Genomic DNA, 48,596 nt, shown 5'->3' on the forward strand with positions numbered 1-48,596 from the left:
CGGGAGCGGGGGAAACCAGGAATCCGTCGTTCGCGCGGGGCTGCTCGGCCTGCCGCTCGTCCTTGCCATCATCGGAGGGAGTCCGCTTCACTTTGCTCCGCTTGTTGAGCTTTATCAAAAAGCGGCCGAGCATGCGGGGCATGACGCTTCAAAGCTCCAAGTCGCCTCTCATTCACACGGATTTATTGCCGAGGATACGGAGACGGCTGCCGAACAGTTTTTCCCTTCGACTCAGCAGGCGATGAATACGCTCGCCCGTGAGCGCGGCTGGGGGCCGTATACCCGTTCAAGCTTTGATGCTGCACGAAGCTTTGAAGGAGCGCTTTATGTCGGGGATCCTGAGACCGTAGCTGAAAAAATCATTCATCTTCGGAAACATGTAGGGATCACAAGGTTTATGCTCCATGTGCCGGTTGGATCGATGCCGCATGAAGAAGTCATGAAGGCGATTGAGCTTTTTGGAAAGGAAACGGCGCCGCGCGTCAGGGAGGAAGTGTCTCGCTGGGAAGCGGCGCAATAAGTACGAGGCCCGCATATTGTGCGGGCCGCTTTATTTCATGTAATGCTTTTTAAAATCGGGATGGATCGAAAATTTGCGGCGCAGATTGATGAGGTTTTCCCCGAAGCTTTCCTCCAGTACGCCGCGATGCTTCGCCATGATTTCCATGAGGTACAGATCGTGGATCATCACTTCCGTAATCGGCATCACCAGGCCTACGTGCATCGTCCAAGCGGCGCGGCTGTCTTTCCCCTGCGAGACGATGCCTGCTACGACTTCAGAATCGTCTACGCTGAATACAAGCCACCGGCCGTCATACTCTTCTGTAATCTCGCGGCTCCTGTCATGCAGGTATACGTTCGCGAAATCTGCCTCAATGCCGCCGTAGGCGATAATCGTAACGATGACGCCTTTATCTGCGGCTTGTTTCAGTTCTGATTCAATTTCTTTAAAATCCTCTTTCCAAATTTCCAGAAGAATTCTTTTTTGGGCGGATAGAATGCACGCCTTTACTTTATCGAGGATTTCGCTTCGTCCTGTAATGTTCCAAATATTTTCGCGGTCGTTTGCAGAACGCTCGAACTTCTCGAAATATTTTTCAGCCTGTTCAAACGTCTCCTCCGCTTTTAAGCGGCGGTTTTTAATGAGCTCTTTGGCAGGTACGGGAATGTACTGCGGCGTGTTGCCGTAGCTCACAAAAATATCCCCGCGAATCACAAGGCTTTCCAGGACTTCGTATATTTTTGAGCGCGGGACGCCGGATTTTTTTGCCACTGCATAGCCTGTCAGCGGAGATTCTTCTAATAAAGCGAGGTATGCTTTTGATTCATATTCGGTGAAATTCAGGTTTTTTAATATTTCTAAAATGTTATCTTTCATAGATCCTCCTCACGTCAAGGAATAGTCGCTACCTTTGTAACTCATATTTTAGCCGGACGTATTGATTTTTTTCAAGCGCACTGATACACTTTTTAAGTAGTTACTCAGGTAGTCACTATAAAAATATCGTGTATGGAGGGAGAACATCGTATGGATAGCCTTGTGTCATACATAGCGATTGCCGCCATGATGGTCGTCATACCGGGAGCCGATACGATGCTGGTTGTGAAAAACACGCTTCGGTACGGTCCGAATGCGGGCCGCTGCAATGTTCTCGGATTGGCGACAGGACTTTCCTTCTGGACGCTGATTGCCATTCTTGGCTTAGCCGTTGCCATTGCGAAGTCTGTGGTTCTTTTCAGTACGATCAAATATTTGGGGGCCGCCTATTTAATTTATTTAGGCGTAAAAAGTTTCTTTTCCAAAAGCGCCGTTTCGATGGAAGACATTCAAGTGCAAAACGAGAACCTTAAACATTCCTCAAAGCGCCACTATAAAGATTCTTTTTTACAGGGCTTGTTAAGCAATATTCTCAATCCAAAGACCGTTTTGGTCTATATCACGATCATGCCCCAATTTGTCAATTTGAAGGAAAGCGTGAATCAGCAATTGATTGTGCTCGCGTTAATCCTTACTTTCCTGGCCGTGTTTTGGTTTCTGATCCTTGTTTATCTCATTGATTTCGCAAAAAAATGGCTGAGGAACGCAAAGTTTCAGAAGGTCTTTCAAAGAACAGCCGGGTTGGTGCTGGTAGGCTTTGGCATCAAAACCGGGTTAAATTAAAAAAAGGAGTGAGAAACAGAACTCACTCCTTTTTTATTTATATTTCTTCAATACGATTGCGGAATTGTGTCCGCCAAACCCAAATGAGTTTGACAGTCCGACATTCAGTGAGGCTTTGCGGGCGCCTTCCCGTACAATGTCCAAGTCGCACTCCGGATCGGGATTGTCCACATTCATCGTCGGCGGGATGATGCCTTTTCTCAAACTTTCCGCCAACGCGATGGCCTCTGCACCGCCGGCTGCGCCGAGCATATGGCCAAGCATCGATTTATTGGCAGTAACCGGGACTTTGCCGGCGTGATCGCCAAACAGTTTTTTGATAGCCAAAACCTCAGAACGGTCGCCAACCTGCGTGCTTGTGGCGTGAGCGCTAATCACATCCACCTCATCAGCTGCTATATTCGCTTTTCTAAGCGCATTATTCATCGCCGCATATGCTCCCTTTCCTTCAGGATGCGATGCCACCATATGATGCGCATCCGAGCTCGCGCCATAGCCAATGACTTCGCATAAAATAGGGGCATTCCTTAATACGGCGCTTTCCAATGATTCCAATACCAATATACCTGCACCTTCGCTCATTACAAAGCCGTCCCGGTCAATATCAAATGGCCGGCTTGCCCGGGCAGGCTCATCGTTTCTCGTTGACAAAGCATGGGCATTTCCGAAGCTGGCCAATGACAATTCCGTAATCGCAGCTTCGCTTCCTCCGGCAAAGATGATATCGGCTTCACCGTTTTTAATCGCAAGAAATGCTTCGCCAATCGAAGTATTCCCGATGGAGCATGCGGTTACAGGTGATAACGACGGGCCCAGCGCTCCCAATCTGATGCTGATTTGAGCCGCTGCTGCATTTGATATCATCATCGGCACCAGGCTTGGGCTTACTCTTCCCGGCCCCCGCTCATTCATTACGTTCACCTGGTCAATCAATGTATGAATGCCGCCGATTCCTGAACCGACATATACGCCTAAACGTTCACGATTGGTCTTATCAAGCTGCAATCGGGATTGTTCCAGCGCTTGTTCAGCGGCTGCCAAGGCAAACTGGGTAAAGCGGTCCAATCGTCTGGCTTCCTTCTTTCCCCATCTTCCTTCTGCGTCAAAGTCGCGGACAATACCCGCTATTTTTGTTTTGAGCTGGGAAGTATCCAGTGTATCGATTGAAGATATTCCGGATTCTCCGCTAACTAAACGGTTCCAAAACGTATTGACATCATTGCCCAGAGGAGAAATAACTCCCATACCGGTAATGACGACTCTTTTCATAGCAATTCCCCCCTTGAATATATTCTCAATTTTAACGGTTTCGTATCCTATTACAAGTTGTAGATTATCATAGTATAATGAGTACCATGATAAGAAAGGAGACGCACATGAAACCTGAAACAAGACTTCAAGCGCTATCGGAGTTTTTGAAAACCCAGCGTTCCAAAATTCATCCGCAAATGGTCGGACTGCCGACAGGCACCCGCAGAAGAACGCCGGGCTTACGAAGGGAAGAAGTCGCTCAATTGGCAGGCGTCAGCACAACATGGTATACGTGGCTGGAACAAGGCAGGGATATCAAAGTGTCCGCCGCGGTATTGGATTCCGTCTCAGATGCCTTGCAGCTAAACAAGGACGAGCGGAATTATTTATATGCCCTTGCATTTGAAGAAGGGGTGAAACAGGCGTCCCCGATTGAAACCGAGACAAAGATCAGCCCGGCTTTGAGCAAAATCCTGCAGGAGCTTCGCTATTGCCCGACGATCATATCAGACAGAAGGTGCCACATTGTCGGGTGGAACGAGGCAGCAGCCCATGTGTTTATAAACTTTGACCAAATTCCGCCAGAAGAGAGAAATCTTATACGGCTACTGTTTTCAAGAAAGGAATTCCGGAGTCTTGCGGTAAACTGGGAGCATTTTGTGAGAGGATTTATCGCCATTTTCAGAACGTATTACGGGCAATATGTTGCCGATGACTGGTACTCGCAGTTCATAGAAGAGATGGAACAAGCCTATCCGGAATTTCATAAATTGTGGAATGAAAGCGAGGTAAGCTCGGCGCCGGAAGTATTGATTGAATTCCGCCACGCCAGGGCCGGAAAAATGCTGTTTAACCTGACGTCGCTGCAGGTGCAGGGGGATGCCGATTTGCGATGCAGCGTCTATACGCCTGTCGAAAATACGGAAACCGAAGCCAAGCTGAAGCGCCTGGTCGAATCGCGGTGATTGTCATAGGGCCTTTCTTCTATTAAGAAAGGCCCCTTTACATGAATCACGTTCTCGCCGCAAAAATTTGAAAGGTCACGCCGAACGGATCAATGACCATGCCGTATGCCGGGCTGAAGTAAGTCTTTTCGAGTTCAATCACGACCTTTCCTTGTTCCCGGAGTTTTTCATAGAGCCGTTTTGCTTCGGAAACCTCGCTCGCCGTCACGCAGATGGAGAGCTGATTCCCGTTTTGAAAAGGCAGCTCCGGGATGATATCTGCGATCATGATGCTTGTTTCGCCGATTTTTAATACGGCGTGCGCGATAAAGTTTAATTCGTGTTCTTCAAATTTTGCTGCTTCATCTTCAGGCCCTTCTCCTATCGTCTGTTGAAAGACGACCTCGGCGCCTAACGCCTCCCGATAGTACTCGATTGCTTGTTTTGCTTTTCCGTCCATCAGGATGTACGGGGTGAGCTGTAATGACATAAAGAAACATCTCCTTTTTTGTTGATCTAAAGCGATTGTATATTATAATGGTGACAACTTATGTCATGGTTATCATTTTTTTGGAGGTATACATGTCAAAAGCGAAAAGATTAAATGAAATGATGTTGATGGTGAATCGAAAGAAGCGATTTACTGTTGGAGAGTTGGCGCAGGAATTCGGGGTTTCCAAAAGAACCGTGCTGAGGGATTTGCAGGAGCTTAGCGAGATGGGGGTTCCCCTTTATTCCGAGACGGGGCCGCACGGCGGTTACCAAGTGTTAAGCGAAAGAATCCTTCCTCCCATCGCGTTCAGCGAGGATGAAGCGGTCTCGATCTTTTTTGCGATTCATGCGTTAAGGCATTACATATCTCTGCCGTTTGACGCCCAATACGAATCAATCAAGAAAAAATTTTACTTAAACCTTGCCGGAGATATTAGGGAAACGATCGACAGCATGAAAGACCGCGTTGATTTTTTCTCTGCCCATCAGCAAAAAGACGACATCCCGTTTTTGCGATTGCTGCTGGATGCGGCCGTTCGGCAGGAAGTCGTCGCCATCAGTTATGAGTCGGGCGGCGCGGCCACGGAGAGAAAGATTCAGCCGATCGGCATATACGCAAATCAAGGAAAATGGTATTGTCCGGCCTATTGTTTTTTGAGAAATGATTATCGAATGTTCAGATGCGACCGCATCAGTTTTGCGGAACGGGACGATGAGACGGAGCCGATTGACCTGGCCGATGTTGATTTGAAAAACCGGTTTTCAGTTCTCGCTCTCCCCCGGGATATGCTTGAGCTCCGTGTCGAGCTGACGGAAAAGGGCGCAGAGCGGTACGGCTCCGTCAAATGGCCGCATATTGAGCTGCACCGGAGAGAAGACGGCTCCGGGGTTCTGAAAGGACATATCTCACGGCGCGACCTCGGCTTCTTCTCCGAGTATTTTATTTCTTACGGCCGGGAAGCCGTTATTGAAAAGCCTTCAGAATTAATCGAAAAGACAAAGGATACGCTGCTTGACATGATAAATCAATACGAAAAAAATACAACTCCGGGTTGATCTTGCTTTAAGACCCGGGCTCATGTTTGAACGCCGGATTCCTTGCTACACTTGACAGGACTGATTGTTAAAGGAGAGGAATAGATTGAAGACATTAGGTCCGGCAGGGATGAAATGGCTGAAAATCGCTCATATCTTATTAGCGGCCCTGTTTTTCGGCGGCATCATGAGCTCTTTGGCATTGAACTTTGCGGTGAATTTGGCTGCGTATCATGAAACGTTTGACTTCTACCGGCATACCGTAATCATCAGCGATTATATCATCAGAATCGGAGCGGTCGGCACTTTGCTCATCGGACTTCTATACGGCATCTTTACAAAATGGGGATTTTTTAAGCATAGATGGATCGCGGTAAAATGGGTGCTTTTCATCATCCAGACGTTCATCGGAATCTTTATCGTCGATCAATTGATGGAAGCGAATATGGCGATGCTTGAGGCGGGGAAAGCTTCGGCTTTGAACAGCCCCGTTTTCATGCACAATCACACTTTAAGACAATATGCCGCCATTGTCCAAACCGCAATAACGGTTTTTATCATTTGCATTTCTGTATTAAAGCCGTGGAAAAAGAAAAAAACGGCGCCGAAAAAGAATGAATCCTAAAAAAAAAAAGCGTCATCTGCCGATAAAAAGACATTCTCAAAGAGTTTGAGAGTGTCTTTTTTGTCTCAAAAGGTTGACGCGAGATTTAAAGTTAAGTATCATTACAAATGTGATATAAATATTACATTTATGTTACAAAGATTAAAAATCATGAGATTGAAAGAGGTTTAACTTGAGATATGTCGATACAAAAAGCAATGGCGGCATTAGGTTTTTTAGTCCTAACGGCTTTATTGCTGTTTACGATCAATAAGAGTTCATCGCTTATCAATGCTTCCCCTAATAAAAAAGCGGCCGTCTATACGGAGGTTTACAAGGGGAAAGAATCTTTGTCCTATCCGAAATTCAGCGATTTAAAAGACAAGGATTTGAAAATGATCAATAATGCGATTGGGCGCCATATGAAAGCCTCTTATCAAGAATATGAAAAGTTGAAAAAAGAGGCGGCTCAAAGCGGCGGGGAAAGCGCGTATGAAACGTCCTATAAAGTAAATTACAACGACGGGGAAAGGCTGAGCTTTTTCATCTATGACTACAAATATACCGGCGGGGCGCACGGGGTGTATACCACCACATCCTATAACTATGATTTAAATGAACATAGGCGGATTACGCTGCTGGACGTGTTAAATAATCAGGTAAAAATCGAGAAAGCGAAAAACTACATTTTCAGTTATATTAACAAGCATTCGGAACAATTTTATTCTGACCTTAAAAAGAGCGATATCCGTTTAGATCAAGATACTGCGTTTTATTTTACGGACAGCGGGATTTCCATTGTATTTCAGCAGTATGATATCGGGCCGTCTTCTTCCGGAAACCAGGAAATTAAGATTCCTTCTTCATTTTTATATTAGGCAGACATCTTTTTTAGGCAGGATTAACGTATCGAACTGAAGCAGGAGAGTGAGAAGGATGTCTGTCAAACCATCGAATCGATGGATTAACATCGTAATCTTTATTAGTATTTTCATAGTGTTGGCGGGGTGCTCTTCCAATAAGGCGGCAGGCCATGCAGAGGCCAAAAAACAAGAAAAGGGCAGCGGCCGATCCGGCATCGGGGTCGAATCTTTGGTCAGCGACAGCGAACAAGAGAGGTATGCTGTCCATTACCCGGTTTTTCATATAAAAGAAATCGATGACAGGTTAAAAAAATACGTCGACGGAGAACTGAACCGTTTTAAGAAAGAAAACGAACAAGCGCGCGCCCGTAAAGAAAGCGGGCCGTTTGAATTAAATATCAAGTATAAGGTTGCCTATTATTCAAAGCAGGCTGCTGCGGTTGTTTTAACCGAATACATAGAAACCGGCGGAGTGGGAAAGACGTCGATCAAAACGTTCAATGCCGATTTGAAGCACAAAAAAATGCTTGACCTGGACGATCTTTTTGTGAAAAACTCCGATTTTCTGTACAGGATCGCAAACATTTCTTATGAACAATTAAAACGCAAAAATCCTAACGCAGACGCCGACCTGTTAAGGGAGGGAACAAGCCCTCTTGAAAAGAACTTCAGCCGCTTCGCCCTTCTTGAAGACGAGATCGAATTTTATTTTGAGAAAGGGCAGACAGGCTTGGAGCAGTCCGTCAAAATCGAAAAAGACGAATTAAAAGATATTTTGCGAGATCAATATAAAAGCATGATAAAAAATAAGACGGCGCAGGAAAAGCCGAAGCATAAAGGCGCCGTTCCGATTCCGAAGGAAAAAATCCGCGTGAATCCGAATGACAAATTCATCGCGTTGACGTTTGACGACGGTCCGAACCCCGCTCCGACAAATAAAATCCTTGACGCGTTAAAAAAATACGACGGCCATGCGACTTTCTTCGTCTTGGGAAGCAGAGCCCAATATTACCCGGAAACGATCAAAAGGATGCTGAAGGAAGGAAATGAAGTCGGCAACCATTCCTGGGACCATCCATTGCTCACAAGGCTTTCAAAGGAAAGGGCATATAAGGAAATTAATGATACTCAGACCATCATTGAGAAAATCAGCGGCCATTTTCCGACACACTTAAGGCCTCCATACGGCGGCATAAACGATTCCGTCCGCGGGCTCACGAATTTAAAAATCGCTTTATGGGACGTGGATCCGGAAGACTGGAAATATAAAAACAAAGATTACATCGTCAATCATGTCATGAGCCGTGCAGGGGACGGAAAAGTCATTTTGATGCACGATATTTACGCTACATCCGCCAGCGCGGCCGAGGAGATTATCAAACGGTTAACAAAGCAAGGCTATAAACTGGTTACGGTAACACAGCTTGAAGAGATTCAAAAACAAAGAGGGCATTAAGACTGCGGAGAAAGTGTTCAATCGAATGCTTTCTCCATATTTTTATCCCGTGGGAATTATAGGAAAAATGATATTTGTCTAAAAATTCTCTCTATTATATGATGATCAATGATCATGAAGAAAGGGGAGAGGAAAATGGTTTTCAAGCGCAAGCTTTTATGCTGCGTGCTGCTGCTTTTCATTATGCTGCCGGCATCGAAAACGGATGCAGCAAGTCTGAACGGCACGCTGATGCAGTATTTCGAATGGAATCTGCCCAATGACGGACAACATTGGAAGCGTTTGCAAAATGATGCGGGATATTTATCGGACATCGGAATAACGGCGGTATGGATTCCGCCGGCCTACAAGGGGACGAGCCAATCTGACGTTGGATACGGTCCGTATGATTTGTACGATTTGGGAGAGTTTGATCAAAAAGGGACGGTGCGGACGAAATACGGGACAAAAACGGAGCTTCAGTCAGCGATCGGTTCGCTTCATTCCGAGAGCATCCAAGTGTATGGCGATGTTGTCCTTAACCACAAGGCGGGTGCCGATCAAGCGGAGGACGTAACCGCGGTTGAAGTGAACCAGGGCGACCGGAATCAGGAAACATCCGGAGAGTATCCAATCAAAGCGTGGACGCGATTCGATTTCCCCGGGCGCGGCAGCACTTACAGCGATTTTAAGTGGCGCTGGCATCATTTCGACGGAACCGATTGGGACGAGTCCAGAAAGCTGAACCGCATCTATAAGTTTCAAGGGAAGGCCTGGGATTGGGAAGTATCAAGCGAAAACGGCAACTACGATTATTTGATGTATGCGGATGTTGATTATGATCATCCCGATGTTGCGGCGGAAATGAAACGATGGGGAACCTGGTATGCAAACGAGCTGCAGTTGGACGGCTTTCGTCTCGATGCCGTCAAACATATTAAATTTTCGTTTTTGCGCGATTGGGTGGATGCTGTCAGGCAAACAACAGGCAAGGAAATGTTCACGGTGGCCGAGTATTGGCAAAATCATCTTGGCGAACTCGAAAACTACTTGAATAAAACAAACTTTAATCATTCCGTTTTCGATGTGCCGCTCCACTATAATTTGCATGCCGCATCTTCGCAGGGCGGCGGTTATGATATGAGACAGTTGCTGAACGGAACGGTCGTTTCCAAACATCCTTTGAAAGCGGTTACATTTGTCGACAATCATGATACACAGCCGGGACAATCGCTCGAGTCTACGGTACAAACGTGGTTTAAGCCGCTCGCTTATGCGTTTATTTTGACAAGGGAAGCCGGCTACCCGCAGGTTTTCTATGGGGATGTGTACGGGACGAAAGGCTCGTCATCGCGGGAAATTCCCCCGCTCAAAAGTAAAATAGAGCCGATTTTAAAGGCGCGCAAACACTATGCATACGGAAAGCAGCACGATTATTTCGATCATCACGATATCGCCGGCTGGACGAGGGAAGGCGATCCATCTGTCGATCGATCAGGTTTGGCGGCTTTAATCACAGACGGTCCGGGCGGATCAAAGTGGATGTATGCAGGCCGGCAAAATGCCGGAGAGACATGGTATGACATCACCGGGAACCGCTCAGATTCCGTTACCATTAATTCGGACGGCTGGGGGCAGTTTCATGTGAACGGCGGCTCGGTTTCGATTTATGTTCAGAGGTGATAAGGTCAGGCAGCAGATTTCCTGTAGGAAATCTGCTTTTTTATTTCTTCGCTTTGATTACGTAATATAATACATTTTAACAAATTGTCTTCAGTTCCGGGCAGTTTGAATAAGCGCATGTGAGGCGGGATGAAAAATGGCAACGTTGTCAGATGTAGCAAAAAAAGCAAATGTGTCGAAAATGACGGTATCGCGGGTGATCAATCATCCTGAGACGGTGACGGACGAGCTGAAGAAGCTGGTTCATTCTGCGATGGAAGAGCTGAATTATATTCCTAACTATGCGGCAAGAGCGCTCGTTCAAAACAGAACACAGGTTGTGAAGCTGCTCATCCTTGAGGAAATGGATACGACAGAACCTTATTATATGAACCTGTTGACCGGGATCAGCCGGGAGCTGGATCGCCATCATTATGCATTGCAGCTTGTGACAAGGAAATCTCTCAATATCGGCCAATGCGACGGGATTATTGCGACGGGCTTAAGAAAAGTTGATTTTGAAGGAGTGATCAAGGCTTTTGAAAAGCCGGTTGTCGTTTTTGGGCAAAACGAAATGGGCTATGATTTTATCGATGTGAACAACGAAAAAGGCGTTTATATGGCAACCCGCCACGTCATGGGCCTCGGAAACAGGAATGTCGTCTTTTTTGGGATCGATTTGGATGAGCCCTTTGAACGCTCGAGGGAAAAAGGATATCTTCAGGCGATGAATGAAGGATTGAAAGAAGCAAGGATGTTCCGAATGGAAAACAGCTCAAAAAAAAGCGAATGTCTGGCGAAAGAGCTGCTGGCATCTCTGGAGGGGCCGGCTGCGTTTGTCTGCGCTTCCGACCGCATTGCGCTCGGCGTCATCCGTGCGGCCCAGTCTCTGGGGAAGAGAATTCCCGAAGATACGGCAGTCACCGGATATGACGGCGTTTTTCTCGACCGCATTTCATCGCCCCGCTTGACAACGGTCAGACAGCCCGTCGTTGAAATGGGAGAAGCATGTGCAAAAACGCTGCTGAAAAAAATAAATGAAGGCGGAGCCCCTCAAGGGAATCGATTTTTTGAGCCGGAGCTGATCGTGCGGGAATCGACTCTGTAAGAGCATGATTCTGTTACCGTTAACAGGATGAAAAAGATTGTTCCTCTGATTACGGCATGATAATTTCAACGTGTGGCCGGTCAGCATAAATCAAATGCAAAGGAGGAAAACGAATGGAATATGCAGCAATACATCATCAGCCTTTCAGCTCTTATGCCTATCCTTATGACGGGAGGACACTGCATATCAAGATCCGCACGAAAAAAGGCGATGCCGATGAAGTCCGGTTGATTTGGGGCGATCCTTACGAGTACGCGGCAGAAGAGGATACGAAGGCCGGCAGGTGGCTGAGGACAGAGCAGCAGATGAAAAAAATCGCCGTAACAGAAGCGCATGATTATTGGTTTATTGAAGTGGTGCCGCCGCATAGACGGCTGCAATACGCTTTTGCTTTAAGAGGCGCCGGTCAGGAGGATATTTTTTACGGAAGCTCGGGCGCCTGTCCGTATAACGAAAAAACGCTGGCGGCGATTCACCATTATTTTAAATTTCCGTTTGTTCATGAAATTGATGCGTTTCAAGCACCTGAATGGGTCAAATCAACGATTTGGTATCAAATTTTTCCGGAGCGTTTTGCAAACGGCAGAGAAGACTTGTCACCGGAAAATGCTTTGCCTTGGGGAAGCAAGGACCCGGGCGTACACGATTTTTTCGGCGGGGATTTGCAGGGGATCATCGACAATCTTGATTATTTGGAGGACTTGGGGGTTAACGGAATCTATTTGACGCCGATCTTTTCCGCGCCCTCCAACCATAAATACGACACATTGGATTACTATTCCATCGATCCGCATTTCGGCGATCCGGAGCTTTTCCGTACGTTGGTCGATGAGCTTCACGGCCGGGGGATGAGAATCATGCTTGATGCCGTTTTCAATCATATCGGCAGCGCTTCGCCGCAGTGGCAGGACGTCGTGAAAAACGGCGAACGATCACGCTATAAAGACTGGTTCCACATTCATTCTTTTCCCGTCGAAGAAGGCCGTTATGATACGTTTGCGTTTACGCCCGACATGCCGAAGCTCAATACCGCCAATCCGGATGTTCAGTCGTATTTGCTTGATATTGCGCTGTACTGGATCCGCGAATTTGACATTGACGGCTGGCGTTTAGACGTGGCAAATGAAGTCGATCACGCTTTTTGGAAGAGATTCAGGCAAGCCGTATCTGCCGAAAAGCCGGACGTGTATATTTTGGGGGAAATCTGGCATTCAGCCGAACCTTGGCTTAGAGGAGACGAATTTCATGCGGTAATGAATTATCCGTTTACAGAGCCGATGATACAGTATTTTGCGGACCGGGCGATTCTTCCATCGGAAATGGCACACCGTATAAACGCGCATTTGATGAACGGGATGCAGCAGGTCAATGAAGCGATGTTTAATTTGCTCGACAGCCACGATACAGGACGGATTTTGACCAGGTGCCGCCATGATGAGAAAAAGGTGCGGTCTTTATTGGCCTTTATGTTTGCCCAGACAGGTTCTCCGTGCATCTATTACGGGACGGAAATCGGGCTTGACGGCGGACATGATCCGTTGTGCCGGAAGTGCATGGTGTGGGAAGAAGACAAGCAAAACAAAGAAATGCTTGCGTTTATGAAGCGGCTGATCGCATTGCGCAAACGGGAGAATGCGTTATTCACTTATGGGCGCCTCGAGTGGAACGTGCTGGATGATCAGCGCGGCTTTATCAGCTTTTCGCGGGTCGGCGGCGGCAAAAAACTGATCTTTTTCTTTCATCAAGGGAGCGAAGTCCGCCGCATCAGTTTGCAGGATGAGGTCGAAGAGCATCGGAAATTATACGATGCGTGGACAGAAAAGCGGCTTCATCATACAGATGTGATTGACATTCATCCGGGGGAATTTTTTATTTTGGGCGCAGTGTAATTCTGTTACCGGTAACAATCCGAAAGTTGTTGTAACCGCTTTCTATCGAGGATTACAATGATGACAGATTCTTGATAGAAGGGGGAAAAAAGATGGCACATGTAAAAAAAGGTTTGGCATTATTGTTTGCGTCAGTCCTTGTCTTCACTCTTTCGGCTTGTTCAGGTTCGAAGGATGCGGCGGGGTCTGACGGAAAAAAAGTGCTGACCGTGTCCGTTGAAGAAACGTATAAGGATTACGTCGAAAGCATCAAAGCGGATTTTGAAAAAGAGAACAATGCAACAATAAAAATTGTGGAAAAACCGATGTTTGATCAGTTGGAAGCGCTTCCTCTCGACGGTCCTGCAGGCAATGCGCCTGATGTCATGCTTGCCGCATACGACCGCATCGGCGGCTTGGGCCAGCAGGGGCATCTGCTTGACATCGAACCGTCTGATACAAAAAGCTTCGGCGATAAAGAAATGCGGCAGGTGACCATTGACGGCAAAGTCTACGGGATGCCTTTAGTCATCGAAACACTCGTCTTATATTACAACAAAGATCTGCTGAAAGCTCCGCCAAAAACGTTTCAAGACCTTGAGGATTTAACGAAAGACCCGCGGTTTTCCTTTTCTTCTGAAAAAGGAAAATCAACCGCATTTTTGGCAAAATGGACCGATTTTTACATGTCATACGGTTTGCTGGCCGGTTACGGCGGCTATGTATTCGGCAAAGACGGCACAGATTCCGAAGACATCGGGCTCAACAGCAAAGGAGCTGTAGAAGCGGTGGAATATGCGGGAAAATGGTTTAACGAATATTGGCCGAAAGGGATGCAGGACAACTCAAGCGCCGACGATTTTATTCAGCAAACGTTTATGGACGGCAAAGCAGCGGCTGTGATAGGAGGGCCTTGGTCTGCTTCAAATTATAAGGAGGCCAAGCTGAACTACGGAGCAGCCAAAATACCGGCATTGCCGAATGGAAAAGAGTACGCCCCGTTTGCCGGCGGTAAAGGCTGGGCGGCATCTAAATATACAAAAGAACCAGAACTCGCGGAAAAATGGCTTGAATATGCGGCAAACGATCAAAATGCTTACCGTTTTTATGATCAGACAAACGAAGTCCCGGCCAACTTGGCTGCAAGGAAAAAGGCGGACAAGCAAAAGGACGAGCTGACGTCAGCGGTTATTAAACAATATGAGACCGCAACTCCGACCCCGAATATTCCGGAAATGGCCGAAGTATGGACAGGCGCGGAAAGTTTGATTTTTGATGCGCCATCAGGAAAAAAATCAGCACAGCAATCAGCGGATGATGCTGCAGGTGTCATCAAAGAAAATATTAAGGAAAAGTATACGAAATAAAACGGCGGGTTAGCGTCCGGAAGAAAAAGAGGGCGGAAAACATGAACAAAGACCAAACACTTGCAAAACAGCACCGAAAAGCGGTGCTTTTATCGATCATTCCAGGGGCCGGGCAGATCGCGAACCGTCAGTTTTCAAAAGGGATTCTTTTTCTCGTCATCACAGGATTGTTTGCTTGTGAATTAGGCGTTTTCGGCATTCGCGCGCTGACGGGCTTGATCACTTTGGGAAGCGCTCCCGGAGAAGATCACTCGCTGTTTCTGCTGATAGAAGGCACGCTGCAATTGATTATAACGCTGATGTTTTTGATGTTCTGGGCCTTTGCGATTTACGATGCACAGAAGACCGCCGGGATGAAAGCGGCGGGCCTGAAGATTAACAGGACGGCCGGGGATATGATCAAAAATGCGTGGGATAAAGGGTTTCCGTATTTATTAACGCTGCCGGCATACATCATGATGATATTTGTCATTATTTTCCCAGTCATGGTGACGCTGTTTATCGCTTTTACAAACTACGATTTTTATCATATTCCGCCCGGCAGGCTCATCGACTGGGTCGGCTTCAAAAATTTCTTGAATATTTTTTTCCTCGGCTCCTACCGGGGGACTTTTGCCGGGGTACTGGGCTGGACGGTCGTCTGGACGATCTGTGCGACAACGCTGCAAATCGTTCTTGGCATCGCGACGGCGCTTATCGTCAATCAGGACTTTATTAAAGGGAAACGGACCTTTCGGATGATTTTCCTTCTGCCGTGGGCGGTTCCGGCTTTTATTACGATTATGAGCTTTGCCAACATCTTCAACGACAGCGCAGGGGCCATGAACACGCAGGTGATTCCGTTGTTGAATCATCTGCCGTTTTTGGAGCTGCCCGCGATCCCGTGGAAGACCGATCCGTTCTGGACGAAGGCGGCTCTGATTATGATTCAGACGTGGCTCGGTTTTCCGTATATTTATGTCATGGTGACGGGCGTACTTCAGGCGATTCCGGGCGAGTTGTACGAAGCGGCAAAGATTGACGGGGCGACTTTTATTCAGCGTTTTCGGCATATCACATTGCCGATGATTTTATTTGCGACAGCACCCGTAATGATCACCCAGTATACCTTCAACTTTAATAATTTCTCGATCATCTACTTATTCAATGAGGGAGGACCGGGCAGCGCGGGAGCAGGCGCAGGGTCAACCGATATTTTAATTTCCTGGATCTATAAGCTCACGACAGGCACATCGCCGCAATATTCAGTCGCCGCTGCTGTCACGCTGTTGATTTCTTTCATTGTCATTGGTGTTTCCCTGATCGCTTTCAAGAAATCGAATGCGTTTGGCAATGAGGAGGTGATGTAGATGAAAGGGATGTTTGAAAACGTGCGGCGTGCAAGGACGCTGAATCAAATCTTTACCTATTTATTTTTGGTCCTTTTAAGCGTTGTGATTATCTATCCGCTGCTGATCACGGCCTCATCTGCATTTCGCGTCGGAAATGTCGCGGCTTTTCGGCTCGATGTTTCGGGCTCCTGGACATTAGATCATTTTAGGCGGTTGTTTGAAGAAACGCTTTATCTTCAATGGTACGGCAACACCCTTATCATCGCCGTGTCGGTCATGGTGCTGCAGGTTGCCGTCGTGACGATTGCCGGCTATGCGTACAGCCGCTATCGGTTTGCCGGCAGAAAAAAGAGCCTGGTCTTCTTTTTGATCATTCAAATGGTGCCGACGATGGCGGCGCTTACCGCTTTTTATGTCCTCGCCATGCTGATAGGAGCCCTTGATCAATACTGGTTTTTAACAGCGATTTATATCGGCGGCGGGATTCCGATGAACACATGGCTGATGAAAGGCTATTTTGATACCGTACCGAGAGAAATCGATGAAGCGGCGCGGATCGACGGAGCGGGGCATCTCAGGATCTTCGCCTCGGTTGTGCTGCCGCTGGTCAAACCGATGCTTGCGGTGCAGGCGCTCTGGGCGTTTATGGGGCCATTCGGGGACTATTTGCTGGCAAAGTTTCTGCTTCGTTCGCCGGAAAGAATGACCATAGCCGTCGGCTTGCAGTCGTTCATATCGAACCCGCAGCAGCAAAAAGTCGCACTGTTTGCAGCCGGAGCGATCCTTGCCGCACTGCCGATCTGCGTCTTGTTCTTTTTTCTGCAAAAAAACTTTGTGTCCGGTTTGACAACCGGCGGAACGAAGGGATAGATCAATGGAGAAACATGACCGCTTTATTATCCGCTTCCTTAAAGCGGCGGCATCCCCATCCGGCGCCTGCCGCTGCAGGAGAACATTCAGCTGGCTGCATATCTTGTTTCTCTTCAGCTTTTTGACGGCTTGCCTGATGGCGCCGTTCGCCATTTCGTTTGCGAAGCTCGAGCGTATCAATGTCAGGCCTTTTTTGCCGTCAGCAATCCAAGATGTCAATGACCGCTTTGCCGAACGGCTAAAGGGTTATCAATTGAAAAACGGAAAGCTGACAGGAGGGGAAACCGGCTTTTATGAGGTGGAGGGACGGACATTGCTGGCGGTCGATCTGAAGCATCGGTTTAAGACAAGCGGTGAAAACGGGCATCTTCACATTAAAGGCTATGATAACGCGATCATCTTCCAGCCTGATCGCCTGATCATCAGCGATCAAAACGGCACCGGGTTTTCCGTCCGTTATGGCAAAAGGGATGTGAAAGATATGAATCTGTACGATTTGGAGAATATGATCGGCGAATTGTGGCTTGCCCAGTATAAGCCGATGATCATGCTGCTGGCATTTTCGGCGATTTTGATAAGCCGGTTGTTATTAACGGGTATTCTTGCCGGGGGTTTATGGATCACAAAACGATCAAAAATGACCGGTATTGCGTCATTCAAAGAAGCAGCCGCTCTAGCTGTGAGCTGTTCAGCCATTCCGGTATTTGCCGCAGCTTTAGCCGGCCTGATTCATTTTGACTTTATCACCGTGCTGTTGATCGATACGTGCGGCGTCATCTTGATGATCTCGCTTGCATGCGGACGCTTGTGGAAAACCCGAAATCTACACTCAGGAGGAAACCATGGCAATTCAGCGGCTATTTGAGATTGACGAATGGAAAATCAAGACAAACACATTTCAAAAGGAACATAAACGGCTCCAGGAAAGCTTGACATCTATCGCCAACGGCTATATGGGAATCAGGGGGAACTTTGAAGAAAGTTATTCAGGAGACAGCCATCAAGGCACATATATTGCAGGGGTGTGGTTTCCTGACAAAACGCGCGTCGGATGGTGGAAAAACGGCTATCCGGAATATTTCGGGAAAGTGATCAATGCGATGAATTTTATCGGCATAGACGTATATATAGACGGGGAAAAAATCGATCTCTATCAACACCCGGTCGAATCGTTTGCATTAGAACTCGATATGAAGGAAGGGATACTGCGGAGAAGCGCGGTCGTCAGCATCCGGGATAAAACTGTCAAAATCGGGTCTGAGCGGTTCTTGAGCCTTGCCGTAAAAGAGCTTTGTGCGATTCATTATGAAGCAGAGTGCCTGACCGATGAAGCTGTTATCACGCTTGTGCCTTACCTTGACGGAAACGTCGCAAATGAAGATGCCAACTACCAGGAACGGTTTTGGCAGGAAGCAGCGAAAGGGGCAGATTCCCACCGCGGCCATTTGGTAACAAAAACGATCGACAATCCGTTTGGCACGCCGCGTTTTACCGTTTCCGCCGCGATGGCAAACGTGACAAAAGGCTTTGTCAGCGAAAGCTGTAAAACGGCCGGCATGTATGCGGAGAATCGCTATAGGTATGAAACGAAGCCGGGAACGAAAGCTTCTTTAACAAAATTCGTCGCCGTGACGACTTCCCGCGATTTTCCGGAAGCAGAGCTTTTGTCAAAAGGCAGGGAGCTCTTGGCGGATATTGTTGACGGGGGCTATGAAGAAGCAAGGCGGAGGCATATCGATCAATGGAAGGAAAGGTGGGAAAAAGCGGATATCGAAATTAAAGGAGATGATGAACTCCAGCAAGGAATCCGCTACAACATCTTTCAATTATTCTCGACATACTACGGGGATGATTCGCGGCTGAATATCGGGCCAAAAGGATTTACCGGCGAAAAATACGGAGGAGCCGCGTATTGGGATACCGAGGCATATGCCGTCCCGATGTATTTGGCCACAGCCGATCCGGAGGTGACAAAAAACCTGCTGCTGTACCGCTATCACCATTTGGAGGCTGCCAAGCGAAACGCCGCCAAATTGGGGATGAAAGGGGCTCTTTACCCGATGGTGACCTTCATCGGCGACGAATGCCACAACGAATGGGAGATCACCTTTGAAGAAATTCACCGCAACGGCGCGATTTGCTACGCAATCTACAATTATATCAATTATACGGGCGACAAGGACTATATGAAAGAATACGGGATAAACGTTCTCGTGGAAGTAAGCAGATTTTGGGCCGACCGCGTCCATTTTTCGAAACGAAAAAATAAATATATGATTCACGGCGTCACAGGGCCGAACGAATACGAAAACAATGTCAACAACAACTGGTATACCAATTTGATTGCAGCCTGGACGCTTGAGTATACGCTTGAAAATCTGGCCGGCCTTCCGGCGGAAAAACATAGACAGCTAAAGGTGCGGGAAGATGAAATCGAGACATGGAAGGATATTATCGAGCGGATGTACTATCCGTACAGCGAAGAATTAAACATTTTCGTCCAGCATGATACGTTTTTGGATAAAGAGCTGCAGACGGCGGATGATTTGAATCCGGATGAACGGCCGCTTTATCAGCATTGGTCATGGGACAAAATTCTCCGCTCCAGTTTTATTAAGCAGGCCGATGTTCTTCAGGGAATGTACCTTTTGAATCACCGCTTTACATTGGAAGAAAAACGGCGCAACTTTGAGTTTTACGAACCGATGACCGTCCATGAGTCAAGCCTTTCCCCTTCTGTTCACGCAGTGCTCGCAGCCGAACTGCAAATGGAGAAAAAAGCGCTTGAACTCTATAAACGGACAGCCCGCCTTGATCTTGACAATTACAATCATGACACAGAAGAAGGGCTTCACATCACATCGATGACGGGAAGCTGGCTCGTCATCGTCCAAGGGTTTGCCGGCATGCGCGTAGCGAATGAGACGCTCTCATTTGCCCCGTTTTTGCCGGAAGAATGGAACGGGTACTCGTTTAAAATCAATTACCGCAACCGGCTGATCCGGGTTGCAGTAGCGGAAGAACGCGTCGTTTTTGACCTGTTAAAAGGGGACCCTCTGCAGATGACGGTTTATCAGAAGCCGATTCTTTTGAACGGACGATATGAAGGGAGGACGCCTGATGAGAGAATGGTGGAAGGAAGCTGTCATTTACCAAATTTACCCGCGCAGTTTCTATGACTCAAACGGAGACGGATTCGGAGATTTGCAGGGAATCATTCAAAAGCTGGATTATATCAAAACCCTGGGGGCGGATGTGATCTGGCTGAGCCCGGTGTTTGATTCTCCGCAGGATGACAACGGCTATGACATTCGCGACTACCGGCGCATATACGAAAAGTTCGGGACGAACGAAGACATGTTTCAGCTCATCGATGAAGTGCATAAGCGCGGCATGAAAATCATCATGGACCTCGTCGTCAATCATACGTCTGATGAGCATGCCTGGTTTGCCGAAAGCCGCAAGTCCAAGGACAATCCGTACCGCGATTATTATTTTTGGAGAGATCCCAAACCGGACGGCTCAGAGCCCAACAATTGGGGATCGATCTTCTCAGGATCGGCGTGGACGTTCGATGAGCAGACGGGCCAGTATTATTTGCACTACTTTTCGAAAAAACAGCCTGATCTAAATTGGGAAAACGAAGACGTCCGCCGGGAAGTGTATGATCTCATGAGGTTTTGGATGGATAAAGGCGTCGACGGCTGGCGGATGGATGTGATCGGCTCGATATCCAAATACACCGATTTTCCCAGCTATGAAACAAATGACAGCAGCAGGTACATCGTCGGCCGCTATCATTCAAACGGCCCCCGCCTTCATGAGTTTATTCAGGAGATGAATCGTGAAGTGCTGTCCCGTTACGACTGTATGACCGTCGGTGAAGCAAACGGCTCTGATATTGAAGATGCGAAAAAGTATACGGACGCTGACAGGCAGGAGCTGAATATGATCTTTACCTTTGAGCATATGGATATTGATACAGAGAGTCATTCGCCTAATGGAAAATGGCAGATCAAGCCGTTTGATCCCATTGCATTAAAAAAGACGCTGACCCGCTGGCAGACCGCGTTAATGGATGTCGGCTGGAACACCCTGTATTTTGAAAATCATGATCAGCCCAGAGTGATTTCCCGCTGGGGCAATGATGGCATCTTGCGAAAACAGTGCGCCAAAGCTTTTGCCACGGTCCTTCACGGCATGAAAGGTACGCCGTTTATCTACCAGGGAGAAGAGATCGGCATGGTCAACGGCGATTTTTCGCTTGATATGTATGATGATCTCGAAATAAAAAACGCGTATCAGGAACTGGTCGTTGAAAATCAAACGATGTCAGAAGAAGGGTTTTTAAAAGCCGCGGCGAAAAAAGGAAGGGATCATGCAAGAACGCCGATGCAATGGGATGACAAAAGGCATGCGGGATTCACGGACGGCGAGCCGTGGCTGACCGTCAACCCCCGCTATAAAGAGATCAATGTGAAAGAGTCGTTGGCTGACCAAGATTCGATTTTCTATTATTATCAAAAGCTCATTCGGCTGCGGAAACAGCACAAGGTGATCGTATATGGGGATTATCGGCTGATCCTTGAGGATGATCCGCAAATATTTTCCTATATTCGCGAATATGAAGGGGAAAAGCTGTTGGTCGCCGTCAATTTGTCGGAAGAAAAGGCAATGTTTGAAGCGCCGAAGGAACTCCTTGATGAGCCGTGGAAAATGATTTTATCAAATTATTCGCGGGACTTGGCCGGCATGCACGATATGTGCCTGCAGCCCTATGAGGCTTTTATGTACATTACATCGAAGGAAACGCGATCATGAAAGCCGTCATATTCGATTTGGACGGCGTGATCACGGATACGGCGGAATATCATTTTCTCGCCTGGAAGCGTTTAGCGGAACAACTGCATATTCCATTTGACCGCAGTTTTAACGAAAGTTTGAAAGGGATCGGCAGACAGCAATCGCTTGACAACATCCTCACACGCGGCGGTGCAGCGTCTACGTTTTCGACAGCGGAAAAGCAGGCTCTCATGCGCCAAAAAAATCAATATTACCAAAAGCTGATCGAAAATCTTGCGCCGGGGGACCTATTGCCGGGAATCGAGAAGCTTCTTAGCGAGCTGAAAGGTGAACATATCCAAATCGCTTTAGCTTCTTCCAGCCGTAATGCCCCTGCCATTTTAAAACGCTTGGGGATCTCCGGCGATTTTCAAGCCGTCGTGGACCCGGATACGATCGAAAAGGGAAAACCCGCTCCCGACATCTTTTTAACAGCCGCTGGGCTTCTCGGCGTCTCCCCGGCAGAATGTGCGGCGATAGAAGATGCTGAAGCGGGGATCGCCGCGATCAAATCAGCGGGAATGTTCGCGGTCGGGGTCGGTGATGAACGATCCATGCACGCTGCTGATCTGATCGTCAGCCGGACGTCGCAATTATCGTTTCATTTGCTGTATAGCGGGTGGAAACGCCAGCAACAGAAAGGAGCTAATCGCGCGTGAATCTGAAAAGATTCAGCTCTCCGGAAGAGTTTTTAAAAACGGTTGAACATAAGCTGTTAGAGAATGAAGCGGTCAACAATTTGCCGATCGGCATCCTTTACGGTTTGAAACGGCGGCCGGATGTTGACGCCGTTTTGCTGACGGCGGAAAACGGTGAATTTGATGAATAAGCAAAAAGCTGATGTTCATCAGCTTTTTGCTATTTTCTGATCAGCCGTTTATGAACCACTTTGATGCGATCTCCTTTGTGCACGCTGTCATATTGCTTTTTCGAAACGAGAACGGCTTTTTCGCCGCCGTGTTTTCCACTATGATGAGCCAGTACCTTTTTTCTCTTGGCTGTATGATGTCTTTCTCTCTTATCCCGACAGTTTGCAGCATGCTTTTTTGTTCAGCGGAAAACCCTTTTGAATGGGAAACCATCCAATACGGAAAGTAATAATTGAAGAAAGCCGCCCCTGCGGGATTTTGATCGATCGTGTGCTTCATGCTTCCTTTATACAGCGCAGTTGCGGGCAGCGTTTTTTGCAGGCTGTTTCTGAGAGCTGTCCCCCCGTTTTTAGACGACCTTTTCAGCAGATAGCCCTTGCTTGCGGCTTGTTTCATATAGGTGCGGGCGCTTTTATGAACAGAGCCCGCCCGGCTTTTTGAAGAGGAGCTGTGTGCCGCTGTGCTCGAAGATTTTGACGGGCTGTTGCCGCTTGCGGCCTCCGCCTGATCGGCCCCTGAAAACATGGCCAACATGAGACCCGCGATCAGCATCCGGAAATACTTCATCATTTACCATCACCGCTTTTTTGTTCTACCTTATCCTTCACTACGCCTTCAAGGGGCTCCTGGTCGTACTTCATATACGGCGGCCTGTAGATGAATGCTTTATCATCGCGGATCTTCATATACGGCTGCTCGATATCTTCAACATTTTCAACGTATTTTTTAAACGTTTTCGTTTTTTGTTTGCCGTTTTCCATATAGGAGACTTTCATTTCCGGGGCGCTGTCTGATTCGCTGTCGTTCACATAGTCAAACCAGACGAGGTCGTATTTTTTTATGGACTTGTCCTGGTTTACTTCCCTTGAACGCTCCTCGTTGCTGTCGTCGCATCCCGATATGAAAAGGGAAGCGACTGAGATGACCAAACTGAATAAAATAACTCTCGATTTTGTCATTTTTACCATCCTGTCTATCTATTTTTCTCTTTTTATACGATCAAAACTCATATGAGTGTCAATTTTTATATCGGACTTTTCAGTGCAAAGTATATGTAATATTTGCCGTTCAAACGTAATCAAACTGTAAAAGAGCTTGTCTCTGAAACAAGGTATAATCTGAATGTCAGAAAAAAACCCCATTCACGGAGGATATCTTTATTATGAAGAAAATACTCTTTTCATTTTTTGTTTTAGCGGCCAGTTTACTAGTTGCATTCAATTTTGGCGGTGAAGCGAGCGCTAAGACAAAAAAAGTCAGCGGCTATATTACATGGTATAATGGAGTCGGAAAAATCGGCGCTGACGGCAAAAGGCTGGGCCATTGGGATTGTGCTACAAAAATGGGCTTCGATGTTCCGAGAAAAGGAACGAAAATAAGAGCATATTCAAAAGCGAAACCGAAGAAAGCCATCACGGTATATAAATACGATGTCGGCAGACTTCCGGGCGCTGTTTTGGATGTAAGCCCAAAAGCCTTTAGAGCTTTAGGATATTCAACAAGCAAAGGCAAAGTTGCCGGACACTATACATACAAAAAATAAACAAACGGAAGCAAGAAAACAGGTTTTCTTGCTTCTTTATATTGGCGGAGAGTAAAATATGAAAAAAATTATTACGATCATTGTAGCGGCGGCAATCGTGCTGGCTGCCGGTATTTTTGCAGTCATCCATTTTTCGGCTCCGAAAAAGGAGCAAACACAGTCTGATCGTCCGGACCTACTCGTATCGATGACAGACCAAAAGCTAATGACCTCTTATTATAAAAATAACAAAGTGCTGTACAAGGAAAAAATGACGGACTATCCTGCGTCCGCATTGGACCGGAAACACAATATCCTGTATTATACGAACACGGACGAAAGCGGCGTCAAGCGCCTGATCAAGCTTGAGTTGAAAACAGGCAAAAAAACGACGCTGTATTCCGGTAAGGAGTACGTCGACGAGCTAAGCTTGTCCAAAGACGGCTCAAAGCTGTTCATGCGTTATAATCAGCCGGAAGAACGAAATTTTCATCTTGCGTCCTTTGATCTGAAAACGAAGTCCTTTACCGTGATCTATCCGAAGCTGAGTGACAAGGATGAGACCGTGAGTTTCTATCAATACGATCAAAACAGCGGCAAATCTGTCCTTCTGCATTATTCCGAGTCGGAAGACTATAAGAAAACCGATGAGGCGAACAGCAAGGGAATCGATCCGGAACCGACGAATATGCGCATTTCTTTAGCCGATGAGAAACACGAGAAGGAAATCAAAACGATCGCGAAATTTATCAATGACATTGCGATTTCGCCTGACGGAAAGACGATTGTCTTTACCGCGACAGATGCGGAAGGCGAAAAAACGGCGATCTGCGAGCTGGATCTCGAGACGAAAAAATACCAATCAATCATTGCAAACGGGCGCGATTTCACATTGATCGACTCAGCCGAGCCGCAGTTTTCAAAAGACGGGAAAACGATCTATTTCCTTGCTGAAGCAAAGGGAGCAAAGGTTTTGAAAGATGACGCGGGAAACGAAGCAAACGTGCGAACGATTTTCGCCTATGATAGGGATACAAAAAAAGTGAGCAAAGAATGGGAGCAATCAAACGGAATCATCAATGGTTTTACCGTTCTGAATTAAAGGCGGACATCAGCCGGCAGCGTCTGTTCCAGACAGCTTTGCCGGCTGATTTTTTGCGGAGGTATAAGTGTGTCCGTTTCCGGCGCCGGCTGACTGCTTTGTCCCTTATTTTTTTATAGACGGACGAATAAAAGCCCTTGAACTTCGGGGAAAAAAAGAGTTTGAGGCAGAGGCGGCGGGCTGCCCGGAATATGGACAGTCCGGAGCTTAATAGTATGGGAAAGGGTATAAAGAGGTCATCATTGAAAACGGGAAAACCGCTCTTCTAAACCTGCGGTACGACCTCATCGGCAATCCGTTCCCGCCGTAAAGCTGCTTTTCTTCCGTTACTTTTTCAGGCACGTAAACGGTTGCCTCCCGCCGGCCGGCGCTTTCGAGGATGCCGTGAACCGAACGCCCGTCCTTTAATTTCAGCACGACATGGTAATGCATATACTTGCGGCAAAGGTTGTGCAAAGATCTATCATGATCATGGGGCATTGAGGTCTGAACATCTTTGGGGACGCTCATGGCTGTTTCATCTCCTTTACCATCATAATATTCACCGATTGGATGATTGTTCCAAAGGACGACAAAAAGAAAAAGCCGATTATGCAGTGTCAATCGGCTTCATTCAAACATTCTTAGCACTTCTTTCTCCGGCATTTGAAGCGGTCATCGTCATCATCGGAAAAACACTTTCTTTTTCTGCATTTGAAGCGGTCGCGGTCTTCGCTGTCGCTGTGACTGTCACTGTCATTGCCATCATCGGAAGGACGGTTCTCCGGGGGATCAAGCGCCCTCCATCCGTTGTTCCGCCTGCGTTTGTAAGGATCATAATTGTCGTACTCATCGTAGTCGTACATGTTCACAATCACCCGCCTTTTATTGGTTATGATAATTTATTACAATGGCAATGTGTTTGCCTGTGCATTTATAATGGTTTTGTATGCTTCGTAAACACCTTAAAAAATTACAAAAAGAATGAAAGGAAATAACAGGATTTTCGTACCGGAAACGCTAATTTAAATATAAAGCATGAAAGATGCGGGACTGGTATGATATAAGAGAGGAAGTTCCCGCGTAACGCGCTGATAAAAAAACTGATATTGCAGATACAAAGGAGAGTAAAAATGAAGAATAATAGAAAAAAAGAGATTATCTCATGGATCAGGACGCTTCTTATTGCGGGGGCCATCGTTGCTGCCTGCCGCTATTTTCTGTTCACCCCGTCTACCGTTTTAGGAGACTCCATGTATCCGACATTGCAAAACGGAAATATGGTCATGGTCAGTAAGATCAGCGAGATTAACCGGTTCGATAAAATCATCTTTCATGCCCCGGATGCTGACGAAGACTATGTCAAAAGAGTCATCGGCCTGCCTGGGGATTCGATCGAGATGAAAAATGACGTTCTTTATGTTAACGGAAAAGCCTATGATGAGCCGTACTTAAAGCAAAACAAAAAGGAGCTGACAGGCGGTAAACTGTTAACGGACGATTTTACGCTGAAAGAATTAACGGGCGAATCAAAAGTGCCGAAAGACAGTTTATTCGTCATGGGAGATAACCGCCAAAACAGCAGAGACAGCCGTTATTTCGGATTTATTTCAAAATCGTCTGTCGTCGGAAAAGTTGAATTTCGCTATTTTCCATTCAATGAAATCGGCGGAATCGAATAAGGAAAGAAAAGACTTCTCATCATATATGGGAGGTCTTTTTTTGTGAGCAGGCTGTTTGAAGAGTCGTCTGCTAAAGTGAAATAATAGAAAAAACCGAGTCGAAAGGAGCTGGGGTCAAATGAAGGTGTTCATCGTCGGTGCAAATGGGCAGATAGGCAAACACTTGACCGGCATGTTAAAGGAAAGCAGCGAACATCAGGTGAGAGCGATGGTCAGAAGCGAAGAGCAGGCGGAGACGCTGGAGCGTTCGGGGATCGAGACAGCGCTTGCCAATTTAGAAGGTACTGTCCACGACATTGAGGAGGCTGCAAAAGGCTGTGATGCAATCGTCTTTACCGCCGGATCGGGCGGTAAAACGGGCGCTGATAAAACGCTGCTCGTCGATCTGGACGGTGCGGCAAAAACGATTGAAGCCGCCGAAAAAGCGGGGATTCAACGGTTTATCATGATAAGCACTTTGCAGGCCCATCACCGGGAGAATTGGAATGAAGCGATCAAGCCTTATTACGTTGCAAAGCATTATGCGGATAAAATACTGGAGAGAAGCAGCTTAACGTATACGATCATCCGTCCCGGAGGGCTTTTAAATGAACCGGGCACAGGAAAAATAAAAGCCGCGGAAAACCTGGAGCGCGGAACGATCCCGCGCGAAGACGTAGCCGCAACAGCCGCCGCCGCGCTTAGCGAAGAGCGCACATTCCGCCGGTCGTTTGATCTGCTTTCAGGAGAAACGGCCATCGCTGAAGCGATAAAAGCGATCTGATCAGGCCATGCCGGGAATCCATGATGAACGGGTTCCCGGCATTTAGAAAACAGGAATATAAATTTTCATTTTCATGTCATCAGGAAAACAGGAACGGCGAACGTCCGTCACCTCAAAATCCGGTCCTTCCCTTCTTTCGTAATTCGCATTTGGAAGCCATGTGCGATAGATGTATCTTCTTGTGTTTTGAACCAACTCAGTCCGGCCGTTTACCTCAAACATGGCATATGTTCCTCCGGGAATGTCAAGATGAACAAACGATTCCGGTATTGTTTCGGGCGGTTTCTGAACCGCTTCTCCGACGACGAATGAAAATCCGCCCTCATCCAGAAAGTTGCACGATATGCCGTATGACATATCAGGCGCTGCTTTGCCGGGGATCTGCATATAATATTCATTGGCTCCGAAATCATGATAGAATCCCGGAATGTCTGCAAAGTGCTTTTCGCCGTTTAGGTCGGTATGATACTCATAACCGACAATCAGCATGCTGTCGAGATGAATGATGTTCGGTCTGGGAATCGATTCGTCTTCATTGATGCTTGTCTTAAAATCGAGGAAATTGATTTCACGCTGATCATTCAGGGCGATGCTTGTCTTGCGGTATTTGCCCGGGGTGATCCCGAAACAATTCGCAAATGCACGGCTGAAAGCTTCCTGGGAGCCATATTGAAAATCAATGGCTATGTCCAGAATGGACCTGTCGGTTTCTTTCAGCAGTCCGGCCGCTTCAGACAGCCTTCTGCGGCGAATATACTCTTGTACAGAAAAACCGGAAATGGCTTGAAAAAGCCGTTGGAAATGAAATGGCGAAAAACATGCCTTCGACGCAATGTCGGTGATCTTTAATTCGTTTTGAAGGTTTTCTTCCATAAAACGAACCGCATGTTGAATTCTTTCGTAATCGTCCACTTTATCGCAGCCTTTCAAAGTTTTCTTGCCCTTATTGTACATGATTGAAGGCTCTATTTTTTGATCATTTGTGCTTTTTGAAAAATAAAAAGCCTCCTTTTGCGGGAGGCTTTTGTTATTGAGTATGAAAATCAGTGACTTCAAGAGGCCGCATCATATCATAATCTTCATGCTCCAGTATGTGGCAATGCCATACATACCTGCCGCTGTACGGGCTGAAGGTGGCGAGAATCCGCGTGACCGATCCAGGCGGAACTTTTACGGTATCTTTCATGCCTCTTTCGTTTGCAGCCGGAGCGACGGCAGGGCCTGTAAAAATCAGTTCTCCGTTTTGCTGAAAGCGCTCTGTATCAAACGGGCGGTGGTCGAGAATGAAAAATTGAATGAGGTGCAAATGAATCGGATGAATCGCTCTTCCTGCGTTGACGATCGACCAAATTTCGGTGCTGTCGCGCCTAGGTTTCTCAGTTACGGGATCGCTCCATCGCGTATTGTTCAGGAGCAGGACGGGCCTTCCGTATTGATCCTGCGACGCACCCAATGTCAATTTTCTGATGGCGTCGATTTTTTGTTTTTTGATAAACGGCCGCTTTCTTAATATGCTTGGAATTTTGCTCGTATCCTTTTGTTTTAATGGTTTTGTCACACGGAACTGCATGATATCGGCATCGGTTTCCGGATCTGCTTCTTCTCCGCCGCAGCCGATCCGGTTTTTCAATGTGATCGTTTGTCCTTCGGCATCCGAAAAATCGACGATGATGTCGAACCTTTCAGCCGGGGCGATCGTAAGCGACTGGACTTTTACCGGCCACTGGAGAAGGCCTCCGTCTGTTCCGATTTGATACATCGCATGGTCTGAATCGAAATACAGCTCAAATATTCTTGAATTTGAAGCGTTCAAAATCCGGAAACGGTATTTTCGCGGTTCGATTTCAGCATACGGCCACACCTTGCCATTCACTAAAATGGTATCCCCGCAAAATCCGGGAACGATCGACGGATTCGGCAGGTCGCGGGACGCGTTTTCAGGCTGCCGCGGGTAAAACAATGAACCGTCTTCATTAAGCGACTTATCCTGGATCAAAAGGGGGACCTCATATTCTCCTTTTGGTATGTTTAATGACTGTTCCTCCTTATCGCGGATAAAATATAAGCCGACAAGGCCCGCATATACATTCAGCCTCGTAATCGCCATGGCGTGGTCATGATACCAGAGAGCGCAAGCGTCCTGATGATTGGGGTATTCATACACCTCCCTTTCGAAAAACGGCCCCGTTTCTTTAAAATTCTTCGTATACCAGGCTTCCGGATAGCCGTCGCTGTCCGCCGGCGTATTTCCGCCGTGGAGATGGACGACCGTTTTCACTTCATGTTCTTCATGCCCGTCATGGTGAATCGTGTGGTCAATCGGGAGAAAGTGGTGGCGCGGCAGTTTATTCATCCATTTGACGGCGACCTTTTCGTTTTTTTTGACTTCAAACGTAGGCCCCGGATAGCTTTCGTTATAGCCGAAAAGCCTGGTAGGTTCAAGATCCCGGTGAAGCTTTTGATAAAACTCTTTCATCGTTACCTCATAATAGGTTTTTGTCTTGCTTTTTGTATGAGGTTTGATCACTTTTGGAATGGGCAGCGGGTCGACAAATTTTTCAAGCTTCATGTTTCACCTGTCCTCTATGTTCTGATAAATAGGTCAGTATATTATAAGACGGGACCTGTGTTTAGGTTCCTGCTGGGGAAAGAAATAGACGCAGGCGAAAAGAGCCTGAGTATTACGAAGAAATGAACAAGATGTTTCAAAACCATTAAATATCGTATTGAAAGCGGTTTTTAAGAGGGCGGAAGTGGAGTTTTCCCGTTTGGCGGTGTTACATTATGGGTAAGCTGAAAGCGGCTTGAAAGGAGATGTTTGGCTTGTGCCGAAAAGCATAGATTGGATCGATGTGTCAAAAGGGCTGGGAATTATTTTGGTCGTTTTAGGTCATACGCCGACGACCGATTGGCTGAAGACCTTCATTTTTTCTTTTCATATGCCGCTGTTTTTCTTTTTGTCAGGGCTTGTCTACCATGATGCGAATATGACCTTTCTTTCGTTCCTGTACAAAAAGGTGAAGACGCTCCTTCTGCCTTACTTCATATTTTCCGCCCTTGCCTATTTGTTTTGGTTTTTCGTCGAAAGGGATTTTACGTTCAGCGGCAGCTCGGACGTCGATCCGCTTGTTCCATTTAAAGGGATTTTCTATTCCATGCCTGATGATTATATGCTGACGCATAATCCGGCTCTCTGGTTTTTAACATGTCTGTTCGTTGTAGAAATGCTGTTTTTCGTAATGAGAAATTGGCTGAAGGCCCGGCATCTCGTATTTATCGTCGTGTTATGCGCCCTGCTAAGCTATTTCAATTATCAATATTTCGAAATCAAGCTTCCGTGGAATATCGAAGTGGCATTGACCGCCCTTTCCTTCTACACTGCCGGTTATTTTCTGAAACGCGATTTGCGGAACGTCAAGGATCGCAAGGCACTGCTGATCGCGGTGATTCTGTTTATTGCTGTCGGCTTTCTTCAAAGCCAGAATGTCAGGGTGGATATGAGAGCGAATGAGTACGGGAACATGGCGATCTTTTATATCACGTCATTTTTAGGGACGGCCGGCGTGATTTTTGCAAGCTTTAAGCTGCAGCATGCAGCGCCTCTTCAATTCCTCGGCAAAAATTCATTGGTTATCCTTGTCCTTCACTACCCGGTGATCCGGGCGTTAAAAGCCGTCGTTTATTACCTTATGAATGTTTCTCTTGATGAGACCTACGGTTCTGTCGTGTGGGGCGGCGTTTATACGGCTGCAACCTTGGTGATTATGGTTCCGTGCATTTTCATTTTGAACAGGTACCCGGTCTTGCTCGGAAGGAGAAGAAGATGCTGAATGAAAAGCTTTGCAGGAGATTTTGCTGCAAGGCTTTTGCCGTTATCTCCTTTATGAAAAAAAGAAATAATATTCAGAAAAGACGCGGAAGCCGTTTTGCTTTTATTCCGAGGGGCGGAAGCAATTTTTGGAAAACCTTGATGCGCCGGGTTTTATCAGGGATTGGCCGAATTGAAATATGTTTCCTCCGTTAAAAAATGTTCTATGGCGTCTATAATTCTGCAAGAAGTGAATCATGTTTCTATAGACTCACTCAAGTTTTGCTTTGTATGATTAAAAAGCGAATACACGGATGGGAAAGGAAGCTTTTTATGGAAAGGTACGACGAATTAAAAAAAGGAGAAACCGGGGCGTGGGTCAGCATTTGCGCTTACCTCGTTCTGTCGGCCGTTAAGCTGATCATCGGATACGTCTTTCATTCCGAGGCCCTCAAGGCAGACGGGCTTAACAATACGACGGATATCATTGCCTCTTTAGCGGTGCTGATCGGTCTCAGGATTTCGCAAAAGCCGCCTGATGAAGACCATCCGTACGGACACTTCAGAGCCGAGACGATCGCTTCGCTCGTCGCCTCTTTTATCATGATGGTTGTCGGGCTTGATGTGCTGTATAGTTCGGGAGAGACGTTTTTGCATCCGCGGGAAACGACTCCTGATATGATAGCGGCATGGACGGCGGTCGGGAGTGCGGCCGTCATGTTTTTGGTGTACGCCTATAATAAACGGCTCGCCGAAAGGGTGAACAGCCAGGCGCTGCATGCGGCAGCTGCAGATAATAGATCTGATGCCATCGTCAGCATCGGAACGTTTACCGGTATTTTTGCGTCGCAATTTAACCTCGCCTGGGTCGATACTTTAGCGGCGTTTATCATCGGGCTGATCATTTGCAAAACCGCGTGGGACATATTTAAAGAAGCCGCTCATTCCTTGACGGACGGATTTGATATAAAGGATATTTCGACATATAAAGAAACGATTCAAAAAGTTCCCGGCGTCGGCAGGATCAAGGATGTGAAGGCGAGATATTTGGGAAGCGCCGTGCATGTTGAAGTCATCGTAGAGGTGAGGCCTGATCTGAACATTTTGGAAAGCCACGATATCGCCGATGAGATCGAAAGAAAAATGCAGGAGGAGCACTCGATCATCCATTCCCATGTTCATATAGAACCGTTCAGAGACGGCGAAAAATAACCTTTTCCATTTTGGAAAAGGTTATTTTTATTTACATAGAAAGAGAGTTTAACCATTTAGTTGTTTTCTGCCGAAACATCGTTTATCGTAAAGTTAAATCAATTTCGAATCCGTACGCATGAGGAGGAAAAGGATGGCTTACGAAGAAACGCTGCACCCTGTTTTGGGAAAAGTAGCCGATAATATTGATAACGTAATGGTAGGAAAGAAAGATATTGCCGTATTGAGCCTGACCGCCATTCTTGCCAACGGCCATGTGCTTTTGGAGGATGTGCCCGGAGTGGGGAAGACGATGATGGTTCGCACGCTGGCGAAATCGACGGGCGCCGAATTTAAGAGAATTCAGTTTACGCCGGACTTACTGCCATCAGACGTAACAGGCGTTTCCATATATAATCCGAAAACCCTTGAATTTGAATACCGTTCAGGCCCGATTATGGGGGAGATCGTGTTGGCGGATGAAATCAACCGTACGTCGCCAAAAACCCAGTCGGCTCTGCTTGAAGCGATGGAGGAAGGGAGCGTGACCGTCGACGGTGTGACGATGCCGCTTTCTAAGCCTTTTTTTGTCATGGCTACCCAAAACCCGGTGGAATACGAAGGAACGTATCCGCTGCCTGAGGCCCAGCTTGACCGCTTCCTATTCAAGCTTCGAATGGGCTATCCGACGGTCGCCGAAGAGATTCAGGTGCTGGACCTTCAGGAAAAAAGCCGTCCGATTGAAGAGATTGAGCCGGTGATCACGAAGGATGAGCTGGCCGGCTTCCAAAAAGAGGCCGAAACGGTCTATGTGGATGCTTCCATAAAAGAATATATTGTTGACATCACACAACAAACAAGACATCATTCAGACGTCTATCTCGGCGTCAGCCCCCGCGGTTCGATCGCCCTGATGAAAGCTGCACAGGCGTTTGCTTTCCTGTATAACCGCGATTATGTTATACCGGATGATATCCAGTACCTTGCGCCTTTTACGCTTCCGCACAGAATGATATTGCGGTCGGAGGCGAAATTTGAAGGGAAGCGGCCGGAGACGGTTCTTCAGGAGATCATGGCGAAAGCGAAGGTTCCCGTTGGAAGGCGATGAGCAGATCATGAGAGAGCGTATCGGTCATATCAGGTTTTGGTGGAAGCTGTTTATTTTATTTCTTCTTTTTATATCGACGTTCTGCTATGCGATGTTTCAAGGGGGATTTGTCAGCTGGTTTTTGTTTTACGTTTTTCTTCCCTTCGTTTTGTACGCCGTCTTGTTTGCAACTTACCCGCTGAAGAAAATCGAGGCCGAACGAACGCTCAGCCGCGGACAGTTTAAAGCCGGCGATCAGCTTGAAGCCGTGATTACGATAAAGAGAAAATTTCCGTTTCCGCTTATGTTTATGATCGTTGAAGACTGCCTTCCCGGTTCTCTTTTAAAAAACGGCCATGCGCAGGGAGCGGTGAGGTTTCTTTTTCCCTGGTTTCAAAAAGAAATCAAAATGGCTTATACGATCCCGTCCGTTCCGAGGGGCGATCATCGTCTGAACACGGTCAGAATCCGTACAGGCGATCCCCTGGGGCTTCTGGAAAAGGAAATATATGTGCGGCTTGAAACCTCATTTCTCGTTCTGCCTTCGTATCAAAAGATCGCGTACGATGCCAATACTGGAAGCTTTGACGATAAAGCCGGACATGCCGCAGACTTTCAGAGGCAAAACAGCCATTTGGCTTCAAGCGTGAGGGAATATCAGCCGGGGGACCGCTTTTCGTGGGTGGACTGGAAGACGTCGGCGAGACGGAACCGGCTGATGACAAAGGAGTTTGAACAGGTGAAGGGCCGGAATTTGTGCGTTTTCATGGATCGTACCCCTTCTCCTGCTTTTGAAGACATCGTTGTCTTTACGGCTTCGGTTCTGCGCGCGGCTCTTCAAAACGGGGCCTATGCAGGGCTTGTTTCGATTGGGAAAGATCGATCCTTGTTTCCGATCCGCGGCGGAGAAGATCATTTAAGAAAGCTCTTTTATCATTTGGCGCTGGCAGATTGCGATTCCCCCCATCCGTTTCACAAGCTGCTGGAGAGCGAGCTTCAGCTGCCCGATATGAGGAAGACGGCGAAATATATCGTGACAGGCCGCATGACAGCGGCGTTATCGCACGTGTTGGGAAACGCATCGAAAGACAAGGCGCCGGCCGTATTTCTCATCAAAGAAAAAGGCGGCGCTGTCTCACCGGAAGAGAATGCGGCGATTGAGCATGTAAAAGCGCGCGGAATCGAAGTCAGCGTCATTAGCGGAGAGCGCTTTTCGCATGTTTTTTTGAAAGCGAGGTGAGATGATGATGTCCAAAGAACAAAACGGCCGGATCAGTCAGCTGATTTTTTACGTTTTAACCTTTTTGCTGCTTTGGGAGTGGCTCCGCCCCCTGCAGTATTTTACCGATACGGGGCATACCTTCTTTTTTATCGTGTTTATCGCTGTCGTTTTTCTGATGACATTTTTTAAAGTTCCCTGGTTTATCAGGTTTCCGGTCAGCCTCGGTTTCATTCTGTTTGCCCTTCATTGGATATTTTACGAGGGATCATTGCTTCAACCTTCCTGGCTCGGAATGCTGGCAGGCGATGTCAATCGAAATCTGTCGTACATCTTTTCGGGGATGTGGCGGGATATGTCGCCTTTGTTTCGGACGCTGCTCTTTTTCGTCCTGCTTTGGCTGCTCGTCTACCTTCTGCACTATTGGGTGATTTATCAGCGGAGAATTTTCTTCTTTTTCATCATGACCGTCGTTTATATTACGGTGATCGATACGTTTACGCCGTTTGACGCGTCGCATGCGATCATCCGGATCGTTGTGTTCGGCTTTCTCCTGCTCGGAATGCTGTTTTTGGAGCGGATGAAGGAAAGCGAGAAGTTCAAAGCTTCTCCATCGTTATTTGCCAAATGGTTTGCCCCTCTCGTGCTGATGACGGCTGTCGCCGCGGCCATTGCAATAGCTGCGCCGAAGGCCGATCCGGTCTGGCCTGATCCGGTTCCGTTCCTCAAAACGGCGGCAAACGGCGATTTTTCTTCAGGGGGAAAAACCAAAGTCGGCTATGGAACGAATGATGAATCATTGGGCGGACCGTTTACGCAGGACGATACACGGGTGTTTTCGTGGCAGGGCAATGAAAGAAGCTATTTCAGAGTCGAAACGAAAAGCTATTACACCGGCAAAGGCTGGACTGAAGATGAGAAAGCGGGAACATCGATCAACCTTGATGATACGAAGCTTCATTATGCATGGTATGAAGACGGCGTAAAAACGCAAACGTGGAAAGTCAAGGTCGACATCAATCCGGCTTACCGCTATCACCATGTCCTTTACCCGATCGGGACGACGGACATCTTATTGGACAATTTTGTGCCGCTCGCGATGAACAGCCGAACGGAGCGGATCGTTCCGGTCGGCAAGATGGGAGCCGACGTGAAAAACCTTGGAAGCTATACAGTGACCTACCAATCTCCTGTTTTTGACGTGAAAAAACTTCAGCGCATCAGCATGGATACTGAAGGAGAATGGAGCAAAGACCATCAAAAATACTTGCAGCTCCCTGACTCCCTTCCTGAGCGTGTCAAACGGCTCGCCCATGATTTGACGAAAGATCATGACAACGTGTATGACAAAGCGAAAGCGATTGAAGATTATCTCGGGTCTTCCGAGTTTTCGTATGAGACGAAAGATGTTGCCGTTCCGAAAAATCATCAGGATTACGTCGATCAATTTTTATTTGAGACGAAAATCGGGTATTGCGACAACTTTTCAACGGCCATGATCGTGCTCTTGCGGTCTGCCGGTGTACCGGCCCGCTGGGTGAAGGGCTATACATCGGGACAGTATGCCGGAACGTCGCAGGACCGGAATCATAACGTTTATGAAGTGACAAACAACAATGCCCATTCCTGGGTCGAAGTCTACTTTAAAGGGCAGGGATGGGTGACATTTGAACCGACAAAAGGTTTTATCAATCCGGAGCAATTAGTCGAGCAGTCAAGCAGTCAGCCTGGCGATGCTTCTCATGAAGCGGCCGAAAAAGAACAGAATCATTACGGAGATCGGCCGGAGGAGACTGCCGAAGAGAAGCAAAGAAACGATCAGAAGCAGGCGCTTGATGAAAAACAAGACCGTCAAAGCGCAGATGTGGAACGCTGGGACGCCGCAGGTGCGCTCAGCGGTGGAGCGGTGCTGCTTATCATCGTTGCCGCCGGGGCGTCATTTTACTTTACCCGTGCCAAATGGCTGCCGCTGGTCATTGCTTTCAGGCTGAAAAAACGGCGGGATGACGCCGTTTTCTTCAAGGCTTATGACGAACTGCTCCGCCAGCTGAAGCGAAAAGGCATGAAAAAAGAAGCGGGCCAGACGCTCCGCGAATTTGCGGAAAAGGTTGATGAACGTTACAAAACCGATGACATGACCCGGTTGACGCTGATGTATGAACGGGCTCTCTATCGGAAAGAAAATGCGAGGGAGCTTTGGCATGAATCAGTTGAGTTATGGGAAAATTTAATTAAAAGGAGATAGTCTTGACCGCTATCTTTCCTATTGTTAGAATAAGTGAATATTAAAAACCCTTATATATTCTTGCTGGCAGGCCCGGCGTCTGCCGTTTAAACAAAGCCGGGCCTTAGTCCCGCGAATGGGGGCAGGACTGCTGTATGTCTGCCGCCATTTTTTCTGTGCAAAAGACAATTTGATAAAGAGGTGACACCATGACGAAGTTAGTAAATGAAATGATTCTTGTATTGGATTTTGGAAGTCAGTACAACCAGCTGATCACTCGGCGCATACGTGAGTTTGGTGTATACAGCGAGCTGCATCCGCACACTTTGACGGCGGAGGAAATCAGGGAAATGAATCCGAAGGGAATTATTTTGTCCGGGGGTCCGAACAGCGTATATGACGAAGCATCTTTCCGCTGTGACGAAAAGATCTTTGACCTGGACATCCCGGTTCTTGGAATTTGCTATGGCATGCAGCTGATGACCCATTACCTCGGCGGCAGAGTGGAAGCGGCAAGTCAGCGTGAGTACGGAAAAGCGGACATTCACATTAAAGGCGAGCCTGATCTGTTTAAAGATCTTCCGAAAGAACAGGTCGTCTGGATGAGTCATGGTGATTTAGTTGTTGAAGTTCCGGAAGGCTTCACCGTTGATGCGACGAGCCATCATTGCCCGAATTCCGCGATGAGCAAAAAAGACAAAAAATGGTACGGCGTTCAGTTCCACCCGGAAGTCCGCCACTCCGAATACGGAAACGATCTGCTGAAAAACTTCGTTTTCGAGGTTTGCGAGTGTGCCGGAGAATGGTCAATGGAGAACTTCATCGAAATCGAAATGCAAAAAATCCGTGAAACAGTCGGCGACAAACAAGTGTTATGCGCGCTTAGCGGCGGGGTCGATTCCTCTGTCGTCGCAGTGCTGATCCATAAAGCGATCGGCGATCAGCTGACATGTATTTTCGTCGATCACGGCCTGCTCCGCAAAGGTGAAGCAGAAGGCGTCATGAAGACGTTCAGCGAAGGCTTTAACATGAACGTCATCAAAGTCGATGCAAAAGACCGCTTCCTCAACAAGCTGAAAGGTGTTTCAGATCCTGAACAAAAACGGAAAATCATCGGCAATGAGTTTATCTACGTGTTTGACGATGAAGCGGACAAGCTGAAAGGAATCGATTTCCTTGCACAAGGAACGCTTTACACCGACATTATCGAGAGCGGAACGGCGACTGCGCAGACGATCAAGTCTCACCACAATGTCGGCGGACTGCCGGAAGACATGCAGTTTGAGCTGATCGAACCGCTGAATACGCTGTTTAAAGACGAAGTTCGCGCGCTCGGCACAGAGCTCGGCATTCCTGATGAGATCGTTTGGCGCCAGCCGTTCCCCGGCCCGGGCCTTGGAATTCGCGTGTTAGGAGAAGTAACGGAAGAAAAGCTGGAGATCGTCCGTGAATCAGACGCGATCCTGCGCGAAGAAATCGCCAAAGCCGGCCTTGACCGCGACATTTGGCAATACTTCACCGTCCTTCCTGATATCCGCAGCGTCGGAGTCATGGGAGACGCGAGAACATATGATTACACAATCGGCATTCGCGCCGTCACTTCTATCGACGGCATGACATCAGACTGGGCAAGAATCCCGTGGGATGTCCTCGAAAAGATTTCGACGCGGATCGTCAACGAAGTGAAGCACATCAACAGAGTGGTGTACGATATTACCTCTAAGCCGCCTGCCACAATTGAATGGGAATAATAAAGATGCCCCGGATCTTAACGGATTTGGGGCTTTTTATTGTTGGGATAATGTTTTATTTCGATAGCTTTCCGGAGAACGCGGAGGCCGAATTGGAACATACAGTAAACGAACATAGCGGGACGTTATTTTGCATAATGTTCGCTTTTTTGTATTGTGTTTACGGTAAGATATTGTTACAATAGCATAGTAATTGAAAAAGAACTTGTCGTATAATCATGGGAATATGGCCCATAAGTTTCTACCAAGCTACCGTAAATAGCTTGACTACGCTGGTATATATTGATTTGATTTTTTAAAACATTCAGTATGAAATATGCCGTAGTCAAGCGTCCCATATCATTGGGGCGTTTTTTGTTTAAAAGCAAAGGTTTATGAAACAATAAAAACGACAGAAAATCGAGAGGAGTTACCATTTTGAAGCGTTTCTTTCAGTTTGACGAATTGGATACAAATTATCGGAGAGAAATCATCGGCGGACTGACAACCTTTTTGTCAATGGCTTACATTCTGTTTGTCAACCCGCTTACCCTTTCTCTCGCTTCAGTCACTGATTTTCCGAAAGATTTAAGAATAGATCAAGGTTCAGTCTTTACAGCGACTGCGATCGCTTCTGCCGTCGGCTGTATTTTGATGGGCCTCATCGCGAAATATCCGATTGCCATTGCTCCCGGAATGGGACTGAATGCGTTTTTTGCTTTCACCGTCGTCTTGAACATGGGGATTTCCTGGCAGACGGCTTTATCGGGCGTATTCATTTCAGGACTTATTTTTGTCGGTCTATCATTAACAGGCTTGAGGGAAAAAATCATCAATGCCATTCCGCCGGAGCTTAAACTGGCAGTCGGCGCCGGCATCGGCCTTTTCATTACATTTGTCGGTCTTCAAGGTTCGAAAATTATCGTGGCGAATCCGAGCACGCTCGTGTCTCTCGGAAACATCCACAGCGGTCCTGTGCTGCTGACGATCTTCGGAATAATCGTCACCGTCATTTTGATGGTGCTCCGGGTGAACGGAGCCGTCTTCTTCGGAATGCTGATCACGGCCGTGGCCGGTATATTGACCGGCTTGATCGATGCGCCGACAAAGATTGTCGACAAAATTCCAAGCCTTGAACCGACGTTTGGACAAGCCATCATTCATTTGCACGATATTTTTTCTTTGAATATGCTGATCGTCATTTTAACGTTTTTGTTTGTCGGATTTTTTGACACCGCCGGTACGCTGGTAGCAGTGGCGACGCAGGCGGGATTAATGAAGGAAAACAAACTGCCGAGAGCCGGCAGGGCGCTGTTTGCCGATTCGTCTTCCATCGTTGTCGGCGCCGTCCTCGGAACATCAACGACGACTTCTTATGTTGAATCAAGCGCGGGTGTTGCCGCAGGCGCAAGATCCGGTTTTGCGGCTGTCGTAACAGGAATTCTGTTTTTGTTTGCGATGTTTTTCTCTCCGCTGCTTACCGTCGTGACATCAAATGTGACGGCTCCTGCATTGATCGTTGTCGGCGTTTTGATGGTCGCTCCTCTCGGCAAAATCGACTGGACCAAGTTTGAAATCGCCGTTCCCGCGTTTTTAACGATGATCTGCATGCCACTGACGTACAGCATCGCGACCGGGATTGCGATCGGCTTTATCTTTTATCCGATCACTATGATTTTTAAAGGAAAAGCGAAAGAAGTACATCCGATTATGTACTGTTTGTTTGTGATCTTTATTCTTTACTTTATTTTCTTGAATCATTAAGCTTTTCGCGGCCGATAACTCTTGCGGGTTATCGGCTTTTTTGTGTATATCTCGAAATTAGGCGAACCGTGCAAAACTTTTCGCGTTCGTTCAGCGTTATATATAATGACCGCCAAATCTGTTTTAAAATAGTGGTTTTGCTTGACTGTTTTGCAAGGCTTAGGTAATTTATAAAAGAAATCAGTAGCGTTAGCTTTGGGCAAAGAATAGGAGTTGCTTATATGATTGATGAACAATATAAAGAAAAAAGTCGTGATGAAGATCATGAACCTGAGATAGATCAGCCGGCATCGAGAATGTCCAGAAGCTCGCGCAACGCGAGGGCGGCAAAGGAAACAGACGGAACACCGCAGAAGAAAGTCAAAACGGTTTTGCGAAGCGTAAATGCCGCTTTAGTCCGTTATTTCAGCTTTATGCTCGATGTGTTAAAGTCCCCTGTACAGGCGGCCGAAGAAAACGACCGGTCTTATTTTAAGTATTCCGTTATTTCGATGACGCTGTTAGCCGTTTTCTTTTCGCTCGGAAACTTTTATCAGCTATTGTCCGGCCGCGGCAGGGTGCTTGGATTTGGCGTGTCGGTCTCATTCATGGAAGTGTTTCTCGTCGTTTTCCTTTACTGCATGATCTTTATGTTCTGGAACATCGCGGCGATTTGGGCGGCGTCGAGGTTTTGGCTGAAGAATAAGCTGTCTTTTGCCGAAACTGCGGCCAAGTACGGCTCGCTGTTGGTTCCTTTTATCATCCCTGCCGCTCTGTGGATGGTTTGTGCGATTTTAAACATCACGACGATGACGGTGATCCTGTCGATCCTGATGTTTTTGGGAATGGTATTCGGAACGTTTATCATGATTCAGTCCATTTATGAAAAAAGCGGCAGGGCGCGGGCGGATTTAATGTATTTCGTCTTTGCCGTCCTGTTGGCCGAATTGGTATATGCCGGAGCGACATGGAAGTTCATGGTCGGCTATTTGCTGTCTTCGCTCGTTCCGGTGTAACGGGCCTTTAGCCGGTTCACATGTAGAACCGGCTTTTTTGATCATAAAATCCGAGTTGACTCATAAGAATAATAAGTATAATATAAAAACACATGTCAGTTCGGATCGGGGGGAGTAATCAATGGCCAATTTTCTCCGCAAAGCCATTTATGAAAAAAAGAAATGGCTCATCAGACAGATCGTGAAGTCAGGACGGATAGACAATACAAACGATTTATCGGCATATACGCTGACTGATCTTGAAAAGGTGCATCGTTCAGTAACGGAACATCATACAAAAAAGCGGCCGTAAGCATGATAACGGCACAGGCCAGGGCGTTTTGCAAAACGCCTTTTTTTTGTTGTTTCACAAGCTTTGAAACTTCTCTAAAAAGGGTAAACTGATCATAATTGGAACGCGATGTCAGATTGTCGAAAAATTTTGCGGTGAAGCAAGGACATTACAGGATTGTATATGCGGAATTTCTCTAGTAGAATATGATTGCTTCTGCATCTAAAGGAGGGATTGGAGTTGCTTCACACGGCATTTATCCACGCTGTGAGTATGGTTGGCATTATTCTGGTTATCAATATTATATATGTAACATTTTTAACCCTTCGAATGATACTGACATTGAAAGGTCAGCGGTATTTGGCCGCTTTTATCGGTACGATCGAAATGCTGGTCTACGTCGTCGGACTTGGGCTGGTTTTAGATAATTTAAATCAAATCCAAAACGTGATCGCCTATGCGATTGGATTTGGAATCGGAATTATCGTAGGGACGAAAATCGAAGAAAAGCTTGCACTCGGATATATTATGGTAAACGCGATTACGAAGGAGCTTGATTTGGACCTTCCGAAACAGCTCCGCGAAAAAGGGTACGGCGTCACCCACTGGGTCGTCGGCGGACTTGAAGGCGACAGAACGGCGATGCAGATTTTGACGCCGAGAAGGTATGAACTGCAATTGTACGAGACGATCAAATCGATTGACTCAAAAGCCTTTATCGTTTCCTACGAACCGAAAACGATCCACGGCGGCTTCTGGGTGAAAGCCGTTAAGAAAAGGAGAATTAAAGAGTAATGACAAAGCCGAAGAAAAAACGCTTTGAAGTGGCTGAAGGCGAAACGATCGACGCCGTGTTGAGCCGCATGCAGGAAGAAGGATATACGCCGGTGCGCCGGATGGAGGAGCCTGTGTTTAAAGAAACGGAGGAAAATGGAACGATTCAGGTTGTTCCGTGCGGAAGGAAAATTATATTTGAAGGGAAATTGACCTAAAACCGAACATTAAAACAATAAAAAATAGTATTGTTCGATAATGTCGTTGACATTATGGAAGTCCGTTGTTAAGATAAACATGACATGAAAACACGACCTCATATAATCTTGGGAATATGGCCCATAAGTCTCTACCCGATGACCGTAAATCATCGGACTATGCAGGAAAGTGGACAATAAACTGACATGGAAATCGCGAGAAGCGGACGACTGACGATTAACGCGCCATGCCCGGTTTGTGTTGCTTCCTAACATGCAATACAAAGCCGGGCTTTTTGTTTGCGATGAATTACAGCTAAAGGTGGGACAATCAAATGCAGCCTCTTGCAGGTGTTATTATGGGAAGCACATCAGATTGGGAAACGATGAAGCATGCTTGCGGCATACTAGAAGAATTAAAGATTCCATTTGAGAAAAAGGTTGTTTCCGCTCATCGGACGCCTGATCTCATGTTTGATTATGCCGAAACGGCGCGGGAAAGGGGCTTGAAAGTGATCATTGCCGGAGCGGGGGGCGCTGCCCATCTGCCGGGAATGGTCGCGTCCAAAACGACGCTGCCCGTCATCGGCGTTCCGGTGCAGTCAAAAGCGCTGAACGGACTTGACTCGCTTTTATCAATCGTCCAAATGCCTGGCGGCGTTCCGGTGGCTACCGTGGCGATCGGAAAAGCGGGAGCCGTCAATGCGGGACTGCTGGCGGCGCAAATCCTTTCCGCGTTTGATGAAAAAATAGCCCGCGTTTTGAGCGAACGAAGGGAAACGATCAGACAAACCGTGTTGGAAAGCAGTGATCAGCTTGGATAAACAAACGATTTTTCCCGGTGCGACAATCGGTATCATCGGAGGCGGCCAGCTCGGCAAAATGATGGCTGTCGCCGCAAAGCAAATGGGCTATCGCATAGCGGTCGTTGATCCCGTTCCTTCCTCGCCGTGCGGACAGGTGGCGGACCTTGAAATCACAGCGGCCTACAATGATCAAGAAGCGATCGAAAAGCTGGCGGAAGCGAGCGATGTCATCACCTATGAATTTGAAAACATCGACTATCACGCCTTTAACTGGCTAAAAGAGAATGCTTACCTGCCGCAGGGAAGCGAGCTTTTGCTGTTGACCCAAAACAGGGAGACGGAGAAAAAAGCGATCGAATCAGCCGGCTGCAGGGTTGCGCTGTACAGAATCATTCATGACCGCACAGAGCTTGAAGCGGCTGCGTCAGAGCTCGGGCTTCCGGCGGTGCTGAAGACGTGCCGCGGCGGATACGACGGAAAAGGGCAGTATGTGATCAAGGAAAAAGCCCAAATCGGAGAAGCAGCAGCGCTCCTAGAGCATGGAACGTGCATTTTGGAAAGCTGGGTGCATTTTAAAATGGAGCTGTCCGTCATCGTGACGAGATCGGTGAACGGTGAAACCGCAGTGTTCCCGGCTGCTGAAAATATTCATAAACACAACATTTTGTTTCAAAGCATTGTTCCGGCAAGAGCCGATGAGGCGATTCAGGAAAAAGCGGCTGACCTCGCCGTCCGGCTCGCCGAAAAGCTTCAGCTCGTCGGAACGCTGGCTGTTGAGCTATTTCTTACGGAAGACGGCGGGCTGCTCGTCAATGAACTTGCGCCGCGCCCTCATAACTCGGGCCATTACACGCTTGATCTTTGCGAAACAAGCCAGTTTGAACAGCATATCCGCGCCGTCTGCGGATTGCCGCTCGGCAAAACAGACCTTCTCAAAGAAGGAATGATGGTGAATCTTCTCGGCGATGAAGTGTACATGGTTCAGGAAGAGCCTGGGCTGCTGAAAGAAGCGAAGCTTTATATTTACGGAAAACATGAAGTAAAACCCGGCCGCAAAATGGGGCATATTACATTTATGAGAAAACCTGATCAGCATTGGATTCAGCAGATGACTGAAAAGTGGACTGAAAGAGATGGAGGAAGAGAACAATGATCGAACGTTATTCAAGACCGGAAATGGCCGCGATTTGGACGGATGAAAACAGGTTTCAGGCATGGCTTGAAGTCGAAATTTTGGCATGTGAAGCATGGGCGGAGCTTGGCGTCATTCCTAAAGAAGACGTCAAGGTTTTGCGCCAAAACGCGTCATTTGATATCGACCGAATTTTAGAAATCGAGAAAGACACGCGCCACGATGTCGTCGCCTTTACCCGCGCCGTGTCCGAAACGCTCGGCGAAGAAAGAAAATGGGTTCACTACGGTCTGACGTCAACGGACGTTGTCGATACCGCTCTTTCCTACCTATTAAAGCAGGCCAACGACATCCTGCTCAAGGACCTTGAGAGATTTATTGACATCCTAAAAGAAAAAGCAAAAGAGCATAAATATACGGTCATGATGGGACGCACACACGGCGTGCATGCAGAGCCGACGACATTCGGCTTAAAGCTTGCCCTTTGGTACGAAGAAATGAAGCGCAACCTGGAGCGCTTCAAACAGGCGAAGGAAGGCATCGAAGTCGGAAAAATTTCCGGTGCTGTAGGAACATACGCAAACATCGATCCTTTCGTCGAGAAGTACGTATGCGAAAAGCTCGGCTTAAAACCGGCGCCGATTTCCACACAGACGCTGCAGCGCGACAGACACGCCGATTATATGGCGGCAATTGCCCTGATCGCAACGAGCATCGAAAAATTTGCCGTTGAAATCCGCGGTCTGCAAAAAAGCGAAACGCGCGAGGTTGAAGAATTTTTCGCAAAAGGACAGAAAGGCTCATCAGCGATGCCGCATAAGCGGAATCCGATCGGCTCTGAAAACATGACGGGAATGGCGCGCGTCATCCGCGGCTACATGCTGACGGCTTACGAAAATGTACCGCTTTGGCACGAACGCGATATTTCCCATTCTTCGGCGGAACGCATCATTCTGCCTGATGCGACGATTGCGCTGAACTACATGCTGAACCGCTTCGGCAACATCGTGAAGAACCTGACCGTGTTCCCTGAAAACATGAAGCGCAACATGGACCGCACGCTCGGACTGATCTATTCACAGCGCGTCCTGCTTGCTCTGATCGACAGCGGCATGACACGCGAAGAAGCGTATGACACAGTACAGCCGAAAGCGATGGAGGCATGGGAGAAGCAGGTGCCGTTCCGCCAGCTTGTCGAAGCCGAGGAAAACATTACGTCGCGACTCACCTCTGAACAAATCGCCGACTGTTTCGACTACAATTATCATTTGAAAAACGTCGACTTCATCTTTGAGCGCTTAGGTTTGGCATAACATGAACCTCCCGCCTTATTCAGGCGGGAGAATAAGAGATGGAATATTTCCAACATTCGGGTTAGGAGGCCTTCTGTGAATATTGTGAAAAATGAACTTTTATACGAAGGAAAAGCGAAAAAGATTTTTCTTACGAATGATGACGATATTTTGTTTGTCGAGTACAAGGATTCTGCAACGGCTTTTAACGGAGAAAAAAAGGCCGAAATCGACGGAAAAGGCCGCTTAAATAATGAAATTTCGAGCATGATTTTCACGAGGCTTCATGAGAAAGGGATTGGAAATCACTTCGTGAAGAGGGTTTCTGAAACCGAACAGCTTATCAAAAAAGTGAACATCATCCCGCTTGAAGTCGTCGTCCGCAATGTCGTTGCGGGGAGCATGTCCAAACGGCTCGGCATTCCTGAAGGCACTGAGCTGGGACATCCGCTCATCGAGTTTTACTATAAAGACGACTCGCTCGGCGACCCGCTGATCACAGAAGACCATATTTGGATTTTGCAAGCGGCTGAACCCGATCAGGTGGAAACCATCAAATCGATCACAAGACAGGTCAACGAAGAGCTGCAGCAGATTTTCGCGGCGATCGGTGTCAGATTGATAGATTTCAAGCTTGAGTTCGGGCTTGATGCAAACGGCTGCGTGCTGCTCGCCGATGAAATCTCGCCGGATACGTGCCGTCTGTGGGATAAAGAAACGAATGAAAAACTTGACAAAGACGTGTTCAGACGGAATTTAGGCGGATTGACTGATGCGTACGAAGAAATATTCAAAAGACTTGGAGGCATGTAAAATGTACAAAGTGAAAGTTTATGTCAGCTTGAAAGAAAGTGTCCTAGATCCTCAGGGGAGCGCTGTCCAGCATGCTTTGCACAGCATGTCTTACAAAGAAGTTCAGGAAGTCCGCATCGGCAAATACATGGAGCTTACAATCGAAAAATCAGACCGCGACCTTGACGTTTTGGTCAAAGAAATGTGCGAAAAGCTTCTGGCAAATACGGTGATTGAAGATTACAGATACGAAGTCGAGGAGGTTGTCGCACAGTGAAATTTGCGGTGATTGTGTTACCGGGCTCTAACTGCGATATCGACATGTTCCACGCCATCAAAGACGAACTCGGCGAAGAAGCGGAATACGTCTGGCACACGGACACAAGTCTTGAGGAGTATGACGGCGTTTTGATTCCAGGGGGCTTTTCGTACGGTGATTACTTAAGGTGCGGCGCGATCGCCCGCTTTGCAAACATCATGCCGGCCGTCAAAAAAGCAGCCGAAGAAGGAAAGCCTGTACTCGGCGTCTGCAACGGATTTCAAATCTTGCAGGAGCTCGGATTATTGCCGGGCGTGATGAGACGCAACAAAGACTTGAAATTTATCTGCCGCCCTGTCGAACTGATCGTCAAAAACAATGAAACCATGTTCACGTCTTCTTATGCTGCAGGCGAATCGATTACGATTCCGGTTGCCCACGGTGAAGGAAACTTCTATTGTGACGAAGACACGCTTGCCAGGCTGAAAGAAAACAACCAGATTGCGTTCACATATGGAACCAACATCAACGGAAGCGTCGCCGACATTGCAGGCGTCGTGAATGCAAAAGGCAATGTACTGGGCATGATGCCTCACCCTGAGCGCGCGGTCGACACTATGCTCGGAAGCGCCGACGGTCTCAAACTATTTCAGTCCATCGTGAAAAATTGGAGGGAAACTCATGTCGCTACTGCTTGAACCAAGTAAAGAACAAATTAAGGAAGAGAAACTTTATCAGCAAATGGGCGTCAGCGATGACGAGTTCGCCATGATCGAATCGATTCTCGGAAGGCTTCCAAACTATACGGAAATCGGGATTTTTTCGGTGATGTGGTCAGAGCATTGCAGCTACAAAAATTCGAAGCCGATCCTGCGGAAGTTCCCGACGAAAGGCGACCGCGTCCTTCAAGGTCCCGGGGAAGGCGCGGGGATCGTCGACATCGGCGACAATCAGGCGGTCGTGTTCAAAATCGAATCGCACAACCACCCGTCGGCGATTGAACCGTATCAAGGAGCTGCAACAGGCGTAGGCGGCATCATCCGCGATGTCTTTTCGATGGGTGCGCGGCCGATCGCAGTCTTAAACTCTCTTCGGTTCGGCGAACTCACTTCACCGCGCGTGAAGTACTTGTTTGAAGAAGTAGTCGCAGGCATTGCCGGATACGGCAACTGCATCGGAATCCCGACCGTCGGCGGCGAAGTGCAGTTTGACAGCTGCTATGAAGGCAACCCTCTCGTCAATGCAATGTGCGTCGGGCTGATCAACCATGAAGATATTAAAAAAGGGCAGGCGAAAGGCGTCGGC

The 48,596-nt window shown here is 47.4% G+C and carries 49 protein-coding genes and 2 riboswitches; of the genes, 40 read left to right on the plus strand and 9 right to left on the minus strand.

Features of this window, described 5'->3' with window-relative positions:
• Nucleotides 1-520, plus strand: a 520-nt coding sequence (locus V7126_RS02700; RefSeq protein WP_335496564.1) for an LLM class flavin-dependent oxidoreductase, incomplete at its 5' end; no start/stop codon positions are given.
• Nucleotides 521-550: 30 nt separating this feature from the next.
• Here the strand turns inward: V7126_RS02700 and V7126_RS02705 are convergent.
• Complete coding sequence (locus V7126_RS02705; protein ID WP_175075854.1) at nt 551-1,378, minus strand: TrmB family transcriptional regulator; 828 nt, start codon at nt 1,376-1,378, stop codon at nt 551-553.
• A 150-nt stretch (nt 1,379-1,528) separates the two neighbouring features.
• Between V7126_RS02705 and V7126_RS02710 the strand changes: the two genes are divergently transcribed.
• Complete coding sequence (locus V7126_RS02710) at nt 1,529-2,161, plus strand: homoserine/threonine efflux transporter (protein WP_046132005.1); 633 nt, start codon at nt 1,529-1,531, stop codon at nt 2,159-2,161.
• A 33-nt stretch (nt 2,162-2,194) separates the two neighbouring features.
• Here the strand turns inward: V7126_RS02710 and fabF are convergent, their stop codons facing one another.
• Nucleotides 2,195-3,430 carry a beta-ketoacyl-ACP synthase II gene (gene fabF / locus V7126_RS02715; protein WP_175075855.1) on the minus strand — a complete coding sequence of 412 codons (1,236 nt, stop codon included), beginning with the start codon at nt 3,428-3,430 and terminating at the stop codon, nt 2,195-2,197.
• 107 nt (nt 3,431-3,537) lie between these two features.
• Here fabF and V7126_RS02720 point away from each other — a divergent pair, with 107 nt between their 5' ends.
• Nucleotides 3,538-4,377 carry a helix-turn-helix transcriptional regulator gene (locus V7126_RS02720; protein ID WP_335496567.1) on the plus strand — a complete coding sequence of 280 codons (840 nt, stop codon included), beginning with the start codon at nt 3,538-3,540 and terminating at the stop codon, nt 4,375-4,377.
• Between the two features lie 46 nt (nt 4,378-4,423).
• On the opposite strand, the gene V7126_RS02725 is transcribed toward V7126_RS02720, so the two are convergent.
• Nucleotides 4,424-4,846 (minus strand): VOC family protein, encoded by a 423-nt coding sequence (locus V7126_RS02725; protein ID WP_335496569.1) that lies wholly within the window; start codon nt 4,844-4,846, stop codon nt 4,424-4,426.
• A gap of 92 nt (nt 4,847-4,938) precedes the next feature.
• Between V7126_RS02725 and V7126_RS02730 the strand changes: the two genes are divergently transcribed.
• The 15 genes from V7126_RS02730 to V7126_RS02800 all read left to right on the plus strand — a co-directional run bounded on the left by V7126_RS02730 (nt 4,939) and on the right by V7126_RS02800 (nt 22,662).
• Complete coding sequence (locus tag V7126_RS02730) at nt 4,939-5,904, plus strand: helix-turn-helix transcriptional regulator (RefSeq protein WP_335496572.1); 966 nt, start codon at nt 4,939-4,941, stop codon at nt 5,902-5,904.
• An 85-nt stretch (nt 5,905-5,989) separates the two neighbouring features.
• Nucleotides 5,990-6,508 (plus strand): DUF2269 family protein, encoded by a 519-nt coding sequence (locus V7126_RS02735; RefSeq protein WP_335496575.1) that lies wholly within the window; start codon nt 5,990-5,992, stop codon nt 6,506-6,508.
• Nucleotides 6,509-6,687: 179 nt separating this feature from the next.
• The gene (locus V7126_RS02740; RefSeq protein ID WP_335496578.1) at nt 6,688-7,365 is read left to right on the plus strand and encodes a DUF3298 and DUF4163 domain-containing protein; all 678 of its coding nucleotides are present in this window, start codon (nt 6,688-6,690) and stop codon (nt 7,363-7,365) included.
• Nucleotides 7,366-7,423: 58 nt separating this feature from the next.
• Nucleotides 7,424-8,806 carry a polysaccharide deacetylase family protein gene (locus tag V7126_RS02745; protein WP_335496582.1) on the plus strand — a complete coding sequence of 461 codons (1,383 nt, stop codon included), beginning with the start codon at nt 7,424-7,426 and terminating at the stop codon, nt 8,804-8,806.
• A gap of 135 nt (nt 8,807-8,941) precedes the next feature.
• Nucleotides 8,942-10,468 (plus strand): alpha-amylase, encoded by a 1,527-nt coding sequence (gene amyS, locus V7126_RS02750; RefSeq protein WP_438823788.1) that lies wholly within the window; start codon nt 8,942-8,944, stop codon nt 10,466-10,468.
• 136 nt (nt 10,469-10,604) lie between these two features.
• Nucleotides 10,605-11,555, plus strand: a complete 951-nt coding sequence (locus V7126_RS02755) for a LacI family DNA-binding transcriptional regulator (RefSeq protein WP_335496587.1) — start codon at nt 10,605-10,607, stop codon at nt 11,553-11,555.
• 113 nt (nt 11,556-11,668) lie between these two features.
• A complete protein-coding gene (locus tag V7126_RS02760) occupies nt 11,669-13,444 on the plus strand; it encodes a glycoside hydrolase family 13 protein (RefSeq protein WP_335496590.1) in 1,776 nt (591 codons plus the stop codon).
• A gap of 92 nt (nt 13,445-13,536) precedes the next feature.
• Nucleotides 13,537-14,790, plus strand: a complete 1,254-nt coding sequence (locus V7126_RS02765; RefSeq protein ID WP_335496593.1) for an extracellular solute-binding protein — start codon at nt 13,537-13,539, stop codon at nt 14,788-14,790.
• Nucleotides 14,791-14,831: 41 nt separating this feature from the next.
• Nucleotides 14,832-16,139 carry a carbohydrate ABC transporter permease gene (locus V7126_RS02770; RefSeq protein WP_335496596.1) on the plus strand — a complete coding sequence of 436 codons (1,308 nt, stop codon included), beginning with the start codon at nt 14,832-14,834 and terminating at the stop codon, nt 16,137-16,139.
• Nucleotides 16,140-16,991 carry a sugar ABC transporter permease gene (locus tag V7126_RS02775; protein ID WP_335496599.1) on the plus strand — a complete coding sequence of 284 codons (852 nt, stop codon included), beginning with the start codon at nt 16,140-16,142 and terminating at the stop codon, nt 16,989-16,991.
• 4 nt (nt 16,992-16,995) lie between these two features.
• Nucleotides 16,996-17,856 carry a DUF1189 domain-containing protein gene (locus V7126_RS02780; RefSeq protein ID WP_335496602.1) on the plus strand — a complete coding sequence of 287 codons (861 nt, stop codon included), beginning with the start codon at nt 16,996-16,998 and terminating at the stop codon, nt 17,854-17,856.
• Entirely contained in the window at nt 17,834-20,170 is a 2,337-nt protein-coding gene (locus V7126_RS02785) for a glycoside hydrolase family 65 protein (RefSeq protein ID WP_046130471.1), read from the plus strand. Before V7126_RS02780 ends, V7126_RS02785 begins: the two co-directional genes overlap by 23 nt.
• Entirely contained in the window at nt 20,112-21,812 is a 1,701-nt protein-coding gene (locus V7126_RS02790; protein ID WP_046130470.1) for a glycoside hydrolase family 13 protein, read from the plus strand. Before V7126_RS02785 ends, V7126_RS02790 begins: the two co-directional genes overlap by 59 nt.
• Nucleotides 21,809-22,492, plus strand: coding sequence for a beta-phosphoglucomutase (gene pgmB, locus V7126_RS02795; RefSeq protein WP_046130469.1), 684 nt, complete (start codon nt 21,809-21,811; stop codon nt 22,490-22,492). The genes V7126_RS02790 and pgmB overlap by 4 nt, the downstream gene beginning before the upstream one ends.
• A complete protein-coding gene (locus V7126_RS02800; protein WP_157759322.1) occupies nt 22,489-22,662 on the plus strand; it encodes a hypothetical protein in 174 nt (57 codons plus the stop codon). The genes pgmB and V7126_RS02800 overlap by 4 nt, the downstream gene beginning before the upstream one ends.
• Nucleotides 22,663-22,702: 40 nt before the next feature.
• Here the strand turns inward: V7126_RS02800 and V7126_RS02805 are convergent, their stop codons facing one another.
• Both V7126_RS02805 and V7126_RS02810 read right to left on the minus strand, forming a co-directional pair.
• Nucleotides 22,703-23,272 (minus strand): hypothetical protein, encoded by a 570-nt coding sequence (locus V7126_RS02805; protein ID WP_335496608.1) that lies wholly within the window; start codon nt 23,270-23,272, stop codon nt 22,703-22,705.
• Nucleotides 23,269-23,661 carry a hypothetical protein gene (locus V7126_RS02810; protein ID WP_175075861.1) on the minus strand — a complete coding sequence of 131 codons (393 nt, stop codon included), beginning with the start codon at nt 23,659-23,661 and terminating at the stop codon, nt 23,269-23,271. Before V7126_RS02810 ends, V7126_RS02805 begins: the two co-directional genes overlap by 4 nt.
• Nucleotides 23,662-23,864: 203 nt before the next feature.
• Between V7126_RS02810 and V7126_RS02815 the strand changes: the two genes are divergently transcribed.
• Entirely contained in the window at nt 23,865-24,245 is a 381-nt protein-coding gene (locus tag V7126_RS02815; RefSeq protein WP_046130467.1) for an RlpA-like double-psi beta-barrel domain-containing protein, read from the plus strand.
• A 58-nt stretch (nt 24,246-24,303) separates the two neighbouring features.
• Entirely contained in the window at nt 24,304-25,326 is a 1,023-nt protein-coding gene (locus V7126_RS02820) for a TolB family protein (protein WP_065894190.1), read from the plus strand.
• A gap of 207 nt (nt 25,327-25,533) precedes the next feature.
• On the opposite strand, the gene V7126_RS02825 is transcribed toward V7126_RS02820, so the two are convergent.
• Entirely contained in the window at nt 25,534-25,836 is a 303-nt protein-coding gene (locus tag V7126_RS02825) for a hypothetical protein (protein ID WP_046130465.1), read from the minus strand.
• A gap of 113 nt (nt 25,837-25,949) precedes the next feature.
• Nucleotides 25,950-26,171, minus strand: coding sequence for a hypothetical protein (locus V7126_RS02830; protein ID WP_175075909.1), 222 nt, complete (start codon nt 26,169-26,171; stop codon nt 25,950-25,952).
• 267 nt (nt 26,172-26,438) lie between these two features.
• On the opposite strand from V7126_RS02830, the gene lepB reads away from it, so the two are divergent.
• Together lepB and V7126_RS02840 are read left to right on the plus strand one after the other, a co-directional pair.
• A complete protein-coding gene (gene lepB / locus V7126_RS02835) occupies nt 26,439-26,987 on the plus strand; it encodes a signal peptidase I (RefSeq protein ID WP_175075862.1) in 549 nt (182 codons plus the stop codon).
• A gap of 118 nt (nt 26,988-27,105) precedes the next feature.
• Entirely contained in the window at nt 27,106-27,750 is a 645-nt protein-coding gene (locus V7126_RS02840; protein WP_175075863.1) for an SDR family oxidoreductase, read from the plus strand.
• A 42-nt stretch (nt 27,751-27,792) separates the two neighbouring features.
• On the opposite strand, the gene V7126_RS02845 is transcribed toward V7126_RS02840, so the two are convergent.
• The gene (locus V7126_RS02845; RefSeq protein ID WP_175075910.1) at nt 27,793-28,662 is read right to left on the minus strand and encodes an AraC family transcriptional regulator; all 870 of its coding nucleotides are present in this window, start codon (nt 28,660-28,662) and stop codon (nt 27,793-27,795) included.
• Nucleotides 28,663-28,777: 115 nt separating this feature from the next.
• Nucleotides 28,778-30,319, minus strand: a complete 1,542-nt coding sequence (locus tag V7126_RS02850; protein ID WP_175075864.1) for a multicopper oxidase family protein — start codon at nt 30,317-30,319, stop codon at nt 28,778-28,780.
• A 256-nt stretch (nt 30,320-30,575) separates the two neighbouring features.
• Here V7126_RS02850 and V7126_RS02855 point away from each other — a divergent pair, with 256 nt between their 5' ends.
• From V7126_RS02855 to V7126_RS02940, 18 genes are all read left to right on the plus strand, one after another.
• Nucleotides 30,576-31,580 (plus strand): acyltransferase family protein, encoded by a 1,005-nt coding sequence (locus V7126_RS02855; RefSeq protein WP_175075865.1) that lies wholly within the window; start codon nt 30,576-30,578, stop codon nt 31,578-31,580.
• Between the two features lie 311 nt (nt 31,581-31,891).
• Nucleotides 31,892-32,770 (plus strand): cation diffusion facilitator family transporter, encoded by an 879-nt coding sequence (locus V7126_RS02860; protein WP_175075866.1) that lies wholly within the window; start codon nt 31,892-31,894, stop codon nt 32,768-32,770.
• A gap of 133 nt (nt 32,771-32,903) precedes the next feature.
• A complete protein-coding gene (locus tag V7126_RS02865) occupies nt 32,904-33,857 on the plus strand; it encodes an AAA family ATPase (RefSeq protein ID WP_175075867.1) in 954 nt (317 codons plus the stop codon).
• A 7-nt stretch (nt 33,858-33,864) separates the two neighbouring features.
• On the plus strand, nt 33,865-35,076 hold the full coding sequence (locus tag V7126_RS02870) for a DUF58 domain-containing protein (protein ID WP_175075868.1): 1,212 nt from the start codon (nt 33,865-33,867) through the stop codon (nt 35,074-35,076).
• Nucleotide 35,077: 1 nt separating this feature from the next.
• Nucleotides 35,078-37,300, plus strand: coding sequence for a DUF4129 domain-containing transglutaminase family protein (locus V7126_RS02875; RefSeq protein WP_373688016.1), 2,223 nt, complete (start codon nt 35,078-35,080; stop codon nt 37,298-37,300).
• Nucleotides 37,301-37,488: 188 nt separating this feature from the next.
• On the plus strand, nt 37,489-39,030 hold the full coding sequence (guaA, locus tag V7126_RS02880; protein ID WP_046130455.1) for a glutamine-hydrolyzing GMP synthase: 1,542 nt from the start codon (nt 37,489-37,491) through the stop codon (nt 39,028-39,030).
• Nucleotides 39,031-39,218: 188 nt separating this feature from the next.
• A riboswitch (purine riboswitch) is annotated at nt 39,219-39,320 on the plus strand.
• Nucleotides 39,321-39,447: 127 nt separating this feature from the next.
• The gene (locus V7126_RS02885; RefSeq protein WP_046130453.1) at nt 39,448-40,773 is read left to right on the plus strand and encodes an NCS2 family permease; all 1,326 of its coding nucleotides are present in this window, start codon (nt 39,448-39,450) and stop codon (nt 40,771-40,773) included.
• Nucleotides 40,774-40,994: 221 nt separating this feature from the next.
• The gene (locus V7126_RS02890) at nt 40,995-41,768 is read left to right on the plus strand and encodes a hypothetical protein (protein ID WP_046130452.1); all 774 of its coding nucleotides are present in this window, start codon (nt 40,995-40,997) and stop codon (nt 41,766-41,768) included.
• A gap of 121 nt (nt 41,769-41,889) precedes the next feature.
• Nucleotides 41,890-42,060 (plus strand): hypothetical protein, encoded by a 171-nt coding sequence (locus V7126_RS02895; protein ID WP_164918136.1) that lies wholly within the window; start codon nt 41,890-41,892, stop codon nt 42,058-42,060.
• Between the two features lie 252 nt (nt 42,061-42,312).
• Complete coding sequence (locus tag V7126_RS02900; RefSeq protein WP_099047095.1) at nt 42,313-42,834, plus strand: DUF2179 domain-containing protein; 522 nt, start codon at nt 42,313-42,315, stop codon at nt 42,832-42,834.
• The gene (locus tag V7126_RS02905; RefSeq protein WP_046130450.1) at nt 42,834-43,031 is read left to right on the plus strand and encodes an NETI motif-containing protein; all 198 of its coding nucleotides are present in this window, start codon (nt 42,834-42,836) and stop codon (nt 43,029-43,031) included. Before V7126_RS02900 ends, V7126_RS02905 begins: the two co-directional genes overlap by 1 nt.
• 78 nt (nt 43,032-43,109) lie before the next feature.
• Nucleotides 43,110-43,211: riboswitch (purine riboswitch) on the plus strand.
• Nucleotides 43,212-43,345: 134 nt separating this feature from the next.
• Nucleotides 43,346-43,834 (plus strand): 5-(carboxyamino)imidazole ribonucleotide mutase, encoded by a 489-nt coding sequence (gene purE, locus V7126_RS02910; protein WP_046130449.1) that lies wholly within the window; start codon nt 43,346-43,348, stop codon nt 43,832-43,834.
• Complete coding sequence (gene purK / locus V7126_RS02915; protein WP_175075870.1) at nt 43,827-44,969, plus strand: 5-(carboxyamino)imidazole ribonucleotide synthase; 1,143 nt, start codon at nt 43,827-43,829, stop codon at nt 44,967-44,969. Before purE ends, purK begins: the two co-directional genes overlap by 8 nt.
• Nucleotides 44,966-46,261 (plus strand): adenylosuccinate lyase, encoded by a 1,296-nt coding sequence (purB, locus tag V7126_RS02920; protein WP_046130447.1) that lies wholly within the window; start codon nt 44,966-44,968, stop codon nt 46,259-46,261. Before purK ends, purB begins: the two co-directional genes overlap by 4 nt.
• 75 nt (nt 46,262-46,336) lie before the next feature.
• Nucleotides 46,337-47,053 (plus strand): phosphoribosylaminoimidazolesuccinocarboxamide synthase, encoded by a 717-nt coding sequence (gene purC, locus V7126_RS02925; RefSeq protein WP_046130446.1) that lies wholly within the window; start codon nt 46,337-46,339, stop codon nt 47,051-47,053.
• Nucleotide 47,054: 1 nt separating this feature from the next.
• The gene (purS, locus tag V7126_RS02930) at nt 47,055-47,309 is read left to right on the plus strand and encodes a phosphoribosylformylglycinamidine synthase subunit PurS (RefSeq protein ID WP_046130445.1); all 255 of its coding nucleotides are present in this window, start codon (nt 47,055-47,057) and stop codon (nt 47,307-47,309) included.
• Nucleotides 47,306-47,989: a phosphoribosylformylglycinamidine synthase subunit PurQ gene (gene purQ / locus V7126_RS02935; RefSeq protein ID WP_175075871.1), complete on the plus strand. Its 684-nt coding sequence runs from the start codon at nt 47,306-47,308 to the stop codon at nt 47,987-47,989. The genes purS and purQ overlap by 4 nt, the downstream gene beginning before the upstream one ends.
• On the plus strand, nt 47,973-48,596 hold a 624-nt coding region (locus V7126_RS02940; RefSeq protein ID WP_335496623.1), incomplete at its 3' end, for an AIR synthase related protein. The genes purQ and V7126_RS02940, both read left to right, overlap by 17 nt.

Origin of the sequence: Bacillus sp. JJ675 (assembly GCF_036963165.1) — a bacterium.
GTDB lineage: Bacteria > Bacillota > Bacilli > Bacillales > Bacillaceae > Bacillus > Bacillus glycinifermentans.

Excerpts from the sequence above, each read along its gene's own strand:
- V7126_RS02705 (WP_175075854.1), bottom strand. The coding sequence starts at position 1,378 with ATGAAAGATAACATTTTAGAAATATTAAAAAACCTGAATTTCACCGAA.
- V7126_RS02710 (WP_046132005.1), top strand. The coding sequence starts at position 1,529 with ATGGATAGCCTTGTGTCATACATAGCGATTGCCGCCATGATGGTCGTC.
- fabF (WP_175075855.1), bottom strand. The coding sequence starts at position 3,430 with ATGAAAAGAGTCGTCATTACCGGTATGGGAGTTATTTCTCCTCTGGGC.
- V7126_RS02720 (WP_335496567.1), top strand. The coding sequence starts at position 3,538 with ATGAAACCTGAAACAAGACTTCAAGCGCTATCGGAGTTTTTGAAAACC.
- V7126_RS02725 (WP_335496569.1), bottom strand. The coding sequence starts at position 4,846 with ATGTCATTACAGCTCACCCCGTACATCCTGATGGACGGAAAAGCAAAA.
- V7126_RS02730 (WP_335496572.1), top strand. The coding sequence starts at position 4,939 with ATGTCAAAAGCGAAAAGATTAAATGAAATGATGTTGATGGTGAATCGA.
- V7126_RS02740 (WP_335496578.1), top strand. The coding sequence starts at position 6,688 with ATGTCGATACAAAAAGCAATGGCGGCATTAGGTTTTTTAGTCCTAACG.
- V7126_RS02745 (WP_335496582.1), top strand. The coding sequence starts at position 7,424 with ATGTCTGTCAAACCATCGAATCGATGGATTAACATCGTAATCTTTATT.
- amyS (WP_438823788.1), top strand. The coding sequence starts at position 8,942 with ATGGTTTTCAAGCGCAAGCTTTTATGCTGCGTGCTGCTGCTTTTCATT.
- V7126_RS02755 (WP_335496587.1), top strand. The coding sequence starts at position 10,605 with ATGGCAACGTTGTCAGATGTAGCAAAAAAAGCAAATGTGTCGAAAATG.
- V7126_RS02760 (WP_335496590.1), top strand. The coding sequence starts at position 11,669 with ATGGAATATGCAGCAATACATCATCAGCCTTTCAGCTCTTATGCCTAT.
- V7126_RS02765 (WP_335496593.1), top strand. The coding sequence starts at position 13,537 with ATGGCACATGTAAAAAAAGGTTTGGCATTATTGTTTGCGTCAGTCCTT.
- V7126_RS02770 (WP_335496596.1), top strand. The coding sequence starts at position 14,832 with ATGAACAAAGACCAAACACTTGCAAAACAGCACCGAAAAGCGGTGCTT.
- V7126_RS02775 (WP_335496599.1), top strand. The coding sequence starts at position 16,140 with ATGAAAGGGATGTTTGAAAACGTGCGGCGTGCAAGGACGCTGAATCAA.
- V7126_RS02780 (WP_335496602.1), top strand. The coding sequence starts at position 16,996 with ATGGAGAAACATGACCGCTTTATTATCCGCTTCCTTAAAGCGGCGGCA.
- V7126_RS02785 (WP_046130471.1), top strand. The coding sequence starts at position 17,834 with ATGGCAATTCAGCGGCTATTTGAGATTGACGAATGGAAAATCAAGACA.
- V7126_RS02790 (WP_046130470.1), top strand. The coding sequence starts at position 20,112 with ATGAGAGAATGGTGGAAGGAAGCTGTCATTTACCAAATTTACCCGCGC.
- pgmB (WP_046130469.1), top strand. The coding sequence starts at position 21,809 with ATGAAAGCCGTCATATTCGATTTGGACGGCGTGATCACGGATACGGCG.
- V7126_RS02805 (WP_335496608.1), bottom strand. The coding sequence starts at position 23,272 with ATGATGAAGTATTTCCGGATGCTGATCGCGGGTCTCATGTTGGCCATG.
- V7126_RS02810 (WP_175075861.1), bottom strand. The coding sequence starts at position 23,661 with ATGACAAAATCGAGAGTTATTTTATTCAGTTTGGTCATCTCAGTCGCT.
- V7126_RS02815 (WP_046130467.1), top strand. The coding sequence starts at position 23,865 with ATGAAGAAAATACTCTTTTCATTTTTTGTTTTAGCGGCCAGTTTACTA.
- V7126_RS02820 (WP_065894190.1), top strand. The coding sequence starts at position 24,304 with ATGAAAAAAATTATTACGATCATTGTAGCGGCGGCAATCGTGCTGGCT.
- V7126_RS02825 (WP_046130465.1), bottom strand. The coding sequence starts at position 25,836 with ATGAGCGTCCCCAAAGATGTTCAGACCTCAATGCCCCATGATCATGAT.
- V7126_RS02830 (WP_175075909.1), bottom strand. The coding sequence starts at position 26,171 with ATGTACGACTACGATGAGTACGACAATTATGATCCTTACAAACGCAGG.
- lepB (WP_175075862.1), top strand. The coding sequence starts at position 26,439 with ATGAAGAATAATAGAAAAAAAGAGATTATCTCATGGATCAGGACGCTT.
- V7126_RS02840 (WP_175075863.1), top strand. The coding sequence starts at position 27,106 with ATGAAGGTGTTCATCGTCGGTGCAAATGGGCAGATAGGCAAACACTTG.
- V7126_RS02850 (WP_175075864.1), bottom strand. The coding sequence starts at position 30,319 with ATGAAGCTTGAAAAATTTGTCGACCCGCTGCCCATTCCAAAAGTGATC.
- V7126_RS02860 (WP_175075866.1), top strand. The coding sequence starts at position 31,892 with ATGGAAAGGTACGACGAATTAAAAAAAGGAGAAACCGGGGCGTGGGTC.
- V7126_RS02865 (WP_175075867.1), top strand. The coding sequence starts at position 32,904 with ATGGCTTACGAAGAAACGCTGCACCCTGTTTTGGGAAAAGTAGCCGAT.
- V7126_RS02870 (WP_175075868.1), top strand. The coding sequence starts at position 33,865 with ATGAGAGAGCGTATCGGTCATATCAGGTTTTGGTGGAAGCTGTTTATT.
- V7126_RS02875 (WP_373688016.1), top strand. The coding sequence starts at position 35,078 with ATGATGATGTCCAAAGAACAAAACGGCCGGATCAGTCAGCTGATTTTT.
- guaA (WP_046130455.1), top strand. The coding sequence starts at position 37,489 with ATGACGAAGTTAGTAAATGAAATGATTCTTGTATTGGATTTTGGAAGT.
- V7126_RS02890 (WP_046130452.1), top strand. The coding sequence starts at position 40,995 with ATGATTGATGAACAATATAAAGAAAAAAGTCGTGATGAAGATCATGAA.
- V7126_RS02895 (WP_164918136.1), top strand. The coding sequence starts at position 41,890 with ATGGCCAATTTTCTCCGCAAAGCCATTTATGAAAAAAAGAAATGGCTC.
- V7126_RS02900 (WP_099047095.1), top strand. The coding sequence starts at position 42,313 with ATGGTTGGCATTATTCTGGTTATCAATATTATATATGTAACATTTTTA.
- V7126_RS02905 (WP_046130450.1), top strand. The coding sequence starts at position 42,834 with ATGACAAAGCCGAAGAAAAAACGCTTTGAAGTGGCTGAAGGCGAAACG.
- purE (WP_046130449.1), top strand. The coding sequence starts at position 43,346 with ATGCAGCCTCTTGCAGGTGTTATTATGGGAAGCACATCAGATTGGGAA.
- purB (WP_046130447.1), top strand. The coding sequence starts at position 44,966 with ATGATCGAACGTTATTCAAGACCGGAAATGGCCGCGATTTGGACGGAT.
- purS (WP_046130445.1), top strand. The coding sequence starts at position 47,055 with ATGTACAAAGTGAAAGTTTATGTCAGCTTGAAAGAAAGTGTCCTAGAT.